This is a genomic window from Lacinutrix jangbogonensis, assembly GCF_000797445.1.
Classification (GTDB): Bacteria; Bacteroidota; Bacteroidia; order Flavobacteriales; family Flavobacteriaceae; genus Lacinutrix; species Lacinutrix jangbogonensis.
In genome coordinates, this window is the sequence record NZ_JSWF01000014.1 from 115,344 (window position 1) to 173,014 (window position 57,671).

The window sequence follows — 57,671 nt, forward strand, 5'->3', positions numbered from 1 at the left end:
AAAAGCAGATAAGCAAAGCTTAACAGAGTGAATATGTAAATCGGTTATTTTAATAAGTAAAAATAACATAATACATTTATATTTGCATAAACCGTACCATATTTTGGTTCAAAATTAATAAATAGATGCAATTAAATCTCACAAAACCAGTTTGCTTTTTCGATTTAGAAACCACAGGAATAAATATTTCTAAGGACAGGGTAGTAGAAATCTCTATATTAAAAGTCTTTCCAAACGGAAATAAAGAAAGTAAAACGTGGTTGGTAAATCCAGAAATGCCTATTCCAGCAGAAGTTTCACTTATTCATGGTATAACAGACGAGCGTATAGCAAACGAACCAACATTCAAGGAATTAGCAAAAGAGATTAGCCTAATGACTAAAGACTGCGATTTAGCAGGGTTTAATTCTAACCGTTTTGATATTCCGTTACTAGCCGAAGAAATGCTCCGTGCAGATATGGATTTTGATATGAAAGGAAGAGTCGCTATTGACGTGCAAACCATTTTTCATAAAATGGAAAAACGTACGCTTGGAGCAGCCTATAAATTTTATTGCGATAAAAGTTTAGAAAATGCGCACACTGCAGAAGCAGATACTTTAGCAACTTACGAAGTTTTAAAAGCACAATTAGATCGTTATGAGGATTTAGAGAATGACGCTAAGTTTTTGGCAGAATTTAGTTCGCATAAAAAGTTTGCTGATTTTGCAGGTTTTATAAATTATAATGAAGAAGGCGAAGAGTGTTTTAGTTTTGGGAAACATAAAAATAAAAAAGTGTTAGACGTGTTAGACAAAGAACCAGGTTATTTTGGATGGCTATTAAATGCAGATTTCCCTTTGTATACAAAAAAGGTATTGACAGCGATTAAATTACGTGCGTTTAATAATAAGATTTAAAAAAAACGAAGAGAGAATAGAGTCTAGAAGCAAGACTGCTCTCTTATTACAAACATAAGAGTAAGCGTCCTTGTTCTAACAGCGAAGCAGTCTTTACTCTTTATTCTCAAAAATATGAAATTAATTTGCATAGGTAGAAACTACACAGACCATATTAAAGAGTTGGAAAATGAAAAGCCTACAGATCCAGTAGTGTTTTTAAAACCAGACACATCAATTTTGCTAAAGAAACAACCATTTTTTATACCAGAATTTTCTAACGATGTGCATCACGAAGTGGAAGTTTTAGTAAAAATAAACCGCGTTGGCAAATATATCGATAAAAAGTTCGCGCATAAGTATTACAGTGAAATAGGACTAGGTATAGACTTTACAGCACGAGATTTACAAGGGCAATTAAAAGCAAAAGGTTTACCTTGGGAAAAAGCAAAAGCTTTTGATGGATCTGCAGTAATAGGAGATTGGTTATCTAAAACGGAATTTAAAGATTTAAATAATTTAAATTTTAGCTTAAAAAAGAACGATGAACTCGTGCAACAAGGAAATACAAGTCTAATGCTCTGGAAAATAGATGAGATCATCGAATATGTGTCAAAATATTTCACTTTAAAGATTGGAGACGTTATCTTTACTGGAACACCAGCAGGAGTTGGTAAGGTCGTTGCTAACGATAAGTTAAATGGGTACATAGAAAATATAGCGTTATTTTCTATTAAAGTAAAATAATATGGAAAAGCATTATAAACTACATCGATTAAGAGAATTAGCAGAAGGCGATGAAGATTTTATCTTAGCCTTAGCCGGAGCTTTTTTAGATGAAGTACCGGCGGATGCTATTGTGTTAAAGGAAGCTTTCGAAAGTAAAAATATGCTCCAAACCTACCAAACTGCCCATAAAATGAAACCAACCATAGATGTTTTTGAGTTGGGTGTACTTGATAAATTAATTGAAGTACAAGATTGGGGGCGATTAGAAAAAGTAGGAGAGGATGTCTCTGCACAATTAGCAGAAGTGTTAGCGGCTGTAGAAAGAGCGGCAACCGAAATTAAAAGTGATTTCAATTTATAATGAAGGCGTTTAAATTTTTAAGGTTTTAGTGAAAATTAGTAGTTTTGTAATCCCTAGAACTCTTTTTAGAGTGGCATAGCATTGTTTCGTAAAGATAAAAAACAGTAAAGTGTTTGTAAAAGGGCTATTTTTTAAAGTTTAAAGCGTTCAAAATATGCAAGCTGAAATTATTACCATTGGAGACGAGATTCTCATTGGGCAAATTATAGATACTAATTCCGCATTTATTTGTAAGGCACTCAATAGTATTGGTGTTTCTGTTTACCAAATAACTTCCATTCAAGACGATAAACAACATATTTTAAAAGCATTGGCAGAAGCCGAAGCGAATGTAGATATTATTATACTTACAGGTGGTTTAGGGCCAACTAAGGATGATATTACAAAGCATACCATTTGCGAATACTTTAGCGATACACTGGTTCGAGACGCTTCCGTGACAGAGAATATTGCAAGGTTGTGGCGCGATTACGTCAAAAAAACTATTCAGCAAGTAAATTTAGATCAAGCACTTATGCCATCAAAAGCAAAAGTGTTAATGAATTTAGTTGGTAGTGCTCCAGGCATGTGGATTGAAAAAGATAATAAAGTATTTATTTCAATGCCAGGCGTTCCTTTTGAAATGAAAGCATTAATGGAAGAACAAGTACTTCCGAAGTTAAAAATAAAATACAAACGACCATTTATTGTGCATAAAACGCTTCTTACTTATGGTATGGGAGAAAGTATGTTGGCAGCAAAAATAGAGGACTGGGAAGACCGTTTACCTAGCTATATTAAGCTAGCTTATTTGCCAAATTTAGGAAAAGTTAGATTAAGACTCTCTGGAAAAGGTTTCGACGAACAAGAGCTGAATAATGAAATGGAAAAACAAATTCAAACCGTTTTACCATTAATTGAAGAAGTCTTTACTGGGTTTGAAGAAGATGGAGATTTAGAAGTTTTAATAGCAAATCAGCTTACTAAAAACAACCAAACACTCTCTATTGCAGAAAGTTGTACAGGAGGAAAATTAGCAGAAACTTTTACGCAACACGCAGGAGCATCATCTTATTTTAAGGGCGCGATGGTAACTTACGCAACACAAACTAAAATTGATGTTTTAGGCGTCTCGGAAACTATAATCAAAGCGCATTCTGTAGTTAGTGCTCAAGTTGCAGAGGCTATGGCAACACAATGTAGAAAACTATACCATTCGGATTATGCAATGGCAACAACTGGAAATGCTGGACCTACAAAAGGCGATTCTGAGGTAGAAGTTGGAACTGTTTTTATTGCATTAGCAACCAAAAAAGGTGTTTTTTCTCAAAAATTTGAACTTGGGAACAATAGGGTAAGAGTAATAAACAAGGCGGTAAATAAGGCTTTAGAACTGCTTCAAAAAGAAATTTTGAAAAATTGACAAAAAACAGATTGTCAATACTAAAACATTTTCTATATTTGCACCTCGAATTTTAATAACAATTTAAAGTTATAAGTAATGTCAAGAGTTTGTGAACTTACAGGAAAGAAAGCAATGGTTGGAAACAACGTATCGCATGCAAAGAATAGAACTAAGCGTACATTTGACGCTAATTTAATCAAAAAACGTTTTTTCATACCTGGAGAAGATAAGTGGTTAACTTTAAAAGTTTCTACATCTGCTTTAAAAACAATCAACAAGATTGGTATCGTGGCAATGTTAAAAGATGCAAGAGCTAAAGGATTTATAAAATAATAGCCAAGCTATAAAGGAATAAGAAAATGGCAAAAAGAGGAAACAGAGTACAAGTAATATTAGAGTGCACAGAGCACAAAGGATCTGGACAACCAGGAACTTCTCGTTATATTACAACTAAGAATAAAAAGAACACACCAGATAGAATGGAGATTAAGAAATTTAATCCAATCTTGAAGAAAATGACTGTTCATAAAGAAATTAAATAATAAGGAACCATGGCAAAGAAAACCGTAGCGTCTTTACAGACATCGTCAAAAAGATTATCAAAAGCAATAAGAATGGAAAAGTCTCCAAAAACAGGAGCTTACATGTTTGTTGAAAAAATCATGGCGCCAGAATTAGTAAACGATTTCTTAAACAAGAAATAGATTTTACTTCTTATATAATATTTTAAGCTGCTTTCTTATAGAAAGCGGCTTTTTTAATGATACAGTCTTTTGATTCTTACCAAAAGATACCTTTTAAATTATCCCGTTTTTACAACGGGATTTTTTATGCGACAATAAAATATATTCAATAATTCCAAAATATTGTGTTACTTTACAATTATTAGTGACAAAATAGCAGTTTTGTTAAAAAGGCTTAACTATTGTTATTACAATTATGGCATTACCTAAAGGTCGGGCTTTCCACTGTATCTTTTGCGAAAAAAGCAAAAGGATGCCGTTCTAATCCCTAACGCACATTAAGTAAGGCTTTAGCTTTACAACTAAACAAAACACAACGCACAACAAAAATGAGTTTTTTTAAAAAAATATTCTCTTCAGAAAAAAAGGAAACATTAGATAAAGGTCTAGAAAAAACGAGCACAAGCTTTTTAGGTAAACTTAGTAAAGCAGTAGCAGGAAAATCTAAAGTAGATGAAGACGTTTTAGATAACCTTGAAGAGGTTTTAGTATCCAGTGATGTTGGTGTAAATACAACGCTTAAAGTAATTACACGTATTGAAGAGCGCGTAGCAAAAGATAAATATTTAGGAACAGACGAACTTAATAAAATCCTTCGCGAAGAAATAGCAGGCTTATTAAGTGAAACCAATTCTGGTGAAGATACAGAATACACGATCCCAAAATTAGCACCACAAGCAGACGGAACAAAAACACCCTATGTATTAATGGTTGTTGGCGTAAATGGCGTTGGCAAAACAACAACTATTGGTAAGTTGGCTTACCAATTTAAAAAGCAAGGGTTAACTGTTGTTTTAGGTGCTGCAGACACGTTTAGAGCAGCGGCAATAGAACAATTACAAGTTTGGGCAGATAGAGTAGATGTGCCAATGGTACGTCAAAATATGGGATCTGATCCAGCAAGTGTTGCTTTCGATGCTTTAGAATCTGGAGTGACCCAAAATGCAGATGTTATTATTATTGACACAGCAGGACGTTTACACAATAAGGTTAACTTAATGAATGAGTTAACTAAAGTAAAACGTGTTATGCAAAAAGTAATTGGAGATGCGCCACACGACGTTTTATTGGTTTTAGATGGTTCTACGGGACAAAATGCATTCGAACAAGCAAAACAGTTTACAGCCGCCACAGAAGTAACTTCACTTGCAGTAACCAAATTAGATGGAACAGCAAAAGGTGGAGTTGTTATTGGTATTAGTGACCAATTTAAAATCCCTGTAAAATATATTGGTGTTGGTGAAGGTCTTGAAGATTTACAAGTCTTTAATAAGCATGAGTTTGTGGATAGCTTCTTTAAGTAATAAATTCAAGGGAGTTCTGAAGTCTTATTAATTGATTTAAGACTAAAAAAAGCGAATAAATTATGTTTACACCTGCTATAAGAGTATTATTAGTTGTGCTTAGTTTAGTAATGGCTTTTTTCTTTTTTTTCAATAATGACTTCTTAAGTATGTCAATGTTGTTATTGTCTGCTGGTCTTTTTATATATGGATAGTTCAAATCTGGAACTGTTTATGCAGCTTTTAACGAATTGAAAAAAGAAAAATATGATAAAGCAGAAAAATTACTTTTTAAAATTAAAAACCCCAATACTTTAAGTAAATCTCAAAAAAATTATTATCATTGCGCTAAAGGTCTAATAGCAATCAATAAAAAAGATTGGGAAGTAAGTTATTCAGAATTAAATGATGCCTTAAATATTGGTTTGAGAACTAAAAATGATACGTCAATTGTATTATTGAATCTAGCTAAAGTGGAATTTGAACGCAAAAATATTAATGAAGCTGAAGATTATTTAAGTAAAGTTGGTAAGTTCAAACTTAAACCTTTGATTAGGTCTGATATGGAAAAACTTAAAAACGAAATCAATTTGTTTAAGGAAAATAATAATTAAGAGCTTTAAATTAATTTTTCATAGTTTTATAGCCATGACCCATAAAATCCAACTCGACCTAGTAATCAAAACTTCAAAAGAAAACGTTTTCAACGCATTCACTCAACCCGAACATCTTAATAATTGGTGGACTTTAAAATCTTCAGGTAAACCAGAATTAGGAGTAGAATACAACTTAAACTTCACAGATATATACAATTGGTTTTGTGAAGTTTCTCATGTAAAATCAAACGAATCATTCTATTTGAAAATGACTAGTTCTGATAAAGATTGGAATCCAACAACTTTTGGTTTCGAATTAAAAGACCACGAACACGGAACATTAATGGAGTTTACTCACAAAGATTGGCAAGAAAACAATCATGAGTTTCGTAACACATCTTATTGTTGGGCTTTGTTGTTAAAAGGTTTGAAAAAATATCTAGAAACAGGAGTTGTCGTACCATTTCAAGAGCGAGATTAATTCCTAAATCTTAAATCTCTTTTCATTGCTATCTTTGCAGCTCAAAATATATTAAATAAAAAGAGCCTCGCAATTGCGAGGCTTTTTCAAGATTTAGAATTATTACTTTGATCCGAATTACTTCTTCACAATAAGTTTCGTATATGTGTTTCCAGAAAGACTTTGTACGTTTACAAAATAACTTCCTATTTTTAATTCACTAATATCAATTGAGTTTTGATCCGCTTCCATGTTAAAAGTTTTTACTTGCTGACCAATTAAATTGTAGACAATTACTTTCGAAATTGTTTGTGTTGATTCAATCTGTAGTTTTCCAGTTGTTGGATTTGGATACATTGCAAAAGTAGCTTCTGAAACATCAGGTGTACTTAATGTATTTGTAATTGTTATCATCGTAGTTAAACTATATACACTACAAGTGCCAAGACCAGCACCACCAGCAACACCAATGGCATGTGTTATTTCATACAAACCAGCTGTAGACGTTGATAAATCAATTGTTCCAGTTCCTTCATGGATTGATAACCCTGCTGGTGTTGCTGTAAATACACTAGATACACTAGGTGTTTTTGTTGGTGTAGGATCTGCACCGCCAGTTGCATACGTATTTGCGGTATAGCTAAACGTTGCAAAATCATTATAGTGTAAGTCAATATAGTTTTTAATTACTATAGCATAATCATCTGCAAAAGGAACTAATGTTTGTGGTCGTGTATCATATACATTTCCGTTATACGTTCCTAAATCACGTACTCTTCTGTTTACTTCTGTCATAATTCCGTCGATTGTTCCACCGCCGCCAACTCCATCACCTGCTGCTGGGCCAGATCCGTGACGCATATTACTATAGTAATCTCCAGCAAAGTATGCATTGTTATTGGGACGTGTATCATCACAGGCATCAAAACTACCTTGGTCATAATCACTTGGAACTGTGCGGTAACCACTTGTTGTTCCACAACTTGAATTTCCTTGAGCATGGTAAAAAACGCCGCCAGTATCTTGAAAAATACCACCTAAACTATTTGGTCCACGAACCAATTCTTCTTGTGTCAATCCACCTACATTATTGCTTACTAAGTTTGTAATTGTAGAGTTAGACACCGTATTTAAATAATTTGCAGTTGTATTGTTCAAATCAGCAGCCAAAATATTGTATCCAGCTTCAATTCTAGGAATCCCGTGGTTTTGTCCGTGTAAATCAATATATAAACCTTTTCCATATGTATTCATTACCCTATTACTTGCATCATCAATAAAGTCATGATATGCATTCCAATAGAATAAAGCATCAGTATCGCTACAAGTAGCTTCTGTAGATTCTCTGTTAGGATCTAGTTTGCTTCTGTGTAAGTTATTGATAATAATATATGGATAACATCCTGTTTGATCGAATACAGATTGTTGTATTTCATGAATTAGAATATCTGTGTTATCATCTCTTACATCGCTTCCACCACAATTTCTATCTGGTAAAGCACTGTCATTGTCAGGATAAAAAGTTCCTCCAATGGTTTCTCCAGATTGTATTACTCCACCATGTGGTGCAGAAATAATGATTGGCATGTTTCCACGAATGTATTCAATATAGTTGTTTCCACTTGTATCAAACTGAGAAACTCCAGGGAAAGGTGGTGGTGGTGCAGGAGCTTCTTCTACTGCAAAATAAATTGTTTGCGATATTGGAGTATTCGTACCAGATGTATCAAAGCTACCATTAAATGTAAAAGCTGTATCTCCGTCAGCAGTAATAGTTAAGCTTCCAGCTTGATTCCAACCATCACCATAAAAATCATATACAATTACATAATATCCAGCAGTAGTACTACTATTTACAGGATAACTTACTGCAACTGTAGTTTCGTTATAAGGATTTGCAGCAGGGCCAGCTCCATCATAGCCATTGTCAATTGTTTGCAATAGCATTCCAGCTGGATCGTAAAATTCAACTTTATTTTCGGTGGACCATTGTGGCCAATCTACCGTAAGGATAATATCTACATTTTGAGCAAAACCTGTGGCGCTCATTAGCAGGAAAAGTGCAAAAATACTTTTGAAAAAGGGAAAAGTAGTTTTCTTCATAGTCAATTATGTTTGTTAAGTAAGATTTGTTAGGATGCAATTAAATTCCTTACAATTGTAATAGTGAATTTAATTCAACAACAATTATACGATAAAAGCCATAAAAAATAGATAAAAAATGGGTTAGTTATTTGAAAAATTAAATAGAGAACTAAAGTGCTCTGTTGCTTAAAAACAGCAAAAATACAATATACATGAAATTTAGTTTTAATCTGTTTTAAATATTTTAAATGATTATTAGTATTTTACTGTTTATATTATCTTTCAAAACCAAATACTAAAATCCTAAATCATTACGTATCTTTGCAGTCCAAAATTGAGATATGCGTACAAAGTCACTTAAAAAGAATAAAATCAATGTAATAACATTAGGTTGTAGTAAAAACGTTTACGACAGCGAAGTGTTAATGGGACAACTTAAAGCCAGTGGCAAAGACGTTGTGCATGAAGAAGAAGGTAATATTGTGGTGATTAATACTTGCGGTTTTATTAATAATGCCAAAGAGGAAAGTGTGAATACCATTTTGGAATACATGCAAAAAAAGGAAGATGGTGATGTGGACAAGGTGTTTGTAACAGGTTGCCTATCTGAAAGGTATAAGCCAGATTTACAAAAGGAAATTCCTAATGTCGATCAATATTTTGGTACGACAGAATTACCAGGTTTATTAAAAGCTTTAGGAGCAGATTATAAGCATGAATTAATAGGCGAGCGTTTAACAACGACACCTAAAAATTATGCGTATTTAAAAATTGCTGAAGGTTGCGACAGACCTTGTAGTTTCTGCGCTATTCCAATAATGCGTGGGAAACATAAAAGTACACCTATTGAAAATTTAGTTATTGAAGCAGAGAAACTTGCAGCAAATGGAGTAAAGGAATTAATACTTATTGCTCAAGATTTAACGTATTACGGTTTAGATATATATAAGAAAAGAAACTTAGCAGAGTTGCTTGAAAACTTAGTAAAAGTTGAAGGTATAGAATGGATTCGTTTACACTATGCTTTTCCAACAGGCTTTCCAATGGATGTGCTTGATATTATGAATCGTGAGCCTAAAATTTGTAACTATTTAGATATTCCATTGCAACATATTAGCGATTCTATATTAAAAAGTATGCGCCGTGGTACTACAAAAGAGAAGACCACGAAACTACTAAAAGAGTTTAGAAAGACTGTGCCAAATATGACGATTAGAACCACTTTAATTGTTGGTTATCCAGGAGAAACACAAGAGAATTTTGAAGAATTACGAGAATGGGTTCGCGAAATGCGTTTTGAACGTTTAGGTTGTTTTACGTATTCTCATGAGGAAAATACACATGCTTTTAATTTAGAGGACAATGTGCCACAAGAGGTTAAACAAGATCGTGCGAATCAAATTATGGAAATTCAATCTCAGATTTCTTGGGAATTGAATCAAGAAAAAATAGGACAAGAATTTAAGGTCGTTATCGATAGAAAAGAAGGTGAATATTTTATTGGAAGAACAGAATTCGATTCTCCAGACGTTGATAATGAAGTGTTAATAAAGGCATCAACAACGTATTTGAAAACAGGAGAATATGCTACTGTAAAAGTTACAGAAGCTGCAGATTTCGATTTGTATGCAGAGGCAGTAGTTAAATAGAAGATTGCTTAAAAGTATAGTGTTATGGCATTAACAGAATCTAATCGTTTCGAAAATGGAACAGGTGCTCCAGAGTTTTCTTTGATAGATGTTGTTTCTGGTCAAATTATAAATCTTCAAAAGTTAAAAGGAGTTAAAGGGACTGTCGTTATGTTTATTTGTAACCATTGTCCTTTTGTAGTGCATATAAATACCCAATTGGTTAAAGTTGCTAACCATTATCTAGAAAAAGGTATTGGTTTTATTGCTATAAGTAGTAATGATGCCGAGACTTATCCTCAAGACAGACCAGCATTAATGAAGCAGGTTGCAGTAAATTTAAAATACCCTTTCCCTTATTTATACGATGAAACTCAAGAAGTAGCTCAAGCTTATGATGCGGCATGCACACCAGATTTTTATGTGTTTGATGCCAATTTAAAAGCAACATATCATGGACTACTAGATAATTCTCGACCTGGAAATAGTATACCAGTTACGGGAGAAGTTTTACGCAAGGCTATAGATGCTGTTTTAGATGACAAAGCGCCTTTAGACAATCAAAAACCAAGTATTGGTTGCGGTATTAAGTGGAAGTAATAGAAACGCTAATTTAAAAATCTAAATAATGCAACAAACAACTAATACGATATTAATGATTCGTCCAATCGGTTTTAGAATGAACGAACAAACAGCTGTTAATAATTACTATCAAAAAGTATTAGATAATACTTTGCCAGAAACGGTAAATACAAAAGCACAGCATGAATTTGATGCCTATGTAGAAAAATTAAGAGCAGTTGGTATACACGTTATTGTTGTGCAAGACACAAAGGAATTTGATACACCAGATTCTATTTTTCCAAACAATTGGATTTCTTTTCATGAAAATGGTAATGTAGGTTTGTATCCCATGTTTGCCGAAAACAGAAGATTAGAAAGAAGAGACGATGTTTTTAATGTTTTAGAAACTGAAGGCTTTAAAATAAATGATATTATAGACTATACAACAGCCGAAGAAGAAGACGTTTTTTTAGAAGGTACAGGGAGTTTACTCTTAGATCGTAAAAACGGAAAAGCCTATTGTGCATTATCGCCTAGAGCAGACGAAAGTTTATTTATTGAATTTTGTGAAGATTTTGAATACACTCCAGTTGTTTTTACTGCAAACCAAACAGTAAACGGAAAACGTGAAGCGATCTATCATACTAATGTTATGATGTGTTTAGCGGAAACGTTTGCAGTAATTTGTTTAGATACTATAGACGATAAAAAAGAACGTAAAAACGTTCTCAAAAATCTTAAAGCAGATGGTAAAGAAGTCGTAGTAATTTCTGAAGCACAAGTCAATACTTTTGCGGGTAACATGTTACAAGTAAAAGGTAAAGACGATAAATTATATTTAATTATGAGTCAAGCTGCATACGACTCTTTAGCGGAAACTCAAATAAAGAGTATAGAAAAGCATTGTGAAATACTGTCTAGCTCTTTAGATACGATTGAAGCTTGTGGTGGCGGAAGTGCACGCTGTATGATGGCTGAGGTGTTTTTGCCTAAGGCTTAAAATAATACAAAAAATAGTTCCAGCAATTATATGCACTATATTTGCAACCTTAAAAATAAAAGTAAAATGAGCCTTCAAAATATCCTATCAAATAAAATAAAAGAAGCTGTAAAGTCTATATATTCTAAAGCTTTAGAAACTGTAGAATTTCAAGCAACACGTAAAGAATTCGCAGGAGATATTACAGTTGTTGTGTTTCCAATGTTACGTGTGGTAAAAGGAAATCCTGTGCAAATAGGACAAGCGATAGGCTCTTTTTTATTAGAACATGTAGAGGAAGTAAAAGCCTTTAACGTAGTAAAAGGGTTTTTAAATATTGAAATTAACGATGTACATTATATTAATTTTTTCAATACTATTAAAGATGAAGAGACTTTTGGTTTTACAAAACCAAATACCGATGATAAGTCAGTAATGGTAGAGTATTCTTCACCAAACACAAATAAACCGTTACATTTAGGACATGTACGTAATAATTTATTAGGTTATAGTGTTGCCGAAATTGTAAAAGCATCTGGTAAAACTGTTTATAAAACACAGATAATTAATGATCGTGGTATTCATATTTGTAAAAGTATGTTGGCTTGGCAGCGTTATGGTAATGCCGAAACTCCAGAATCTACAGGTTTAAAGGGCGATAAATTAGTTGGTAATTACTATGTTAAGTTCGATCAAGAATATAAAAAAGAAATAGCTGCTTTAATTGCTGAAGGTAAAACGGAAGACGAAGCGAAGAAACAAGCTCCAATTCTAATTGAAGCACAACACATGCTTCAAAAATGGGAAGCAGGTGATGAAAAAGTTTTAGAGCTTTGGAATAAAATGAATAACTGGGTTTATGATGGCTTTGCTATTTCTTACAAAAACCTTGGTGTTGATTTCGATAAATTGTACTACGAAAGTCAAACCTATTTATTAGGAAAAGAGTTTGTTGACGAAGGTTTAAAAACAGGTGTGTTCTTTAAAAAAGAAGATGGTTCTGTATGGTGCGATTTAACCGAAGATGGTCTAGACGAAAAAATAGTATTACGTAGCGATGGCACAGCAGTCTATATGACGCAGGATATTGGTACGGCAATACAACGTATAAAAGATTTTCCTGATGTTGGAGGTATGGTTTATACTGTTGGCAACGAACAAGACTACCACTTTCAAGTCTTGTTTTTAATATTGAAAAAATTAGGCTTCGATTGGGCTAAAAACCTATTTCATTTAAGTTATGGAATGGTAGATTTACCTAGTGGAAAAATGAAGAGTAGAGAAGGAACTGTTGTTGATGCAGACGATCTTATTGCGGATATGTCAATTACAGCTAAAGAAATCTCTGAAGAATTAGGAAAGCTTGATGGTTACAGCAAAGAAGAAAAACAAGAGTTGTATAAAACGATTGGTTTAGGTGCGTTAAAATATTATATTTTAAAAGTAGATCCTAAAAAACGTATTCTGTTCGATCCAAAGGAATCTATCGATTTCCAAGGTAACACAGGACCTTTTATTCAGTATACGTATGCTAGAATACAATCTATTTTACGAAAGGCTAAAGGTAGTTCTGATTCCTCGTCGAGTGTGTTCGAGATGACTTATAAATTACACGACAAAGAAAAATCAGTATTAAAACAGCTACAAGGTTTCCCTGAAATAATTCAAAGCGCTGCACAAAACCACAGTCCAGCTTTAATAGCAAATTATACTTACGAGTTGGTAAAAGAGTTTAATTCGTTTTATCAAAATGTACCCATTTTAGGAACAGATAATGCTGTCGAAAAAGACTTTAGAGTGCAATTGTCTCATGCGGTTGCAAATACGATTAAGAATGCCTTTGGCTTGTTAGGAATTAGTGTTCCTGAGCGCATGTAGGTTTAGAAAATATTTTAATAATTAAAAAATCCCAAAGCTTTTAAGTTTGGGATTTTTTTCACCTTAATATAGAACTACAAATGAAATTGATATTTCGGATTTAATTTTTCTGTAATTTGTTGTTGTCAAAGTAATGTTTAATCGTTTTTATTACTTTTTTATTATTCTGGTTACATAACTCTTGGTAGGTGTAGTAACTTTAAGTAAGTAGATTCCTGATGGTAAATTTTCTATATTCAATAGATTCTTGTTTTTATTCAGCGTTTTTGAAGTAACCTTCTTACCAATCATATCAAAAACAGCAACCGTATAGACTTCGTTATAATCCGAAATGTTTACTTTCAATAATCCAGAAGTAGGATTAGGAAAGATACTTAAATGTTGAGTTAAATTAAAATTCTCTGTTGCTAAAACTGATTCCGTAGTAAAACTCCAAGTACTACTTCCTAAAAAACCAGTATATGCATTTCCTGACATATCTAGAATGATACCGCCTGCTATTTCAACATAATATTGAGTATTGGCGTCTAAATCTACCATTGGATTAATAATTAATTGATTTCCAGATATTGAGCTTGAAGATAGTATTTCTAAATTGGTATTAAAGTTCCTAAGCATTGCGCTACCAAAAGGGATTTGTATATTTTCATCAAAGGTTAACGTAAGGTTATTTGAAACACTTACTCCTGTAGCATTATCTAATGGTAAATAACTTGATACTGTTGGAGCGGTAGTATCTGGTTGTGCTCCTGTGGTAAGGCGCCAAGAAATGGCATTTGTTTCAGGAAGCATATTACCTGCTAAATCTGTAATGCCTGCAACATAAACCCAATAATCTGTATTGTAATTAAGACTAGATAGTGCTCCTGTAACAGTCATAACAGTTCCAGTGAAATCTACAGATGCATCTCCAAAAGGAATAATGCTCACTGTAGTTGGGCCATTTTTTATAATAATATTTCCAGACAAAGGACGAACTATGTTTTCATCTGCGGTTAATACTAAATTAGCAGATAAGGACACATTAGTTGCATTATCGGCTGGACTCAAACTAGTAATAGTCGGAGCTGTTACATCAACAAAAATTTCAGTTGTAAAATTCCATATAGAACTGCCACTAAATCCTGCATAATTATTACCTACTAAATCTTGTATCACTCCACTTGCTAATTCTACATAGTATTGAGTACCGTGTACTAGACTTGATGTAGGGTTAATTGTTAAAACACTTCCTGAAACAGAACTTGATGAAGGAATTATTGCGCCTCCAATTTGTTTTAGTACAGCCGATCCTGTGAGTTGGATTGTTTCATTAAAAGTAAGCGTAAGATTGTTTGTTAGGCTTACTTCTGTAGCATTGTCCAATGGTAAAAAGCTGGATGCTATTGGACCAGTAATATCTGGTTCTTCTCCTGTGGTAAAGTTCCAAGTAACAGCATTTGTTCCGGGAAGAATATTTCCCGCTAAATCTTTAACACCTGCTACACTTACCCAATAAGTTGTACTATAATTCAGACTAGATAATGCTCCTGTAACAGTCATTACGTCTCCAGTGAAATCTACAGATGCATCACCATAAGGAATAGAACTTACTGTAGTTGGACCGTTTTTTATAATAATATTTCCGGACACAGGACGAACTATGGTTTCATCCGCAGTTAATACTAGATTATCAGATAAAGAGACATTAGTTGCATTATCGGCTGGACTTAAACTAGTAATAGTTGGAGCTGTTACATCAACAAAAACTTCAGTTGTAAAATTCCAAGTAGAACTACCACTAAATCCTGTATAATTATTACCTACTAAATCTTGTATTACTCCACTTGCTAATTCTACATAGTATTGAGTACCGTTTATTAGACTTGATGCAGGGTTAATTGTTAAAACACTTCCTGAAACAGAACTTGATGAAGGAATTATTGTTCCTCCAAGTTGTTTTAGTACGGCCGTTCCTGTGAGTTGGATTGTTTCATTAAAAGTAAGCGTAAGAGTGTTTGTAAGGCTTACTTCTGTAGCATTGTCCAATGGTAAAAAGCTGGAGACTATTGGAGCAGTAATATCTGGTTCTTCTTCCGTGGTAAAGTTCCAAGTAACAGCATTTGTTCCAGGAAGAATATTACCAGCTAAATCTTTAACACCTGCTACACTTACCCAATAAGTTGTACTATAATTCAGACTAGATAATGCTCCTGTAACAGTCATTACGTCTCCAGTGAAATCTACAGATGCATCACCATAAGGAATAGTACTTATTGTAGTTGGGCCGTTTTTTATAATAATATTTCCGGACACAGGACGAACTATGGTTTCATCCGCAGTTAATACTAGATTAGCAGATAAGGAGACATTAGTTGCATTATCGGCTGGACTTAAACTAGTAATAGTTGGTGCTGTTACATCAGCCATTGCTACAGTTGTAAAATTCCATGTAGAATTACCACTAAATCCTGTATAGTTATTTCCTACGACATCCTTAATTACACCATTCGCAATCTCTACATAATATTGTGTGTTGTTTGCTAAATCTAATGTTGGATTTATTGTTAAAATACTTCCTGAGACAGCACTCGATGAAGGAATTATTGCGCCTCCAAATTGTTTTAATACTGCTTCTCCTATTAGTTGAATAGGTTCATTAAAAGTAAGCGTAAGAGTGTTTGAAATATTTACTTCTGTAGAATTATCGGTAGGAACAAAAGTTATTGGCGATGGAGCGGTTATATCTACTGGTGCAACTGTTGTAAAATTCCATGAAGAATTACCACTAAATCCGGTATAGCTATTTCCTATGACATCCTTAATTACACCATTCGCAATCTCTACATAATATTGTGTATTGTTTGCTAAATCTAATGTTGGATTTATTGTTAAAATACTTCCTGAGATAGCACTCGATGAAGGAATTATTGCACCTCCAAATTGTTTTAATACTGCTCCTCCTGTGAGTTGGATTGTTTCATTAAAAGTAAGTGTAAGAGTGTTTGAAATATTTACTTCTGTAGAATTATCGGTAGGAACAAAAGTTATTGGCGATGGAGCGGTTATATCTACAGGTGCAACTGTTGTAAAATTCCAAGAAGAATTACCACTAAATCCGGTATAGCTATTTCCTACGACATCCTTAATTACACCATTAGCAATTTCTACATAATATTGTGTATTGTTTGCTAAATCTAAAGTTGGGTTAATTGTTAAAATACTTCCTGAGACAGCACTCGATGAAGGAATTATTGCACCTCCAAATTGTTTTAATACGGCTCCTCCTGTGAGTTGGATTGTTTCATTAAAAGTAAGTGTAAGAGTGTTTGAAATATTTACTTCTGTAGCATTATCTAATGGTGTAAATGTATTTACTGTTGGAGGCGTTACATCTGTTACTGCCGCAACAGTTGTAAAGTTCCAAGTAGTGGCGCCAACGATTCCAGCAAAATTATTTCCCGCCAAATCTCTAACGAAAGAAAAGGAAGAGCTTATATAATAATCAGAACTATTAGCAAAGTCGGAAGTTGGATTGATTGTGACTGTGCTTCCAGATGAGGTCACGTTTGCGTTTGGGATAACGAAGCTCTCTTTGAGGGTGCCATTTCCATTTCTTATTTGAATCTGCGTACCGTTTTTAAGTTGGATACTTTCATTAAAAGTGATTACAAGGTTTGCGTCAATTGCAACTCCCGTAGCGTCATCTAAAGGATTCAAATTACTTATGGTTGGCGCTGTTACATCTACTGCTACTGCTGTAGTAAAATTCCAAGTAGTATTCCCGCTAAACCCAACATAATTATTCCCTGCTAAATCTTGTATTTCACCATTAGCTAATTCGACATAGTATTGAGTGCTATTTAATAAGTTTGAAGTAGGATTAATTGTTAATGTACTTCCAGATACTGTACTTGCTGAAGGAATTACCATACCTCCAAAATCCTTTAAGATTGCAGTGCCTATTAGTTGAATAGGTTCACTAAAGACAAGCGACAAATTGGTTGCTATATCTACTCCTGTAGCATTATCTAATGGAGTAAATACATTTGCTGTTGGAGGGATTATATCTGAATTTATTGTTGTAAAATTCCAAGTAGATGAATTTAATGTTCCTGCAAAATCATTTCCAGCCATATCTTGGAAAACACCCGGAGATATTGCTATATAATACCCAGTTAATGGAGCTAAACTTGATGTTAAAGGTATTGTTGCTGTATTACCGATAATTGATGCTGTTGCAACACTTATAGATTGTACCGTTGTTAATGTTGACGAATTTCGAACAAAAATAGTTCCGGTTCCAATTTGTATATCTTCATTAAAATTAATAACTAAATTAGTATTAGTACTTACGCTTATTGCTCCATCTGTAGGAGAAAAAGAATTGGCTAAAGGAGCTATCATATCTGGATCATCTCTCATTGTAAAATCATGATCTGGTAAAGGAGGATCCCCTATACCCGCAAATGGATTTCCTGCTAAATCTTCAATTGCACCAGAAGGGATTTCTACATAATATTCTGTACTATAATCTAAACCAAGCGTTGGTATCACTATAAATTCATAAGGAGGAGATGTAGTTACAGAAACATTGGCAGGATTAGCTACATCTATATTTAGCGTAGTGGAGTCATCATCAACTCTCTTAACAAGGATATTTCCAGTACCTGCTTGAACTTTTTCATTGAAAAAATATCGTAAAAGATTGTTCTTTTCAAAAACATTTACAGATCCTTCTGGTGGGCTCATAGCCTGCAGTATAGGAATATAAGTGTCACTTTCCATTGAAAATAACCAACCAGAAGCATATCCATAGTTTGGATTGGTTTGGTTACTTGCATTTTTCACCATCCCGGCATCTATTTTGATCCAAAATTCTGTGTCAAAAGGTAATGTTATATTAAGAGTTAGAGTATTTCCAGAAATTACTACCTGAGAATCCAAAAAACCATAACTACCAAATGTAGATCCAGTATCTGCATTCTCAACTCTAATTCTTTTGACAGCAAGATTTGGCAGAATTGGCTGGTCAAAGGTTGCAATAATAGGAGCACCTTTAATTGCATTTGATTCATTGTGTGCTGGAACTGTTGAAACAACAACAGGAGCAGTTTGCGCTTTTATTGACAATGCAAACAAACAGCATGTAAAAAAGGTTAAAAAAAATCTTTTCGAAATAGTAATTTTGGTTTTCATGATTAAACGATTTTGGTTTGCTCAAAGGTCTTACAACTAATCAATGAAATCAATCGGGGATTTTACGTAAAAATAGCTACGGGAAATCCCGTAGAAAGAGAGTTAAAGTAGAGTAATGCCTTCTCTTATAGCAAACTTTACAAGATCAACAGTAGTGTTTATACCAAGTTTTGTTTGGATGTTTTTTTTATGGGTCTCAACTGTTCTTGGAGATATAAAAAGTGAAGATGCGATTTCTTTTTGCAGTTTGCCGTCTGCTAATTGTTTAACAATTTCTAGCTCTCGTAAAGTCAGTTTTGTTTCAGGATCTGAACTATTTTGAGACATAACTTTCACCATTAAACCTGCTATTTTTGAGCTGAAATAGGTGTTTCCTTTTGCAACCTCAGTAATGGCTGTGGTAAATTCTTGAGAGGAAGTGTCTTTTGGTAAAAAACCATCAGCACCAACTTTAATAGCAGCTTTTAAATGTGTTGTGTCAACATTTGCAGTAACAAAAAGTATTTTAATGGAAGGTGTAATTGATTTTATTTGTTTACATATTTCTATGCCACTTAATCCAGGCATAGAAATATCTAACACAATTACATGTGGCGTTTTTTCTTTTAGAAGTATAAAAAGAGTATTAGCAGATTCTGCTTCACCTATAGTTTCAAACCTGTCATCGAGTAGTAATATTAACTTAAACCCTTCTCTTACAATTTGATGGTCGTCAACGAGAATTATTTTTATTTTTGGGTCTTTCATGTGTTTAAGTTATAATTTATAAGGGTAACACATGTTGTTCGCTATTTACCATTCTCTTAACTTGAACATTTTACATGCTCGTTTCATTATTATAAAGATAGTATTATAATATTAAAAAATCAATATAACTTTTGTTCCTTTTTCTAACGCGCTTTCAACCTTTATTTTAATGTTTGCTTTGTCTAAAAGTTCTTTACAGAGCAGCAGGCCTAATCCTGTTCCTTTTTCTGCAGAATCACCTATAGATGCTACATCTTTAGTAATATCAAACAATTTATTTATGTCTTTTTCAGACATTCCAATGCCATTATCTTCAATGATAATACTATTTTCTTTTTTGTAGATTTCTATACTACCATTTTCTGGACTAAACTTTATGGCGTTCATTATAATATTCCTGAAAGCTGTATGAAGTATTTCCTTGTCTGCAATCAGTTCTAGTTCTGTATCAATTTTATTGGTGATTTTAATTGATTTTGAACTACTGTTTATTTGATACATTCCAATAATTTCATCAACTAAAATTTTAGGAATTACTTTTATCTTATCAACTTTAATATTATTTCGCTGACTATTACTCCATATTAATAAATTGGTTAGAACATCATATAATTGAGTAGAAGAATCTCGTAGTTGCGATATTAATTTCAGCAACATATTCTGCGGTATTTTATCAAAACCTTTACTCATATTTTCAGTTAGGGTTTTAAATGCCGAAACAGGATTTTTAAGATCATGAGCAACGATACTAAATAGCTTATCCTTCGTTGCGTTTAGTTCTTTTAATTCTTTGTTTTTAGTATTTAAAATTTGATTTGTTTTGGCTTTAAGCTGAAACCGATTGTACAATAAAAATAGACTTAGTAGTAATAAAAACGAACCTAAAATTAGTGCTAAACGAACGGCTCTATTTCTTTCTATGGTAACATCTTTTAATTTGTTTTCTTGTGATAATAAAGCGATTTCTTGGGTTTTTTTCTCAGTTTCATATACCACATTTAGGTTAGCAATGGCTTCTTTGTTTTCTTGAAAATGAACTTTGTCTTTAATTTGCAACGATTCATTTTGAAACTGAAATGCTTTTTCATGATCACCAAGACTAAGGTATAAATCGCTGATTTTTGAAGTGCAATTTATTTGAAGATCCAAATAGTCCTTTGACTTAGCAATTTCGTAAGCTTTCAAATACTTATTTAGCGCTAGTTGTTTGTTGTTTCTTGCGTTCTCTAAATCACCATATACTTGTAAATCGTATGAATATCCATAAAGGTTATTTCTTGTGGTATCTATTTTTATTGCCTTTAGAATGTAATTTTTAGCTTTACTAAATTCTGATAGTCCAATATAACAGCCCGAAATATTTGTATAAAGGCTTGCTTTTCCTGAACTATTATTGAATTTAGACTTTTCCTTTTCAGATTTTAGAAAATATTCCAATCCCTTTTCAAAATCACCTTGCTCACAATAAACATTCGCGATATTATTTAATGATGATGAAGAATTAATCTGGAGTTCCTTTTTTAATAGATATGATTTATTATAAAATTTTAGAGCTGCTGGAAAATCTTTACGGTATTCATAAACAGCCCCAATATTATTATTTACACCTGCTATTCCCTCTTTAAAATCTAATTTTTCATATGATTTCAATGCTTCGAAATAGTATGTTAAAGATTTCTCGTATTCCGAAAGATAAAAATAACCAATACCTAAATATTGATTAGAAATTGCAATCCCTTTTGTTAGATTACCTTTTATAAAAAACTCTTTTGACTTTTCGTTATTTAGAATGGATTGTGCGTATTCTCCTCTATATTCATATATTATACCGAGGTTAGAATACCCATAACCCAAGCCTTTATAAAAATTATTTTTTTCTGAATACTCTATTGCTTTATTAGCATATATCTCAGCACTATCTAAATTAGTATTATAAAACGCCTTAGAAACATTGAGATGTTTCATTATAGTTAATGTGTCAGATTGTGAATACAGTGATAAAAAAAATAGAAGTGTTAAGAAAGAAAGAAATGTTTTTTTAGTCTTATAGCCGATTCTAATATAGAGCATAAAATATTTTTTTGATAAAAAATCGTTTTAATGAACTTTATCTATTGTTAAACGAAGTTAACCTAAAAATTTGACAACGTTAAATCACCTCAAACATCTCGTTTAGGCTATGCTATTTGTTCGGTCACACACTTTTATTTAGAATTTATTTTTTAAAGGTTATTGTGTATTGTCACCTAGATGATAGATTAATTTTGCTCTTTTTTTAACATCTTCGCTATAATACGCAAGGTCTTTAAAAGCACCATCGGCATAACGTTGGGATTGGATATCAATATGTGTCGCGCTAGGATCGCTAATTTGTCTGCCAGTAAGCATGGTTTTAGCTTTATCTCCAAATACCACAACAGCTAGTAAGCTATTTCCTAATGTTCTATTATTGTCGTTTAGGATCTCTAAGAATTTAATAAAGTCAAATCGCTTTTATTATCTCGTTTAATGTGTTTGATTACTGTTATTTCGTTTAAATGCAAATATTAAATATGTGAAGTAGTATTATTCGTTTTATTTTTCATCAAGATTTGCTTTGTTAATAATGCTTACTGTTCCCATTGGGCCATCAAAATACATTGGTTGTTCTTTCTCGATGTAATTTAGTTTAAACCATTTTCCTTGAAGTTTACTATTAGAGTTCCAGCCTTGATTTTGTAAGTTGCTTTCTGAATCGTCTAGCTCAATTCCAAATTCAAAGTTGTCAATTTCACAACCATCAAAAACTATTATTTCACCAGATTCCTTTTCAAATGAATAGTGTTCGGCATCTCCCAACGAGAATTCTAAAAATTTAGCTTTTACGTATAATGCATTGTTGTTAATGGGTTTGTTTTCAAGTGATTCATTCGAGGTAATGGTTTTTTTAGCAAAACAGCTGGCTTCACTTGATTTTGTTTATCTTCTTTTTTAGAGCAGGAAAACAGAAGTAAAAGACTTAGAATTAAAACAGGTAAATATTTCATAATATTGTGTATTAGATTCTACATATTTTTTAAAAGTATCTTCATAGAGCATTTTCCAACCAGAAGAAAGTTGATTTCTAGTACTCTCGGATACGTTACCAAATGTTGTATCTGTTAAAGTCATAATCGTTATTCCCTCACTTTCTTTTAAAGACAGTTTCATAAAATTCATTGCAGGTCCACCAAAACTTGGAGAAAGATGGCCTTTCAACTCAAGATTGTTAGGGGCATCCAATACTATTACATTTGCCCAAAGCAATCCGTTATCACCTCCATAATCCTCATACATTCTACCTCCTACAAAGGGCTCAATTTTAAAACCTTTAGTCTTTGAACTGGTGTAAAAATAGGTTCTCCACCATTTTCCAATGTCTTCAATAAGACATTTCCATACAAAGTTAATGTTTGCTTCTATTTGAATTTCCAATGTAATAGTAATTGTATTTGCTAGATTGTTCATGATTGAATTTGAGTGATTTTTGCTATAACTTCTAACACTTGGGAATAGGAATAGTGCGCATTTGATTAAGTACTAAAATAGGTATTATCTTTATACAATGATGTAGGTGATTTATTCATTAGGTACAATTTTAAACTCTGTTTAGTTGGCCAGAAATTGTTTTAATTCTGATACAAAACCCGTGTAATTGAAGTTAGCCTAAAAAGTTGACACAGTCAACTCACTTTTATTACTCTAGAACCAATATAAAACACAAACCAAAACTACATTATCAGTCAAGCTATTTCCAGAATTTTACAGACAAGGCTTGTAAAGCGTATTTGTGTATAGATTGCTGAAAATCTGCTTTCCAACTTTGTTAAACATTAGTTTTTTAGGATTATAAATATAAGATGTATTACCTTAGACAACAATAAAAGCAAAAATTCAATACATAATTAGTTTAACCAAAATTCAATCAACGTGAAAAAAATCTATATTACATTATTCGCGGGCATTTTTTCTATGTCTATTCATGCACAAAAAGCAATTGTTGTATCAGGAGGAGATATCTCTGATGCTAATTTTAGCGTTAGTTACAGTATCGGGCAAGTGTCCCAAGAAAAAGCAGACGGCTCTGGTTTATTAAACCAAGGCGTACAACAACCTTTTGAGATCTTTACTTTGCCAACTTTAGGTGATACAGACTTACAAACTGCTAACATTAAAATGTTAGTGTATCCAAATCCTACAGTAAGTTTTGTAAATCTTTCAATTTCTAATTTAGAATTTAAAGATGCTACTTATAGTCTATTTGATTTACAAGGAAAATTGCTTAAAAGTTCAAAAATTAACACTTCTAAAACTACCGTAGAAATGAGTGCTTATCCTGTAAGTACCTATTTTTTAAAGGTGAAGGATATAGACGGTAAAATTTTGAAGACCTTCAAAATTATAAAAAATTAAATCAATATCTAATCAATATCAAACCATAATTAACATGAAAAAACTTTTTACATTATCGCTTTTTCTGGTGTTTACCAGTCTTTCGTTTTCCCAAGTATCAGAGTTCTTACAATACCAAGTTGTTATTAGAGATGCCTCAGATGTACTTGTTATTAATACAAATGTTAGCATGCAAGTGAGTATTCTGTCAGGATCCGCTTCTGGAACAATAGTTTATAACGAAACGCACAACCCAACAACCAATGCAAATGGATTGGCTACAATAAAAATAGGAACAGGAACTTCTGTCACTGGAGATTTTAATACTATAGATTGGACAGCTGCAGTTTATTTTATTAAAACTGAAACAGATGCAACTGGCGGCACAAACTATACTTTAGAAACTGTAGCCGAAATTACAAGTGCGCCTTTTGCCTTATACAGTAATGTTGCAGGATTTGCCGAAACAGCAGATTATACAACATTAACTAATGTACCAACCACAATAAGTCAAGCACAAATAGATAAGTTAGGCTTAATAACGGTTACTAGTAGTATAGATTTAGACCAATTATCTACAGATGTAGGTGTCAATTCAGCAAAAACCGCTTTTCCAGGTTTTGGGACTACTTCTGGTTTAGCTTTGGAAGGCGATAACTTTATATGGACTAAATCTAATAACAATGCCTTTTATAACCAAGGAAATATTGGTATTGGCGTTCCAGATAACACGACGTTTGGTGCTGCAAAATTGCATGTGGGTAGCGGTATAAAATTTAGTGGAGTACCAGCAACATTAACAGAACCAGGGTTGTTGTTTTACGATGCTACGCAAGGTGATGGAAAATTTAGTTTTGTAAATAATAGCGGAAGCACTGTAGTTTTAGGCGGTGGAGAATGGTCTACTGTAAACGGTGACGTTACAACCAGTACAGATGTACTCATTGAACGTAGTTTAGGAGTAGGTTTCGATATTGTAAACGGCGAAGACTTTGGATTAGATTCGTTTAAATTAAAAGAGAATAATCTACGTATTTTATTTGATGATAGCGATGATCCTTCAGGAACAATGCCTGCTAACGATTGGCAAATAGAAATAAACGATTCTAGTAACGGAGGAGATTCTCATTTTGCTATTAATGATATAACTAATGCAACACGCCCTTTTAGAGTTAGTGCTGGAGCACCAAATAATGCTTTTTTTATTGCTAGTAATGGTAATGTTGGTATTGGTACAAATATACCAAGTGCAACACTAGAAGTTTTAGGAACTGTAAAAGCACAAAGTTTTGTTGGTGATGGTTCTGGACTTACAGGAATTACTGGAGGAACAGGTGGTATTGCCAATCTTAATGATACAACCATTGCAGCAGATACTAGTGCAGACACCGCTGGTGAAATTGCATTTCAAACCCAGAATACAACAAAAATGGTAATTACTAATGCAGGTAATGTTGGTATTGGAGTCAGCGCACCTTCTGTTAAACTTGAAGTTGCAGGTTCTGGAAAATTTCAAAGTGTAGAAGCATCCGGGAACTTAAGTACTCAAACCATAAGTTATAGTATTACTGCAAATGCAGATGATACCTCACTAAATATTGAAATTGATGTAACAAATAAAACGGTAGTTAATATCAATAACGCTATTGATCAAACTATAGATGGTTTTACCTCTGGAGTTGCTGGGCAACAGTTTACAGTATTTAATAGCGGCGCAGGTATAAAAACCATAACGCATAACACAGGAACACAGTCGGTTTTACTTCCAGGTAATGTAGCTTTAAGTTTAGCACAAAATCAAGGTGCAACCTTTTTGTTCGATGGTATGGTATGGTACTGTATTTCTAAAAATAACTAATAACAAAACTAATGATGAAACAAATTATATTCTTATTTAGTTGCTTTTTTATAATAAGCGGTTCTCTTTTTGCTCAAGTAGGCGATAAGATTAATTTTCAAATGATTGTTCGTGACTCGGGTGGTTTGCAACTTGTAAATTCACCTATTGGGTTACGATTTAGAATCTTACAAGATACAGAAACAGGAACTGTTGTTTTTGAAGAAACACACACAACAACAACCAATAGTATTGGAATGGTTTCTGTTAAAATTGGAGCAGGTTCTCCCGTTATTGGTACCATAACCGCTATAGATTGGACTACAGGTTTGTATTTTATAAGTACAGAAATAGATCCTCTTGGAGGCATGTCTTACACTTTACAACAAACTACAGAGTTAAATAGTATTCCATTTGCATCTAGCGTTTCTAAAACCAGTTCTGCAGCAACATTAAACTACAATTCTTTAACTAATACACCGGTAACAATAACGGGTGCTGAAACTTCTAAAATTGATTTTATAGACGTTACAAATGCAATTGATTTAAATACAACAAAAACGGCTGTAGATGTAAATACTTTAAAAGTAGATTTTCCTGGTTTTGGAACCACCAGCGGAACTGCCTTGGAAGTCTTATGGTCTAAAGTGGGTAATAATTCTTTTTTTACAACAGGTACCGTAGGTATGGGTACCAATGCTAATTTAGAAACAAGCGCAGCAAGTTTAATAGTAGAGGGTGGTGTTTTAATTCCTGTTAATGCTGGGTTTTTACCAGAAATAGGGGCTTTAGATTATATAAATTCGAATCCATTTACTAACGATTTTTTTTACGGAGATAATTTTGGTAATTTAAAACTTTATAATGGAAATAGGGATATATTTATATCGTCTGAAGACGTAAACATTTTTGGGAAACTAGGAATTGGTACTGATTTAACATCAAGTTATAATTTTAATGATAATAATTTTGTTATTGTATCACCATCACCAAATATCTTGTTTCAAGACACCAGTAGTTCTGCTTCTTTTCCTTCTGCAGACTGGCGTATTAGAATTAATGATTTAGCAGATGGAGGCGATGATTATTTTAGTATTGAGAATGTAAATGCCGCTGTTTCAAATTTTAAAATTATGGCAGAAGCACCAACACATTCATTTTCTCTGCTTGCAAATGGTAATGTAGGTTTACAAACAGAAATTCCAACAGAAGCTTTAGAGGTGCCTAATGGTGTTATAGCAACATCTTTTGTTGGTGATGCATCAAATTTAACAAATGTTGTTGGAGGTGGTACAGCATCTACTACCAATACAGGAAGTACAACTATTGGTGCAGATACAAATGAAGATGCTAATGGCGCAATAATTTTTGAAACCCAAAACCAAAATAGAATGTCCATACAAAATAATGGGGATATCGCTATTGGAGCAATGGCTCCAATCGCTAGTTTAGATGTTGATGGAGATTTAAAAATCGAAAATATTGAAACAGGTAACTTAAGCTTATCTGGAGCATTAATAAAAAATGTTGTTACAGAAGCAGGACCAGGACTATATCAACTTATTGACATTTTAGATAGAAGTGTAATTGTACTTAGTTCAGTTTCAGATTTTTATACTGGTTTTATTAATGGAAAAGATGGGCAGGTTTTTACCATAATTAATGGTAGTGGATCTTCATTTTCATTTCTTGGTAGTGCTATATTATCAAGCCTTACTACAATTTCTGTTCCTCCACGTGGATCGATTTCACTTGTGCAACAAAATTCTGGTTCATTTATACTTACAGGTATTGTTAATTAAAAATCAACTTATGTTGTGCTCTAAATAAACAAGTGTTATTTAAGTTTAAAAATCCCAAAACTTAAAAGTTTTGGGGTTTTTAGGTTTTATATATTTCTTTAGTTTAAAATATAAATAGATTTGTTGTCGGTATTATTTCTTAATAGAATGAAGTTATCGTTTAACCGATTTAGTTATACAATGTTTGAAAAAAATAAAGGATAAAGTTAATTCTCTTTTCTTATTTTAGCAATAATGCACAACACTATACAAAACTACATTCCTAGTCAGGCCATTCCAAGAGTTTTAGAGCTTTTAGAACATGATAATTTAATAGTTTTAGTGAAAAATGAGCGTAAAACCAGACATGGTGATTATAGAAAGTTGCAAAATAACAAACACCAAATAACCATAAATAACAATCTTAATTCCTATCGTTTTTTAATAACGCTTATTCATGAAATCGCACATTTTGAAGCTTATAAAAGCTTTGGGCGCTTTATTAAACCACATGGGATAGAGTGGAAGCGAACGTTTCAGCATTTAATGTTGCCATTTATAAATCCAGAGGTATTCCCAATAGATTTATTGCCGTTATTGGCAAATCATTTTAAAAACCCAAAAGCATCTAGCGATACAGACGCGCAGTTGGCCTTAGCTTTAAAGCAATTCGACGAACCAAACAATAAAACCTTTATATTTGAATTACCTTTGGGTGAAACGTTTAAATTTAGAAATAAAAAGATTTTTAAAAAAGGTAAAAAACGCACGAAGCGATACGAATGTATGGAACTAGCAACTGGTAAAATGTATTTGTTTAACCCAAATGCTGAGGTAGAAATAATACCTTCAATTTGAAGTTTACCATTTGTGAAATTATAAGCAAGCGTAAGCATTATAATTCACCAAAGTGTTAGCGGGAAATTCGTGAATCTCTGGCGAAAATAACATAAAGTATTTGTCATTCCTGCGCAGGCAGGAATTTACATATTTAGATTAATTAAAAACAGATTCCTGCCTTCGCAGGAATGACAGTTATGAAAAATAAAAATTATTACGCCATATTAATGGCTGGAGGAGTAGGTTCAAGATTTTGGCCGGTAAGTACTCAAGATTTTCCAAAGCAATTTCACGATATGCTAGGAACAGGAGATACACTAATTCAAAAAACGTTTAACCGTTTGGCTACGCTAATTCCAAAAGAGAATATTTTTATTTTAACTAACGAACGTTATAACGATTTGGTATTCGAGCAACTACCAGAAGTAACCAAAAGGCAAGTGGTTTTAGAGCCAGCAATGCGTAATACAGCGCCTTGTATTTTATACGCGTCTTTAAAAATTCAGAAAGAAAATAAAGATGCTGTAATGCTTGTAGCGCCAAGTGATCACTGGATTGAAGACGAACAAGCCTTTGCGGATAATGTGCAACAATCTTTTGATTTTTGTGAAAGCAATAATGCTTTAATGACCTTAGGGATTACACCTACATTTCCAAATACGGGTTATGGTTATATAGAATACGATAAAGATTCAAACGCTGCTATAAAATCGGTAAATCAGTTTCGTGAGAAACCAGATTATGACACAGCAAAGAGCTTTATAAATCAAGGCAATTTCTTATGGAATGCAGGTATTTTTATGTGGAGTGTTAAAAGTGTAGTGGAAGCTTTTCAAAATAATCAACCACAATTATTTCAGCTTTTCGAAAAAGGAATAGCGGTTTATAATACAGAATTTGAAGACGATTTTATAAGAGACAATTACGGTAATGCCGAAAATATTTCTGTGGATTATGCTATCATGGAAAAGTCTGAAAACGTATTTGTATTACCTGCAACTTTCGATTGGAACGACCTTGGAACTTGGGGAAGCTTATACGATAAGTTAGATAAAGACGAAAATAACAATGCCATAGTAAACGCTAGAACCTTAACAGAAGATGCTTCAGGTAACATGATACGTACAAAAGCAGATAAAGTTGTTGTTGTCGATGGCTTACAAGATTATATAATTGTGGATAAAGAAGAAGTTTTGCTTATCTTCCCAAAGACAAAAGAACAAGATATTAAAAAAGTGCTTCAGAAAGTTAAAGCAAAATTTGGAGACCAATTAGGATAATATATGAGCGACAAGAGTAAATTTGATTTCGATGAAGCGTCTGAAAAAGATGAAACAGCTAAAAAGGACGAAGCTGTACGGCAGTCTAAAGATGCCATAAAAAAGGAAGCAAAGACTTTCTTTCAGAGTATTAAACTTTTCTTTATCGAATTGCTTGATTTTAGAGATGATACAGACCGTGATGCTACAATAGAAGCTATAAAAGCCGATATTCCTTTTAAAGGCGCAACAGCTTGGATTTTAATATGCTCTATTTTTGTGGCTTCTATTGGGTTAAACGCAAACTCAACAGCAGTAGTAATTGGTGCCATGTTAATCTCTCCATTAATGGGTCCCATTTTAGGTATAGGTTTATCTTTAGCAATTAATGATATTGATACAATAAAAAAAGCATTAATAAACCTATCTACAATGATTGTGTTAAGTTTATTAACCGCTTTTTTGTTTTTTTGGTTGTTTCCTTTAAATGATGAAACATCTGAGCTTCTTGGTCGAACAGCACCAGATATAAGAGATGTGCTTATTGCCTTTTTTGGTGGATTGGCATTAATAATTGCACGTACTAAAAGGGGAACAATAGCTTCAGTTATTTTTGGTGTCGCAATTGCTACAGCTTTAATGCCTCCTTTATGTACCGTTGGTTATGGTTTATCTGTAATAGCAGAAGGTGATTTTAAAAAGGGCTTTGATTTTGCGATTGGAGCAATGTATTTGTTCACTATTAATACGATTTTTATAGCTTTAGCAACTTTTATTGTTTTAAAACTTTTACGTTTTCCTATGCTTAAATACGCGAATTCGGCAAAACGAAAACGTATAGCTAGATTAGCTTCTTTTGTTGCGGTTTTAGTAATGATTCCTGCAGTACTTACTTTTTTAAATGTATTAAAAAAGAGTAATTTTAACCATGATGCGGATAGATTTATTTCTAAGGAATTAGAAGCTTTGCCAAACGCAAATTATATTAAAAAGAACGCATCAAAAAACTATAATCCTAAAGAAATATCGACTATCGAGTTGACTACTTTTGGTGCAGATGAAATACCCGAAGCCACAGTGGCAGTTTTACAGCAACGTTTTAGTCATTACAACGCTTTAAAAAACACGAAACTACAAGTGAATCAAGTAAAGAATAGAATTGTAAATAATCTTGAGTATATGGAAGAATTGCGTACCCGTGATTCTTTAGATTTGATGTCGCAACAACAAAAAATCGCTTTCTTAGAGGATAAAGTTAGAAAACTATCAAGATTTGAACGCAAGCAAATTCCTTTTGAAAATCTATCTCAAGAAGTAAGGATTAATTATGAAAATATTGATGCCTTTGGTTATGCTTCAAAAGTGAATTCTAACTTTACAACAATAGATACTATTAATGTTTTTAGTATTAAATGGAAAGATTCTGTTTCAAATGATAGTTTAAATGCAACTCAAAAGAATAAATTAGAAGCCTGGTTAAAATTTAAATTAAAACTAGATACTTTAGTTATAGAAGTGCAAAAGTAGATTAACTATTCTCCTTCAGTATAGCTTCGCGAACCTTTTTAAATAAATTGGAAGAGTAAACAAAGTCTGTTACAACCTCATTGTCGGTTTTAAAGATAGTATGTCTGCTGCCTTCCCATGCTTTCAATCCTTCTTTAAGGAATACAATTTTCTCTCCAATTTCCATTACAGAATTCATATCGTGAGAGTTTATTACAGTAGTAATATTATATTCTTCAGTAATTTCTTTAATTAAATTATCGATTACTGTAGCCGTTTTAGGGTCTAACCCAGAGTTAGGTTCATCGCAAAATAAATATTTTGGGTTGTTTACAATTGCGCGTGCAATGGCAACACGTTTTTGCATACCACCAGATGCTTCACTAGGCATTTTATTATGCGCATCTTCAAGGTTTACACGTTTTAATACAAAGTTTGCACGTTCGCGCATTTCCTCTTTTTTAAGCTTGGTGAACATACGTAAAGGAAACATAACATTTTCTTCAATTGTTAAAGAATCGAATAAGGCGCTTCCTTGAAATACCATACCAATTTTTGCACGCATATCTCTCTTTTTGTCTTCTGATAAATTGGCGAAATTTTCACCATCATATTCAATACTTCCTTCTTCATAATCGTACAACCCTAATAAACATTTTAAGAACACTGTTTTACCAGAGCCACTCTGTCCAATTATTAAATTCGTTTTTCCTTTTTCAAAAGAGGTATTAATACCTTTTAAAATATGAGCTTCTCCAAACGATTTATGTAAATTTTTTACTTCTATCATTAGCTTAGTAATAATTGGGTTGCTAAATAATTAATGAGGATAATAGCGACACTAGTCCAAACAAAAGAGGTTGTACTCGCTTTACCAACTTCTAGCGCTCCACCTTTCATATAATAACCATGAAAAGAAGGAATTGTTGCTAAAACAAAGGCAAACAGAAAAGTTTTAATAAATGCATAGGTAATATGAAATGGATTAAACTCTTGTTGAAGTCCTGTAATAAAATCATCTGCCGAAGCGTAACCACCATAAATACATGCCATTAATCCACCAATAATACCAAGAAACATAGCTATAGATATAACGAATGGATAAAAGGCCATCGCAATTAATTTTGGGAATACAAGATAGTTTAGGGAATTGATTCCCATAACTTCTAAAGCATCAATTTGTTCTGTAACTCGCATGGTTCCAATACTTGAAGTAATGAATGAGCCTACTTTTCCTGCCATAATGATTGACATAAAGGTAGGTGCAAACTCTAAAAGAATAGATTGTCTTGTAGCAAAACCAATTAATTCTTTTGGAATTAGTGGATTGTCGATATTTAAGGCGGTTTGTATAGTAACAACACCACCAACAAAAAAAGCTATAAACGCTACTATACCCAAAGAACCAATTATTAAATCGTCTATATCTTTAAGTATAAGTTCTTTCATTACAGACCATTTCGTAGGCTTACGAAATAGTTCTATAATCATTAAAAAGTAAGTGCCAATATTGTGTAGGTACTTCATATAAGTATTAATACATTATTAGTTTTAAAGTTGAAAATTAAAACTGTAATTGTAATTAGTGCTAAAGTATAAAAATCTAAAACATTTATATCTAAAACTGTATAATATATTTGCTTTTTTGAATGCTGTATTTAAGGTTATTTTACAATAAAATATTTAAAATAGTTTATTTTTGTATTGTAAAACTAAAGAGTGTAACATGAGATTTTTATCAATTATTTTTTTAACGCTATTTCTATTTAATTGTAAGGCACAAAACAATGTAATACAATCTAAAAAACAAGAAACTGTTATTTTAAATGCTAATCCTAAGTTGGTCGTTGGTATTGTTGTAGATCAAATGCGATACGACTATTTAACTCGTTTTTATAACAAGTATGGTAACGGTGGATTTAAACGTTTAATTAATGATGGTTTTAATTGTAAAAACAACCACTATAACTATGTACCTACATTTACAGGACCTGGTCATGCTTCCATTTTTACAGGAACAACTCCAAAAAATCATGGAATAATAGCAAACTATTGGTATGATAAGTTTAGCAAAGAGACTGTGTATTGTGCAGGAGATTCTAGTGTTTTAGCTGTTGGAAGTGACAGTGAATCAGGACGTATGTCTCCGCATAGAATGAAAACCACAACCTTTGCAGATGAGAATAGGTTATTTACACAAATGCGAGGAAAAACAATTGGTATTTCTATAAAAGATCGAGGCGCAATTTTGCCAGCAGGTCATTCTGCTAATGCTGCCTATTGGTTTAGTGGTCGAGATGAAGGTCGGTTTATTACGTCAACTTATTATATGAATAACCTTCCGAAATGGGTTGAAGATTTTAATACAAGTACTACTGCTGAGAGTTATTTACGTGAATGGAATACGCTATACGATATTAACACGTATACAGAAAGTGGGAGCGATTTAAATTCTTTTGAAGGTGGTTTTAAAGGAAAAGAAAACGCAACTTTTCCATATGATTTGGCAGCGTTAAAAGATAAAAATAAAGGTTTTGATATTATAAAAGCAACACCTTTTGGAAATAGTATTGTAGCAGATTTTGCCATTCAGGCTATTACAGCAGAACAATTAGGACAAGATAATTTTACCGATGTGTTAACAGTAAGTTTTTCTAGTCCAGATTATGTAGGACATAATTTTGGGGTGAACTCTAAAGAGATTGAGGATACATACATTCGTTTAGATAAAGATTTAGAGCGTTTATTTAAGGTGTTAGATGCTCAAGTTGGAATAGGAGAGTATACGTTATTCTTAACTGCAGATCATGGAGCAGTGGAAGTGCCAGCCTATTTGCAAAGCGTAAATATACCTGCAGGTTATTTTGATAAGGATGAATTAAAAAAACAATTGAATGCCTTTTTAGTTAATGAATTTTTTGCTTCAGATTTAATAGAAAGTATAAGTAACGATCAAATATTTTTGAATAAATCACGCTTAAAAGAACTAAAATTAGATTTAAATGATGTGCAATACGCCATTGTTAACGAGGTAATAAATTACAAGCATATCGATAAAGTATATTCATCCCAAACGATGCAGAATGCCACTTTTACAGCAGGAATTGAAGCTTTGTTGCAAAATGGATACCACCAAAAACGTTCTGGAGATATTATTATAGTAAAGGATCCAGCAGTTATTAGTTACAGTAAAACAGGATCAACGCATGGTTCTGGTTCAACATTCGATACACATGTGCCATTATTATTTTATGGTAATGGAATAAAAAAAGGGAGTACATTAACTAAAACAAAAATTACAGATATTGCACCAACAATTTCTGCTTTATTAGGTATTAGCTTTCCTAACGGAACTACAGGAAATGTATTAGGTTTTGTTATTGATTAGGAATGACAATGTATAATGTTTGTTTAAAACGTCTTAAGATTCTTTAAATTCAGATCGTATAGCATTTTCAGTTTTCAGAATTAAATAGCCTACGCTAAAACCAATTATAATAAGTCCAATAATTATTATTTGATTCCCTGTAAAATCGATAACAATAAAGTTTAAACTTAAAAGTAGCATTACGAGACCTATTACTATCATTTTTTTAGAAGAATAAACCTGAGCAAAATCCCAAGTCTGCTGATTCTTCATAGACGTTTTAGTTCTATAACCATAAAGCGTATTAATTGTTTTAGGTGGGAAAATAAAAGTAAGAATGCCAACTATAATAAATACAATTGCAACCATTGATAGCGGATTAAATAGATGTTCCAAATACTTTTTTTTATGTGAGTTTACTTTCTGTATAAAAAGTAATTGTTAACCAATTCAATGTAAGTCTGTTTGGCTTCGTCTTCAGTAATGCCTTGAATTTGAAAAAGGGCATTGGTTTTAAAGGCATTAATGATAGGAGTACGACTACTTGGCCTTTCGTAGTTGTTAGTAGCCTTTTTAAAGTAAGCATACAGTCGAAGAAGAAAATCTGCAGGAAACAGCTCGGTATGATCGTTTACACGTTCTACAGCTTCATTAAATTCGATATCTATTTCTTCAGAAGTCATTATCTACACTCGGCAATAATACTTTCGCCTCCTTTTACTTTATCGTTTAAATTTACTTTTATTTTAGTATCTAAAGGTAAATATAAATCTACTCTAGAACCAAATTTTATAAAACCAGAGTCACTACCTTGTGTTATAGCTTCTCCTTCTTTTGCATAGTTTACAATACGTCTTGCTAGTGCTCCGGCAATTTGCCTGTAAAGCACTTTTCCATAATTTTCATTCTCTAAAACAACAGTTGTGCGTTCGTTTTCTTCACTTGATTTTGGGTGCCATGCGACTAAGTATTTTCCAGGATGGTATTTGCTAAATAATACTTTACCGTTAATTGGATAGCGTGTTACGTGAACATTTAGCGGCGACATAAATACGCTAACTTGTAATCTCTTTTCATTAAAGTATTCTTTTTCAAAGACTTCTTCTATTACAACAACTTTTCCGTCAACAGGAGAAAGTACATGAGCGTTATTATTTACTGTATTTCGTTTAGGGTTTCTAAAAAATTGAAGGATTAAATATAGAAATACAGCAAATGTTGCATACAATATGTATTTAAGCCAAATAATATCAATAAAACGATCTACAGTTAAGTAAGATGCAATGATAATAATAAAAGTAATGACAATAATTTTATGGCCTTCTTTATGAAACATAGTGTAATATTCTTAAAAATAAATATATAAATGGAGCAGCAAATATAATACTATCAAAACGGTCTAACAAACCGCCATGACCTGGCATTATAACGCCACTATCTTTTACGTTTGCTTGTCGCTTAAATTTGGATTCTATTAAATCTCCAATAGTGCCAATAACACTAATAATTACGGCTAAAATTAACCAATTATTAAAGTTTAAAGTTTCGGTGTATGTTGCTATAAAATAACTCGCTATACAGGAAAATAATAAACCTCCAAGAAAGCCTTCTACTGTTTTTTTAGGCGAAATACTTGGAAATAACTTCTGTTTTCCAAAGTTCTTTCCAACTAAATATGCGAATGAATCATTAACCCAGACAATAATAAATGAACCTAATAATAGTTTAGGAGAAAAGGTGTGGTTAAAGTTTGCAATGAGTATTGAAAATATAAAACCACTAGAAATGTAAAATGTAGTTAATATGAAACGCTTTGTAATAAATAACGGAATTACTTTTTCTGAAAACAAGTCTTTTATTAAGAGCAATTGTACAAATATGGTAATGACTTGGAGAATCTGCGTGGCTTCGTCTAAACCTACAGAAGAGTTCATTAGTAACTGCCAATACCCAAAAATAAAGTACATTATTGTAAAAACAACGTAAGGTATAAAGCTATTTAGACTAATAAGTTTTTTAAATTCTGCAATGCATATGATACCGAAAACAAAAAACAAAAGGATTAATGCATTCTGGTTTAATAATGATGCAACAAGAAGAGATACATAAATTATGCCCGACAGTACTCTAGTTGTAGTTTCTTTCATTAAGAACTCGTTTTATCTTTTTTTTCTTTGTAAAATTATACTGTGACACTCAAAAGCTACCTAAATTGATAGCAAAATAGCTGATTTTCGCTTCAACGTAAAAAGTTTAAGCGCGTGCTAATTATAAATCTTCAAGTAGCAGCAAATATAAGTTTTTTGAAGAACTACCATAAGTTAAAAAGTCTTTTTCGTCAAGATCTTTAAAATGTTTTATTGTAGTAATATTTGTAGGTATTTTTTGTGCGTTTTTATTTTTAATTTGGCGAAGTCCTTCGCCAATATTGGTAACAATCTGGCTTGTAGTAGCAAATACTATAAAGTTAATTGGAAATTCTGTTAATTTAGATTCTGCTATTTGACGAGATGATATTAGCAGCGAGCCGTCGTTAGCTATTAAATTTTCGCAAGTTGTAAAAAAGTATGTAGCTTCTTTAAGGCTTTCGGTTTTTAGATTTAAACTTTTAAAACGCTCTTTTAAGTTTTTATCGAAAAAATATCCGGATTTATCTGTCCAATTGTTTTCCTTAAAAATAAGATCTACGTTTGTGAATACTTCGTCTAAATTTTCGCAATACAAGAATTTACCACCATTAGCTTTAAAGTTTATTGTAAACCCTTCATCTATTGGTAATTTTTCTTGAGGCATATGTTTACCTCTATTTTCGTTGCTAATCTCTTTGTTTTCTTTTTTAGATTTAGAACGGAAAATGTTTTTAAAAATGCTCATCTATGTATTGTTGCTATTAACCGAAATCTTAAATGACCTTAACAAATATAAAAATCTCAAATTAACATAAGCGTTTATTGAGATTTTTAAGACTATTTTATAATTTGGAATCTTTATTCTTCTTCCTCTTTTTCAACTTTGTTCGCTGTGATAAGTTTTTCAGAAGGTTTTTCTGCAACAGTATCAAAAGGACGTTTGCCTAAAATTTCTTCAAGGTCTTCTTTAAAGATCACTTCTCTTTCTAAAAGTCTCGTGGCTAGTTTCTCTAAAACATCACGTTTAGATATTAATAATTCTATAGCACGGCTGTATTGGGTTTCAACTATATTTTTTATTTCATTATCAATAAGTTCAGCTGTACTTTCGCTATATGGTTTTACAAAACCGCTTTCTCCAGCAGGATCATAATACGTTATGTTTCCAACCTTTTCATTCAGGCCGTAAATCATAATCATAGCTTTTGCTTTTTTAGTTACATTTTCTAAATCGCTTAATGCTCCTGTAGAAATCTCGTTAAAGATTATTTTTTCGGCAGCACGTCCACCCATAGTTACGCAAATTTCATCTAAAAACTTGCTAGTTCTAGTAATGTATGCTTCTTGAGGTAAATACCAAGCAGCGCCTAACGAGCGTCCACGTGGCACAATAGTTACTTTTACTAAAGGATCTGCATGTTCTAAGAACCAACTCACAGTGGCATGTCCAGCTTCGTGGTATGCTATGGTTTTCTTTTCTTCAACAGAGAACAGGTGACTTCTTTTTTCTAGACCACCAATAATACGATCTACAGCGTCTAAAAAATCTTGTTTATCTACTGCTTTTTTATTGTTTCTTGCGGCAATTAATGCTGCTTCATTACATAAATTAGCGATATCTGCTCCTGAAAAACCAGGTGTTTGTTTCGCTAAGAAATCTACTTCTAAACCTTCAACTTTTTTTAATGGTCTTAAGTGTACATCAAAAATGGCACGCCTTTCTGTTAAGTTAGGCAAATCAACATGTATTTGTCTATCAAAACGACCAGCACGCATTAATGCTTTGTCTAAAATATCGGCTCTGTTTGTCGCAGCTAATACAATAACGTTTGTATTTGTGCCAAAACCATCCATTTCTGTTAGTAGTTGATTTAACGTGTTTTCTCGTTCATCATTACTTCCAGACATTGCGTTTTTTCCTCTAGCTCTACCAATAGCATCAATTTCATCTATAAAAATAATAGCAGGAGATTTTTCTTTTGCTTGTTTAAATAAGTCTCTTACACGAGACGCTCCAACACCAACAAACATTTCAACAAAATCGGATCCTGATAATGAGAAAAATGGCACTTTTGCTTCACCAGCAACAGCTTTTGCTAGTAAGGTTTTACCAGTTCCTGGAGGGCCAACTAATAATGCACCTTTAGGAATTTTACCACCTAGAGAGGTGTATTTTTCTGGATTTTTAAGGAAATCTACAATTTCTTGTACTTCTTCTTTTGCGCCTTCTAATCCAGCTACATCTTTAAAAGTAGTTTTTACTTTAGTATTTTCATCGAATAATTTGGCTTTAGATTTTCCAATATTAAAAATCTGTCCACCAGCTCCTCCACCAGCTCCACCAGACATACGACGCATAATAAATATCCACACACCAATTAATAATATAAATGGTAATAAACTGAATAGTAAATCTGCTAAAACGTTTTCTTCTCTGTCGTTATCGTACTTTGTGGTAAGACTATTATCGGCTATAATTTGGGTGTAATCATCTTCAAAATTACTTAAATCACCATATTGAAAAATATAGTTAGGGATTTCTGTACTGCCAAATTTAAAGCCTGTAGAAATAGATTGCTTATGCTTATCTAGTGCTTCAGCATCATTTGTAAGGTAAACTTTTACGTAACCCGTATTTTTAATAATATCAAAATGTTCAATTTCACCATCTTTTAGAATTTCAAAAAAGGTAATTGGTGTTATTTTTTTATCATCGTTTGTATCACTGCTACCAAAAATTTGAAAAACTATTAGTGCAATTAAAAGCGCCCCAGAAATCCAATAAGGATTAAATTTTGGTTTCTTTGATGCTTCAGGTTTTTTATTTTCTGCCATGTATGGATTTAAAATTTAGATTCAATAATTGTTGTTTTTGCATCACCCCAAAGACTTTCAATGTCATAATATTCGCGAATTTGCTTCTGGAAAACATGCACAACAACGTTTACATAATCCATTAGAATCCATTCTGCATTGTCTTGACCTTCAATATGCCAAGGCTTATCTTTAAGCTCTTTACTTACTTTTTTTTGTATTGAACTAACGATGGCATTAACCTGAGTGTTAGAGGAGCCTTCGCAAATTATAAAATAATCGCAAACAGTATTTTCAATCTCTCTTAAATCTAGAATAATTGTTTCTTTTCCTTTTACATCTTCAATACCACTAATAATTGTAGCTATTAGTGTATCAATATTTGCTTGTTTTTTATTCATTAATTAGATTTAATTTGTGCAAAGTTATTATTTTTTGGTTCTTTATGCTTTAAAATTATTATAAAGATTTGTTATAAAAATTTAACCACGAAGATAACCAATTTGTATGCGTATAATCAAACTTGATGCCACCGATTCCACAAATACTTTTCTTAGAGAGATTAGTAGTGTAGAGACGCTTGACGATTACACAGTAGTTGTAGCAAGACAACAAAATAAAGGACGAGGACAAATGGGAAAGGAATGGCAGTCTAATGCGGGTAAGAACCTCACTTTTAGTGTGTTTAAACGCATCAAAGGACTTACGTTTTCTAACCAGTTTTATCTTAGTATTATCACTTCTCTTGCGCTATATAAAACATTGGAATGCTATAATATTCCAAATTTATTTGTAAAATGGCCTAACGACATTTTGTCAGCGAATAAAAAAATAGCAGGAGTTTTAATCGAAAATGTCGTGAAACAAAACCAATTGGAGCATTCTGTTATTGGTATTGGCCTAAATGTCAATCAAACAGAATTTAATAATCTAATGAATGCTACTTCTTTAAAGAATTGCTCTGGGAAAACTTTTAATTTAGATGAAGTGCTCCACAAGTTTTTAATAGAGTTTAAACTTTCTTTTAAAAGATTAGAATCAGGTGTCTTTGAAGCTTTAAAAGCCGATTATGAGTCTAAACTCTTTAGAAAAAATAAACCTTCAACATTTAAAAATGCTGAAGGTTCTTTGTTTTCTGGTTTTATAAAAGGTATTTCTTCTAGTGGAAATTTAGTGCTACTTTTAGAGGACGAAATTATTGAAGAGTTTACTTTAAACGAAATTACGTTGCTCTATTAAAACTTTATATTGTTTTAAATTGTAGGAACCATGTTTGTTACCAAAGTATCAATAAACTTGCTTATTGGTCCTTTAATCATCATAGCCATCATAGCATTAAACTCACCTTCAAAATGAAGTTGCACCTCGCTAGAATTAGTTTCTATTTCTGTAATGTCTGCTACTAAAGAAAAATTTAATTTTCCGCCTGCAGCTCCTAGAATAACTTTGCTATTAGGCGTAGTTTCTTTTTTCTTAAGGACTATCTCTGGCATGCCTTTTAGAGCGAAAAGAAATTTTTCTTCTCCAAGCATTTCAAATTTGCTTATATTTTCTGGCATAAGCGTTTCAAAGTTTTTAACGTCGCTTAAAAAAACGAAAGTGTCTTCTGCAGATTTATTTATTGTTACTTTTTTTGATTCTAAATTCATATTAGAGTACGTTTTTTATTGATTTTTTGAATGTCTGTAATGGACATTCTCTAAGTCTTTAGATATCAAGAAGCATTCCATTCGCTAGGGTTACTGTTCCAAGCAGACAAAGTTTCTAATTGATCTTCGTTAATATAGTTTGTTTCAGCAGCTTCTATAAGTAAGTTTTCATAATTACTTAAAGTATGTAGTTTAATGTTTTCGCTTTCAAAATTGGTTTTTGCAACTTCAAAACCATAAGTAAAAATAGCAATCATACCTTTTACATTTATATTGGCTTCTTTTAATGCTTTTACAGCATTAAGACTGCTCTTTCCTGTGCTAATAAGATCTTCTATTACCACAACATTTTGTCCGCCTTCTATAAAACCTTCAATTTGATTTTGGCGACCATGACCTTTTGCTTCTGGTCTTACGTAAATAAAAGGTAAGCCTAAATATTCGGCAACTAACATACCAATGCCTATTGCTCCTGTTGCAACGCCAGCAATGGCATCTGGTTTACCATATTCTCTTTCTATAAATTTTGCCATTTCTTCACGAACATAATTTCGTATTGGAGGAAAGGATAAAATAATACGATTATCGCAATATATTGGAGAATTCCATCCAGAAGCCCAAGTAAAGGGGTCTTTAGGACTTAATTTAATAGCGTTAATTTGTAATAATATCTTAGCGGCTTGTCTAGCGATGTGTTTGTCGATAATCATATTCGCAAAAATAAGCAATAATTTAATTTTATATGCTTACTTATTGAGCTAAAAATTATTTTTTTAGTTGATCTAAAGTAAAATAAATATAATATTTTTACAAAAGATAACTATTTGCTATACTCCAAAAGATGCATCACATTTTTGTAAACAACAAACCCATCATTTTAACAACTTTAGTTGAAAAGGAAACGGACTTTAAAAACTTCCTTCTTAAAGATGTAAATATGGATCAGGCTTTAAAAGTCTTGAGTAATAAAAAAATTAAATCGATTAGATTTATACATCACACCGAAAAGAATATTTTAAAAAAATTTTTAAGGAAATTACCTAATGTAATTGCTGGAGGTGGTAAAGTTTATAATAAGCAAAAGGAGATATTGTTTATCTACAGAAACAATAAATGGGATTTGCCAAAAGGTAAAGCTGAGAAAAAAGAATCTATAGAAAATACTGCTCTCCGAGAAGTAGAGGAAGAAACTGGCGTTTCTGGGTTGCAAATTGTTAAACCATTAGAAACGACCTATCATATTTTTAGGAGAAACGAGAAGTTTAAAATTAAAATCACGCATTGGTTTGAAATGACAACCGGTTTTAATGGCGAATTATTACCTCAAGAAGAAGAAGGTATTACTAAAGTAGAATGGCTTAATCATGAAAAGGCTAATCAAGCATTATCAAATTCTTATGCCAACATCAAACGCTTGCTTAATGATGATCTGCAATGAATTTCTATTTTAATACTCTGTAAATAGGATATTGTAAATGTGCTTTTTCATAATTTTCACTATGTTTATGTAACCAAGCTAGTTGTTGGTACCAGTTTTTAGCAAAGCCTTCGTTTTTCTCTTTTTTAGATTCGAATTCAGTTTTTAATTTTGGATTACTATTTAATAACTCTAAAGCTTTGTCTTCCCAAACATAAGCCGAAAAACCTTCTTTTTGCTGCAGTATAGTATCGAAAAAATTCCAATTAAAGAATGAGTCTGGTGCTCGAGGTTCTAAAGTTGCCATGATATATCTAAAATTGGGTTGACTGGTATAAACTATGTAATCTCCTTTTTTAAATGTTATTGTTTTTTCTTCTGAAGAAACCGAAGTATTAAAATGCAGGTAATGTCCTTCATAAGGATTTCTATTGCTTTTGTAATCTTCAATTTTATAACTTTCTACTGTTAGTAAGGAGTCTTTTTCTAGCTGAAGCATTTCAGTGTTATTCAATTTTAATAAGTCAATAATAGTATACCAACCTTGAGGGATAATGTAAGCTTTTGGTATGGTAACTTTATCGATTCCTTTAAAATAGTTCTGATAAATCACTTCTTTCTCAAAAGGCTTTTGCTGATTGTATTTTAAGCGTTCTTTACCAGTAATGGCACTCGTTACTGTTTCACCTTCATAGCCTTTAAAGTTTAATTTTGAGCTTTTTAAAGTATCTATTGCCCAATTTAAAGCATAAGTCTGCTGTGCTATTAATTTGTTGTTAGCTTCATTTCGAAGTTGTTTTATTTTTTCACCATCTCTTTCTGTTATTTCAATCATACTTTGCATGAGCTCGTATGTGCCTTCAACACGCTGTTTATATGGTTTAAGCATGTGCGTTTCTACCATCATTCCTAGAGTATTAAATAGTGTGGTATAACCTGTAGAATAGCGCGGAGAGTCTTTAAATTGAGCGAATCCGTTGTCAGGAGTTTTGTTATATACGTTGACATAGGGTGTAATATTCCATTTTTTATCAACTAATTTTTGTTCTAGATCAGGCATCATCTTAGTATGTAAATATTCGCCTAAATCACCGCCAAGTTTATTGTGTTGTGTAAATAAATGTGTTAAAGTATATTGGTAATCTGCACCATTACTAACATGGTTGTCTATAAAAACATCTGGTTGTACTAAATGAAAAATTTCTGTAAAAGCTCTAGCGTTTTTGGTGTCGCATTTAATAAAATCCCTGTTTAAATCGTAATTTCTTGCATTCCCTCTAAAACCATATTCTTTGGGTCCATTTTGGTTGGTTCTTGTTGTAGAATTTCTATTTAAACTTCCTCCAATATTATAAATAGGAATAGTAACAATTACTGTACTGTCTGGGACTTTAATTTTACCTTGGGCTATATCGCGATAAAGCATCATAGTTGCATCGATTCCATCACTTTCTCCTGGATGAATACCATTGTTTATTAAAAGAATACGTTTGTTTTTTCTAATATCAGAGAAATTAAAGTTTTCGTCTTTATTAAAGCTTACAATATGAAGCGGGTTTCCAGAATCTGTGTCTCCAATAGAATCTATTGCTATTGAAGCATATTCTTGAGATAGGTTTCTGTAATACTGAATAGTTTCGGCATAAGTTGCCGTTTCTAAACCATTAGATTTTTCGAAAATAGTTGTGAAATCAAAATCTTTTTTTGAATACAACTAAAACTGAAAAGCACAAGAAGTAGCGTAAGTATTTTATTCATTATAAGTAATTTAATAGTCGAAGTTCAAGCAAATATAGGAATTGCAAGTTTGTGTATCTATTAATTAAGCGTACTTTTGCAGCTTCAAAAATAGATAATGACAGAGTTTATAAGAAAGATAGTGCCAAATGCAAAGGATGATGTTTTAGCCGGAATCACCGTGTCTTTAGCAATGATTCCTGAGGTTGTAGCCTTTGCTTTTGTTGCGCAAATAGATCCATTAATGGCCTTATCTGGTGCATTTATTATTGGAATAATTACTGCAATTTTTGGAGGTAGACCAGGTTTAATTTCTGGAGCTGCGGGAGCTGTTGCTGTTATTTTTGTTAGCATGATTGCCGATGGCCACACGAAAGGAATGTTAATGGATGTGCCCATTGAAAACATGGGATTTTTCTACCTTATGGCCTGTGTTGTGTTAATGGGGATCATACAAATTTTTGCAGGCGTTTTTAAATTGGGTCGTTTTGTACGTTTAATTCCGCATCCCGTGATGATGGGTTTTGTTAACGGTTTGTCCATTGTTATTTTTATGGCACAGGTAAAAATGTTTTCACATAAATCTTTAAACGTTTCTTCTGCAGGTGTAAAAGAGTATATAAGTACATATATGCAAGGAGGAGAATTATATACTATGATTGGGTTGGTATTATTAACAATGGGAATAATCTGGAGTTTACCTAAAATCACTAAAAAAATACCTGCTGCATTAACTGCCATTTTAGTAACTAGCCTTATTGTTATTGGTTTTAATATGGACGTTTCTACGGTTGGATCTTATATAGTTGAAGGTGGAGGAACAGGATTAAAAGGAGAATTCCCTACGCCAAATATGGAGCTATGGGAGAAATTACCATTCAATATTGATACACTTAAATTTATAGCCTTGCCTGCGTTTTTAGCAGCATCGGTAGGATTAATAGAATCTTTAATGACTATGAATCTTGTTGATGAGTTAACAGAAACGAGAGGGAACGGTAATAGAGAATGTGTGGCTCAAGGCGCTGGAAATATAGTCTCTGGTTTGTTTGGTGGGACTGGAGGTTGTGGAATGATTGGTCAAACCGTTATCAATATTAATGCTGGAGGACGAGGAAGATTATCTGGAATCATGATGGCTGTTACTTTATTGTCTTTTATCTTATTTGCAGATAAATTAATAGAAATGGTTCCAATTGCAGCTTTAGTTGGTGTAATGTTTATGATGGTTATTGAAACCTTTGCTTGGTCGAGCTTTAGGATTTTAAAGAAAATACCAATGTCTGATGCTATTGTACTTATTACGGTGTCTCTAGTTACAGTTTTTGTAGATTTAGCAGTTGCAGTGTTTGTAGGTGTAATAATTTCTGCTTTAGTTTTTGCATGGGAAAATGCAAAGAAAATTAGAGCTAGAAAACGTTTTAAAGATGATGGTACTTTGGTTTACGAAATTTGGGGTCCATTATTTTTTGGAAGTATTCAGGCATTCAATGATAAATTTGATGCTAAAAATGATCCTGAAAAAATTGAAATTGATTTTGTAGAATCTAGAATAAGCGATCATTCTGCTTTAGAAGCTATTTCTAATTTAGTCGAAAAATATGAAGTTGAAGGTAAAAGTATTAAGCTTAAACACTTAAGTGAAGATTGTAAAATATTGATGTATAAAGCAAATCCGAAATTTAGAGATGTTATTGTTGAAGATATAGACGACCCAAGATATCACTTAGCAGCAAACCCGGAAGAGTTCCCAAAACCTCTTTCTGAATATAAATTCTAATAAAAAAGCTCCAATGGAGCCTTTTTTATTAGATATAGTTTTGTTGATTTACTCTCACGCTATCAGGAACCAACTTCGTGTAATCACCATTATTTTTAATGACTTCTCTAACAATAGAAGAGGAAATATAAGAAGTGCTTGCAGCTGTTAATAAAAACACAGTTTCTATAGGAGCTAAATCTCTGTTGGTATGTGCAATTGCTTTTTCAAATTCAAAATCTGCAGGGTTTCTTAAACCACGAAGAATAAAATCTATTCCTAATTCTTGGCAAAAATGTACAGTTAAACCTTTATAACTTACTACTTTTATTCTTGGTTCGTCTTTAAAAGCTTCCTTTATAAAATCCATCCGTTCTTCTAAAGAGAACATATATTTTTTTGAAGAATTTACACCAATAGCGACTATAACTTCATCAAATAAGGTAACTCCTCGTTTAATAATATCGTAGTGGCCAGATGTTATAGGGTCGAAAGATCCCGGGAAAAGTGCGCGTTTCATAGTTGTAGTTTTTTTATTTCAGTTTCAATATAATTAATTTTTAAACACTTTAGATTACTGATTACTGATTACTGATTACTGATTACTGATTACTGATTACTGATTACTGATTACTACCTCAAAGCCTCGTCAATTGCGCTTTCAAACAATTCAGCTACTGTAATGCCAGCTTCAGTAGCTTGTTGAGGCAAAATGCTTTCGTTTGTTAAACCAGGAACAGTATTTATTTCTATTAGGTGTGGTTCTCCATTTTTAAATATAAATTCGCTTCTAGTAAAGCCTTTCATTTTTAAAACGTTGTAAATCTTTTTTGCAACGGCATTTACTTTTTCTTCTTGTGTATTAGATAATCTTGCAGGTGTAATTTCTTGAGACTTACCAAGGTATTTGGCTTCGTAATCGAAAAAGTCGTTCTCACTTACAATTTCTGTAATTGGTAATACTTTGGTTTTGCCTTGATAAGTAATAACGCCAACCGAAACTTCCATTCCATCTAGAAAAGATTCTATAATAATCTCATCGTCCTCTTTAAAAGAATTATCTATTGCAGCTTGTAGGGCTTCCTTTTTATGCACTTTAGATATCCCAAAACTACTACCAGCTTTATTGGCTTTTACAAAACAAGGCAAGCCTACTTTTGCAATAATGTCATCTTCTAGTATTATATCACCTAAATTAAGGTAATAGCTTTCTGCGCTTAATATCCCGTAAGGTTTTAGCACGCTTAAACAATCACGTTTATTAAACGTCAATCCTGCTTGATAGGCATTGCAACTTGTTTGTGGCATGCTAATAAGTTTAAAATAAGACTGCATAAAACCATCTTCCCCAGGTGAGCCATGTATAGCATTAAAAACACAATCGAATGTGATTTTAGTTTTATTTACTAAAACAGAAAAATCGTTTTTATCGATTGGAAATTCTAAGTCATTACCATCTACAAAAACCCATTCGTCTTTAAAAACATGAATACGGTAAGCATTAAACCTGTTTTTGTTTAAGCTGTTGTAAACAACGTTTCCGCTTTTTAAAGAAATTTGGTATTCGCTAGAATAACCACCCATTATTATGGCAATATTTTTTCTCACAACACTATTTTTGTCATTTCCATGAGGACGGAAATCTGATTAATATTTACAATATCTTTATTTTTGTCTTCAGATTGCGCTAAAAACAATCTTCAACGGTAATCTTAAAACCGTTAATCCTCGTATAATTTAAATAAAGCAAACTAATAAGCTTCAAATTTATTTGTTTAGCTAAAATATCATTTATTTTATAGCAAACGAAAACCTTTTTGTTTTTATATATTTGCCATTCAGATTTTAACAATAATTAAACATGAGTATTCTTAAATTTCTAACGAGTAAAACGTTTTTTAAACAACTTGGTTTAGCCACGGTATCTGTAATAATATTATGTTTCATAATTTTTAAATGGCTTAATTTTACTACTAATCATGGAGATTTTGAAACAGTACCAAATTTAAGAGGAAAGTCTATTGATGTTGCGAAAATGGAATTAGACGAGAATAACTTAGTTATGGAAATTCAGGATTCTGCTAATTTTAATCCGGATTACCCTAAATACTCAGTAATAGAACAAGATCCTCCTGCAGGAGAAAATGTAAAAGAAAACCGAAAAATATACTTAACGCTTAATCCTTCAGGGTATAGAAAAATTCCTGTGCCAAATATTATCAACCGTACATTTCGCCAAGCGAGACCTACTTTAGAATCATTAAATTTCGAAATAGGTAAGAAAACGTTCGTAGATAACATTGGAAAAGATGAAGTGTTAAGTCTACGTTTTGAAGGAAAGGTTTTAAAACCTGGGACTTTACTACCAAAACACTCTAAAATAGATGTTGTTTTAGGAAATGGTAATCGTCCTAACTAAATTTTAAATGGATAAATATACACCACAATTACCAGAACAAAATGAAGCTGGAGAAACACTTTACGAGCATCATGCATTTACTGTAGATAAAGGGCAATCGCCTTTACGTATTGATAAATGGCTCATGAATAAAGTAGAAAATGCTACTAGAAATAAAATTCAAGCGGCAGCAAAAGATGGAAACATTTATGTAAATGATCTATCTGTTAAGTCTAATTATAAGGTTAAACCTTTAGATAAAATTCGTGTATTATTATCGCATCCTCCTTTTGAGAATTTATTGGTTGGTGAAGACATGCCTTTAGATATTGTTTACGAAGACGAGACACTTTTGGTAGTTAATAAGCCATCAGGAATAGTAGTGCATCCAGGGCATGGAAACTATTCTGGAACGTTGATTAATGGTTTAATTTTTCACTTTGAGAATTTACCTAAAAATTCAAGCGATAGACCAGGTTTAGTGCATAGAATAGATAAAGATACTAGCGGATTGTTAGTGGTAGCCAAAACCGAAAAGGCAATGGCTCATTTATCTAAACAGTTTAAAGATAAAACGAGTGAACGCGAGTATGTTGCTATTGTTTGGGGAAATATGAATGAAGACGAAGGTACCATAGAAGGTAACATTGGTCGTCATCCTAAAAACCGACTACAGAATACGGTGTTTTTTGATGATGATGCAGATAAAGGAAGGCATGCAGTAACGCATTTTAAAGTTATTGAGCGTTTAACGTATGTTACGTTAGTGACTTGTAAACTTGAAACTGGTAGAACACACCAAATTCGTGTACACATGAAACACATTGGGCATACACTTTTTAACGATGAACGTTATGGAGGTGAGCGTATTTTAAAAGGAACGACATTTACAAAATACAAGCAATTTGTAGATAATTGTTTTAAAATATTACCGCGTCAAGCGCTTCATGCAAAAACTTTAGGTTTTGTGCATCCTGAAACTGATGAATTTATGCGTTTTGAAGCACCTGTGCCAAAAGATATGCAAGAGTGTATCGAGAAGTGGAGAGGTTATAGTACGCATTTGGATTCTTAGTTTAACGTTCTTTAAAGGTCAGGGCTTTAAGGCTCGATATCAAAAATGAGTTCAAGCAAACCTGTCAATCCTTAACGCAAATTCAATTTCAGAAACAACATCAATAACGAATTTTGGATTCGTTATTTTTAGATACAGAATTCAAGAATTTTTAATTAATAAAGTATATTCAATCAGTATCAATAGATTATTATAAACGTATAAAATAAATCTTTGTTAACACTACTTTAAAAACCTTCATAGTATTGTAAATTCGTAACCTAACATGATGAGATTTCCGTCTTCACGGAAATGAAAATAAATTTTTAATGAAACTAGTACTATCTCCAGCAAAATCTTTAGATTTTAAAAGCGAATTGCCAACAACAAAAGCCACAGAAGCTCAGTTTTTGCCGCAGTCATTACGTTTAAATAAAGTGCTTAAAAAGAAATCTGCTAAAGGTCTTTCTAAATTAATGCATGTCAGCGATGCCTTGGGACAATTAAATTACGAACGTAATCAAGAGTGGCAATTACCATTTACAAAAGACAATGCAAGGCAAGCTATTTACGCCTTTAGTGGTGATGTTTATAGAGGTTTGGATGCTTATACTATTCCGAAGGAAAAAATAGATGTTTTAGAAGACAAAGTAAGAATCCTTTCTGGTTTGTATGGTGTACTTAAACCATTAGATTTAATGCAAGCATATAGGCTTGAAATGGGAACAAAACTGCCGGTTGGAACAAAAAAGAATCTTTACGAATTCTGGGAAAAAGATATCGTGAGTGTTTTAAATGAAGAATTAGAAGACGGTGAAATTTTTGTAAACCTAGCAAGTAAAGAATATTTTAAAGCAATAGATGTAAAAGCATTAAAAGTGCCAGTTGTTACAATTGATTTCAAGGAGTTTAAAGATGGTAAATATAAAATCATAGCTATTTTTGCTAAATTGGCTAGAGGCTTAATGGCAAGATATATTGTAGACACAAATGCGAATACAATTGACGATTTAAAAGGATTTACGGCACAAGGTTATGGTTTAAGCGATGAGCTGTCAAGCGAAAACCATTTGGTGTTTACACGATAGTTATTTCGTATTACAAGGTTTTTTGTATATATTATATTTAACGTTTTAACTAAATTTAATTAATGTTTTATTACTTAACAATAGCTTTACAAGGATTTTGTATTTATCATTTAATAAAGAATAGGAACCAATATTATTGGATTTTTCTAATCCTATTTATTCCAGTAATTGGCTCTATAATTTATCTTGTTACTCAGGTTTATAATAAGCGTGACGCTGATGTTATAAAAGAAAACCTAACCTCGGTTTTAATTCCTACAAAAAAGGTTAAAGATTTAGAGAAAAAGCTTCAGTTTTCAGAGACGTTTCAAAACAGATTGGACGTAGCAGACGCGTTTTTCGAAATTAAAGATTATAGCAATGCTATTACCCATTATGAAGTCGCTTTAAAAGATGAAACTCAAAATAATTATTTCATATTAGAGCAATTGATAGCATCTTACTATAATTTGAAAGATTATAATAAAACCATTGTTTACGCTGAAAAGCTAATGAGTTATCCTGAATTTAAGCAATCGAAATCAGAATTTATTTATGGATTGGCCTTAGATAAAACAGGTGATTATGAAGCTGCCGAAAAACATCTAAAATCTATAGATCAACGGTATTCTAATTATAGCGAACGTCTAGTATTGGCTAATTTTTTTATAGCAAAAGAAAAGGGTGATGAAGCAATAGAGATTCTAAACGAAATTGCTATTGAATCTCAGCACATGACAAAGCTCAACAAACGAAAGTATAGAGAAACTATTAGTGAAGTAGAAAAGCTATTAAAGAGTTTGTAATTTGTCATTCCTACGCAAGTAAGAACCTCTTTTTAAACATAGTAGTGTAGTTACTTGTCGAGAAAATGAACAAAGAATAAGTGTTTCCGGAACCTTAAAAGAAAAATAATCTAAAAAAGATTCTTGTTTTCGCAGGAAAAATATGTTTAAACACATTCATCCATACCAGCCTTTCATAAAAAACGACACTAAAAAACTAATTGTCGGTACGTTACCACCTCCAAGATTTACTACAGGGAATCTATTAGAAAAAGATGTGAATTTCTGTTACGGAAGTTATTATAATAGTTTGTGGTTGTTTATAGAGAAAATTCATAACCTCAATTTACGTTACGACCATTCTAGTGAAGCCATAATGCAGCGACAAAACTTCTTAATTAAACACCAAATTGGTGTTTGCGATATTGTAGAAAGCTGCGAGCGAGAAAAAGTAGATGCCTCAGATATAGGTATGCAAAATATTAAGCTTCGCGATATCGTTAGCTATTTAAAGAACTATCCAAGTATTGAAACTATTTTATTTATTGGCGGAAAATCTAAAAATGGTCCAGAGTACTTTTTTAGAAAACATATAAAAAATTATAATATAAAGCTAGAATTGGTGTCAAATGAAACGCCAAGAATACATCAATTTGAATTACACTGTCATTCCGCATCTTTCAACAACGTTAAAGATAAACTTCACAAAGAACCTGATAGTAAAAAAGTTAGAAAAATTAAAACAGTCTCATTAACATCGTCTTCTGGAGCAGCCAACATTTCTATTGGTAGTAATCCTTTTTATAAACAACTGAAAGCGAGTAATCCCAAATTTAACACGTTCGCTTTTAGAGTTCTTCAGTATAGCGAGTATTTGTAGTTTTCTAAGATTTTTTAAGCTGTTTGCTGATTTTTTTAATAGCCGATTCTATAGATTTTTCTGGTTCAATAATATTGTATTCTCCCCAAAATTCTGGATCTGCAAAACCAGAGGCTTCATCTGCTAAAATAGTATTAGGTTTTAATCTGTTTTTAGGCTTATTAACAAAAGTACTGGTGTTTTTATCCCAATCTGTAATTGCCATTTCACTTTGTAAAGTATAGCGGCTATTAAATAATTTATTGTCCCATTTAACTTTAAAAGACAATTCAATATTGCTATAACCAAAGTGCCATTTTCCATTTTTCACTCTGTAATTAACACGGTAGGAAGCTCTAGTAGGATATACAGTAGCTTTACGTGGTTTCTTTTTTACAAATAATTTACTGGCTTGCTTTCTATTACTAACATTAAGATTATAAACAGCACTTGTTAAGGCATAGTTTTCTGCATCTATATATAGTTTACCAAAATACATTGGTCTTGTAATATTATCTTTTTGTTTAAAATGTACTACAAAAATGAGTTTGTTATTTATTTGTGTCGATTTATTAAAACTAAAAGTATAATCGTCTATATCGTCTGCATTAAAAATATACTCAGGATATTTAATTATATCTGTGTGTAAAGTACTAAATGGGCCTCCTTGTAATTTTAATGCTAAAGTGTCTAATCGAGAGTAATCTGTGTTTTTTCTAGCTTTAATAAGTTTGATTGCATCTTTTCTATTTGAAACATAAGGGTATTTGTAGATTTTTAAAACGGCCTCAGAAAGCGATGCGTTTTTATTTCGTTTTTTAATAGTTTCTCTGTAGAAACTCGTCATTACCGTTTCTGTATTTAAGTAGTTGTCAGCTTTTAAATTCAATGTTTTTTTTACGAGAGTTTCTGCGTCTTTAGGTGCGTTAATGTCTACTTGAGCGAGCACAGTTGCCGCAATAATTAGTTTTATTTTGGTATTCCTTTTTTTTAATGTTATTAATGGAATTTGTAGTTTTTTATACCCTAAATACGATACTAAAACAGCTTTGTCTAGATGCTTATTTGGGACTTTTAGTATAAACTCGCCTTCACTGTTTGTTATAGTGCTAATGTTTGTGCCAATAACTAATAAGTCGGCCAATGCTAACGCTTTATTAGAATCCGTATCAATAACTTTTCCTTTGAATTCTTGGCTGTTTTGAGCATAAGTTATGCTTTGAAAGCTCGTAAAAAGGAGTGTCAATAAGAGGGCGTAAAAAAGGCTCTGTCTATTATTTTTAATTGCAGATGTCATAACAACGATATTTTATACTATAATGCTTAAAGTTAAGCATAAAGCCTGTTTAATGGTCGCCAATTCTGTTAAATAAGTAGTTTACCATATCACATCTGTAAGCCAGGTAGCCGCGTCTTGCAAATAGCTAATGTAATTACAAGGTTCTACATGTGTTAACCCAGTTGCAATTACTAATGTTGTGTTGCTGCCAGAAAGAGAAGTGTCGTTTACCCAAGTTTGAGTATTCTCTAGCGGAAATAAGGTGTCATTTTCTCCGTGAATGACATAAGTTGGCGTTGGTATTATTCGAGCTGTATTGTCTGGGTTATAAGAGCCATAAGCACTAGCCATTGGGATACCCGCAGAAAAGATATTGGAGTAATTTTCACTATACCACCAAGCACCATTGCCACCATCGCTATAACCATTAACAACAACTTTGTTGGTGTCTACAGGTAAATAATCACTTGCTAAATCTACAAGCGTAATTATTTGTCTTTGGTTATAAGGTTCAAACCATTGTAATCCTCTGTTATTAGGGCTTATTATTATAGCGTCTAAAGCTTCGAAACCTGGTTCGGCATAGCAAGCTGTGTTTTTATGAGCATTACTATCACCTCCAGAAAAACCATGTAATGTAATTATTAGAGGTCTGTTGTTATTTGTTAAGTCTACATTAGGCATGATGACTCTAAATTCCCAAAAAGCGTTATCGACACCAATTAAGGAAACATCGTTAATACCAGTTGAAAATGTTAAACTGTTAAAGTCGTTTTGAACATCTGCAAAAGTTCTTGCAGGAAGAGCGTTACTGTCGTCACTATCACTGCAGCTATAAATTAGTGTAAAAAGTAATAGGCACGCCAAAAGGTGTTTTAAAGTTTTCATAGTTTTTTTTATTAAAAATAGTAAAAAATCGTAGGGTAATACTACTTTAGTTAAATCAATATTAAAAGTTATAGATATTAATTTTAGTTTTAAAAAGAGAGTATCTTTACAAAAACAAGCTTTTTTATGCCGTCAGATTGTATTTCGTTTAAAGACACAGGATATTTTTCTAAACTTATTTGTGATTATTTAGCTGAAGCTGAAATGCTAAAGCCATTATATAACCGTTTCCCTAAACTTGAAAATTTTAAGGAGCAAATAGAAGAGAAAAGTACTTCTTTTAATCAAGAATCACGAACTGTTTTGGTTGATGTTTTGCATGAACAGTATAAAAATACTGAAACTTCTAAGGCTACTTTGGATAATATTGAAGCCTTAACTAACAGCACAACTTTTACAGTAACCACAGGTCATCAATTAAACTTATTCACTGGGCCTTTGTATTTTTTACATAAAATTGTCTCCACAATAAATTTAGCTAAAGAATTAAAAGTAAAATATCCCAAACATAATGTTGTGCCAATCTATTGGATGGCTTCCGAAGATCATGATTTTGAAGAAATTAACTATTTTAATTTTAAAGGAAAGAAAATTCAGTGGAACAGAAAATCTTCTGGTGCTGTTGGAGCACTAAACACAGAAGGATTAGAAGCTGTTTTCCAAACGTTCTCTAAAGAATTGGGTGTTGGTAAAAATGCAGATACCCTTCGCCAGTTTTTCAAGAGCGCCTATTTAGAACATGATAATCTTGCAGATGCTACTAAGTATCTTGCAAACAAATTATTTGGTGACTATGGTTTAGTAATCGTAGAAGCTAACAATAGAGAATTAAAACGTCTATTTGTACCACATATTGAAAAGGAGTTAAAAGAACAAATTTCAGAACAAAAGGTTTTAGAAACTAATGCTAAAATAGAAGCTTTAGATTTTGGGATACAGGTAAACCCCAGAGAAATAAATCTTTTTTATATTACTGAAAGATTACGAGAACGCATTGTTTTAAAAGATAATGTTTATAAAGTACTCAATACCACAATTAGTTGGAGTAAAAGTGAATTAATAAAACACTTGTATGAGGTGCCAGAACGGTTTTCACCAAATGTTATTTTAAGACCATTATATCAAGAAGTGATATTGCCCAACCTGTGTTACATTGGTGGTGGTGGGGAATTAGCGTATTGGTTTCAATTAAAATCTAATTTTGAAGCTCATAACGTAGTTTTTCCTATGCTATTACTGCGTAATTCAGTATTAATAAAAACAAAACAGCAAGCTGATAAGCTAAAGAAGCTCAACATTTCTAATAAAGATGTTTTCTTAAAGCGAGAGTCTTTCATTAATAAGAAAGTAAGAGAAGTTTCCAATATAGATATAGATTTTTCAGAACAGATAAAATATTTAAAAAGTCAGTTTGAAGATTTATATACGTTAGCGAAACAAACAGATGTGTCTTTTGTTGGTGCAGTGTCTGCACAAGAAAAAAAGCAAATTAACGGACTTCAAAACCTTGAAAAACGCTTGCTTACTGCACAAAAGAGAAAACTAAAAGATCAAGTAGCTCGCATGACGCTGCTTCAAAACGAGCTATTTCCAAATAATAGTTTGCAGGAGCGAAATGCTAATTTTAGCGAATTGTATTTGGAATTTGGAACCGAATTAATCCCTCAATTAATTAAATATTTAAAGCCTTTAGAGGGTCAATTTTCAATTCTTGAATTATAAGCAATGCATAAAATAGATTTAGATTTAATTGAAATGACACTTGATGTCATGAAACACACCATAGATCGTATTTCAAAATCAGATGATAAAATTGGTAGACCACAAAAGGCAGAAACACTAAAAGCTCTAGTGGGCGAAACCGTAACACGAGAAGGTATTGGTGGTGAAACGGCATTTAATCTTTGGAAAAAACATTTAATGCATGCTAATGTAAAGTCAGATCATCCACGACACTTAGCATTTGTTCCTGCAGCTCCAACAAGAGCAGCAATTATGTTCGATTTAGTAACTTCGGTTTCTAGTATTCATGGTTCATATTGGATGGAAGGAGCCGGAGGGATTTTTTGCGAAAACGAGGCCATGAAATGGATCGTATCCCTAACCGGTTTGCCAGAAGGTGCTTTTGGAGTCTTTACAAGTGGTGGAACTGCAGCAAATTTATCGGCAATAGTTGCTGCACGAGAATATTGGAGAAGTTTAAACGATAAAAATAAAGTAGAAAAAGGTTTGATAATTACATCTTCTGGAGCACATTCTTCTATAAAAGCAATGGCAAAAATTGTAGATGTTGATGTGTTATTGTTGGAAACGGAAGATAAATTAACAGGTGAAGATTTAAAGCACGCTATTTTAGGTTTAACAGCACACGAAAGACAACGTTTGTTTGCAGTTGTAGCTACAGGCGGAACGACAAACGCAGGGATAATTGACGATTTAGAAGGTATTGCAACCATTTGTGAAGCTGAAAAATTATGGTATCATGTAGATGCTGCATACGGAGGAGGCGCTTTAGTAGCAGATTCTGTAAGGCATTTGTTTAATGGTATTGAAAAGGCAGATAGTATTACCATAGATCCCCATAAATGGATGTTTGCTCCTTACGATTGTGGAGCAGTACTTTATAAAGAACCAGAATTAGCCAAAAAGGCGCATTCACAACAAGGTTCTTATTTAGATATTTTTAAAGATGAAGGAGCGCATGGTTTTAATCCATCAGACTATCAAGTGCAATTAACACGTCGTGTTAGAGGATTACCACTATGGTTTAGTTTGGCAACACATGGAACAGATAGATACAAAGAAGCAGTAGAAAAAGGATTGGAGTTAGCTGTTATTACAGGTAAATTAATAGAAAGTTTAGACCATGTAGAATTAGTTAGAGCACCAAGTTTATCTTGTGTCTTATACCGAAGAAAAGGATGGACACCAAACGAATATCGAGATTGGACATTTACTAATCACGAAAAAGGTTTTGCATTAGTAACACCTACAAAATGGAAAAATGGAGATGCTTTTGAAACCGTCTCACGTTTTTGTTTTATAAATCCAGATACTAAAGAAAATGATATTTTAGCTATTTTGGAGTCTATGAGGTAAAATATATAGACTGTTAAAAAGTAGAGTAAAAAAATCTTAATTCGTCATTCGTCAATCAAAAATCAATTACTATTTTTGCGCATGCAACATGATAAAGTACTTATTTTAGATTTTGGATCGCAATACACACAACTTATTGCGCGTAGAGTTCGAGAACTTAATATCTATTCAGAGATATTTCCATTCAATAAAATTCCAACAAATTTAGACGATTATAAGGCGGTTATTCTTTCGGGGAGCCCAA

General features: G+C 32.5%; 55 protein-coding genes (1 of these 55 only partly in view). 32 read left to right on the plus strand and 23 right to left on the minus strand.

Annotated elements, in window-relative coordinates; translation table 11 throughout:
* The first annotated feature begins 125 nt into the window (after positions 1-125).
* The 10 genes from RH82_RS01170 to RH82_RS01215 all read left to right on the plus strand — a co-directional run bounded on the left by RH82_RS01170 (position 126) and on the right by RH82_RS01215 (position 6,455).
* Positions 126-899, plus strand: a complete 774-nt coding sequence (locus RH82_RS01170; RefSeq protein ID WP_034057384.1) for a 3'-5' exonuclease — start codon at positions 126-128, stop codon at positions 897-899.
* 114 nt (positions 900-1,013) lie between these two features.
* Positions 1,014-1,625: a fumarylacetoacetate hydrolase family protein gene (locus RH82_RS01175; RefSeq protein WP_034057386.1), complete on the plus strand. Its 612-nt coding sequence runs from the start codon at positions 1,014-1,016 to the stop codon at positions 1,623-1,625.
* Between the two features lies 1 nt (position 1,626).
* A complete protein-coding gene (locus RH82_RS01180) occupies positions 1,627-1,968 on the plus strand; it encodes a hypothetical protein (RefSeq protein WP_034057387.1) in 342 nt (113 codons plus the stop codon).
* Between the two features lie 154 nt (positions 1,969-2,122).
* Positions 2,123-3,370 carry a competence/damage-inducible protein A gene (locus RH82_RS01185; protein ID WP_034057388.1) on the plus strand — a complete coding sequence of 416 codons (1,248 nt, stop codon included), beginning with the start codon at positions 2,123-2,125 and terminating at the stop codon, positions 3,368-3,370.
* 78 nt (positions 3,371-3,448) lie between these two features.
* Positions 3,449-3,685: a 50S ribosomal protein L28 gene (rpmB, locus tag RH82_RS01190; RefSeq protein WP_034057390.1), complete on the plus strand. Its 237-nt coding sequence runs from the start codon at positions 3,449-3,451 to the stop codon at positions 3,683-3,685.
* 26 nt (positions 3,686-3,711) lie between these two features.
* On the plus strand, positions 3,712-3,894 hold the full coding sequence (gene rpmG, locus RH82_RS01195; protein ID WP_034057391.1) for a 50S ribosomal protein L33: 183 nt from the start codon (positions 3,712-3,714) through the stop codon (positions 3,892-3,894).
* A gap of 9 nt (positions 3,895-3,903) precedes the next feature.
* Positions 3,904-4,056, plus strand: coding sequence for a DUF4295 domain-containing protein (locus RH82_RS18055; protein ID WP_081979153.1), 153 nt, complete (start codon positions 3,904-3,906; stop codon positions 4,054-4,056).
* A gap of 368 nt (positions 4,057-4,424) precedes the next feature.
* Entirely contained in the window at positions 4,425-5,399 is a 975-nt protein-coding gene (gene ftsY, locus RH82_RS01200) for a signal recognition particle-docking protein FtsY (protein WP_034057393.1), read from the plus strand.
* A gap of 230 nt (positions 5,400-5,629) precedes the next feature.
* Positions 5,630-5,992, plus strand: coding sequence for a hypothetical protein (locus tag RH82_RS01210; protein WP_034057396.1), 363 nt, complete (start codon positions 5,630-5,632; stop codon positions 5,990-5,992).
* Positions 5,993-6,026: 34 nt separating this feature from the next.
* Positions 6,027-6,455, plus strand: coding sequence for an SRPBCC family protein (locus RH82_RS01215; RefSeq protein WP_034057398.1), 429 nt, complete (start codon positions 6,027-6,029; stop codon positions 6,453-6,455).
* 117 nt (positions 6,456-6,572) lie between these two features.
* Here the strand turns inward: RH82_RS01215 and RH82_RS01220 are convergent, their stop codons facing one another.
* Positions 6,573-8,537 (minus strand): T9SS type A sorting domain-containing protein, encoded by a 1,965-nt coding sequence (locus RH82_RS01220; protein WP_034057399.1) that lies wholly within the window; start codon positions 8,535-8,537, stop codon positions 6,573-6,575.
* Positions 8,538-8,860: 323 nt separating this feature from the next.
* Here RH82_RS01220 and rimO point away from each other — a divergent pair, with 323 nt between their 5' ends.
* The 4 genes from rimO to argS all read left to right on the plus strand — a co-directional run bounded on the left by rimO (position 8,861) and on the right by argS (position 13,568).
* Positions 8,861-10,168 carry a 30S ribosomal protein S12 methylthiotransferase RimO gene (gene rimO, locus RH82_RS01225; protein WP_034057401.1) on the plus strand — a complete coding sequence of 436 codons (1,308 nt, stop codon included), beginning with the start codon at positions 8,861-8,863 and terminating at the stop codon, positions 10,166-10,168.
* Positions 10,169-10,192: 24 nt separating this feature from the next.
* Entirely contained in the window at positions 10,193-10,747 is a 555-nt protein-coding gene (locus RH82_RS01230; RefSeq protein ID WP_034057402.1) for a thioredoxin family protein, read from the plus strand.
* A 28-nt stretch (positions 10,748-10,775) separates the two neighbouring features.
* Positions 10,776-11,711 (plus strand): citrulline utilization hydrolase CtlX, encoded by a 936-nt coding sequence (ctlX, locus tag RH82_RS01235; RefSeq protein WP_034057403.1) that lies wholly within the window; start codon positions 10,776-10,778, stop codon positions 11,709-11,711.
* A gap of 66 nt (positions 11,712-11,777) precedes the next feature.
* On the plus strand, positions 11,778-13,568 hold the full coding sequence (gene argS / locus RH82_RS01240) for an arginine--tRNA ligase (protein ID WP_034057405.1): 1,791 nt from the start codon (positions 11,778-11,780) through the stop codon (positions 13,566-13,568).
* 150 nt (positions 13,569-13,718) lie between these two features.
* Here the strand turns inward: argS and RH82_RS01245 are convergent, their stop codons facing one another.
* From RH82_RS01245 to RH82_RS01270, 6 genes are all read right to left on the minus strand, one after another.
* The gene (locus RH82_RS01245) at positions 13,719-18,746 is read right to left on the minus strand and encodes an Ig-like domain-containing protein (protein WP_034057407.1); all 5,028 of its coding nucleotides are present in this window, start codon (positions 18,744-18,746) and stop codon (positions 13,719-13,721) included.
* Between the two features lie 102 nt (positions 18,747-18,848).
* The gene (locus RH82_RS01250) at positions 18,849-19,493 is read right to left on the minus strand and encodes a response regulator (protein ID WP_034057408.1); all 645 of its coding nucleotides are present in this window, start codon (positions 19,491-19,493) and stop codon (positions 18,849-18,851) included.
* Between the two features lie 111 nt (positions 19,494-19,604).
* Positions 19,605-21,458 (minus strand): tetratricopeptide repeat-containing sensor histidine kinase, encoded by a 1,854-nt coding sequence (locus RH82_RS01255; protein WP_034057409.1) that lies wholly within the window; start codon positions 21,456-21,458, stop codon positions 19,605-19,607.
* 264 nt (positions 21,459-21,722) lie between these two features.
* The gene (locus RH82_RS01260; protein WP_156112379.1) at positions 21,723-21,881 is read right to left on the minus strand and encodes a hypothetical protein; all 159 of its coding nucleotides are present in this window, start codon (positions 21,879-21,881) and stop codon (positions 21,723-21,725) included.
* A 186-nt stretch (positions 21,882-22,067) separates the two neighbouring features.
* The gene (locus RH82_RS01265) at positions 22,068-22,331 is read right to left on the minus strand and encodes a hypothetical protein (RefSeq protein ID WP_034057411.1); all 264 of its coding nucleotides are present in this window, start codon (positions 22,329-22,331) and stop codon (positions 22,068-22,070) included.
* 132 nt (positions 22,332-22,463) lie between these two features.
* A complete protein-coding gene (locus RH82_RS01270; protein WP_034057412.1) occupies positions 22,464-22,979 on the minus strand; it encodes an SRPBCC family protein in 516 nt (171 codons plus the stop codon).
* A gap of 462 nt (positions 22,980-23,441) precedes the next feature.
* Here RH82_RS01270 and RH82_RS01275 point away from each other — a divergent pair, with 462 nt between their 5' ends.
* The 6 genes from RH82_RS01275 to RH82_RS01305 all read left to right on the plus strand — a co-directional run bounded on the left by RH82_RS01275 (position 23,442) and on the right by RH82_RS01305 (position 31,147).
* The gene (locus tag RH82_RS01275; RefSeq protein WP_156112380.1) at positions 23,442-23,924 is read left to right on the plus strand and encodes a T9SS type A sorting domain-containing protein; all 483 of its coding nucleotides are present in this window, start codon (positions 23,442-23,444) and stop codon (positions 23,922-23,924) included.
* Between the two features lie 34 nt (positions 23,925-23,958).
* Positions 23,959-25,761 (plus strand): hypothetical protein, encoded by a 1,803-nt coding sequence (locus tag RH82_RS17555; protein ID WP_052158144.1) that lies wholly within the window; start codon positions 23,959-23,961, stop codon positions 25,759-25,761.
* 11 nt (positions 25,762-25,772) lie between these two features.
* A complete protein-coding gene (locus RH82_RS17560; protein WP_156112381.1) occupies positions 25,773-27,542 on the plus strand; it encodes an autotransporter outer membrane beta-barrel domain-containing protein in 1,770 nt (589 codons plus the stop codon).
* 234 nt (positions 27,543-27,776) lie between these two features.
* Positions 27,777-28,379 (plus strand): SprT-like domain-containing protein, encoded by a 603-nt coding sequence (locus RH82_RS01295; RefSeq protein WP_034057414.1) that lies wholly within the window; start codon positions 27,777-27,779, stop codon positions 28,377-28,379.
* A gap of 179 nt (positions 28,380-28,558) precedes the next feature.
* Positions 28,559-29,641 carry a mannose-1-phosphate guanylyltransferase gene (locus RH82_RS01300; protein ID WP_034057705.1) on the plus strand — a complete coding sequence of 361 codons (1,083 nt, stop codon included), beginning with the start codon at positions 28,559-28,561 and terminating at the stop codon, positions 29,639-29,641.
* Positions 29,642-29,644: 3 nt separating this feature from the next.
* Positions 29,645-31,147 (plus strand): DUF389 domain-containing protein, encoded by a 1,503-nt coding sequence (locus RH82_RS01305; RefSeq protein WP_034057415.1) that lies wholly within the window; start codon positions 29,645-29,647, stop codon positions 31,145-31,147.
* A gap of 1 nt (position 31,148) precedes the next feature.
* On the opposite strand, the gene RH82_RS01310 is transcribed toward RH82_RS01305, so the two are convergent.
* Positions 31,149-31,916 (minus strand): ABC transporter ATP-binding protein, encoded by a 768-nt coding sequence (locus RH82_RS01310; RefSeq protein ID WP_034057416.1) that lies wholly within the window; start codon positions 31,914-31,916, stop codon positions 31,149-31,151.
* On the minus strand, positions 31,916-32,653 hold the full coding sequence (locus RH82_RS01315) for an MlaE family ABC transporter permease (RefSeq protein ID WP_034057418.1): 738 nt from the start codon (positions 32,651-32,653) through the stop codon (positions 31,916-31,918). Before RH82_RS01315 ends, RH82_RS01310 begins: the two co-directional genes overlap by 1 nt.
* 199 nt (positions 32,654-32,852) lie before the next feature.
* On the opposite strand from RH82_RS01315, the gene pafA reads away from it, so the two are divergent.
* Positions 32,853-34,514, plus strand: a complete 1,662-nt coding sequence (pafA, locus tag RH82_RS01320; protein WP_034057420.1) for an alkaline phosphatase PafA — start codon at positions 32,853-32,855, stop codon at positions 34,512-34,514.
* Between the two features lie 33 nt (positions 34,515-34,547).
* Here pafA and RH82_RS01325 read toward each other — a convergent pair whose 3' ends face one another.
* The 7 genes from RH82_RS01325 to rsfS all read right to left on the minus strand — a co-directional run bounded on the left by RH82_RS01325 (position 34,548) and on the right by rsfS (position 39,837).
* Complete coding sequence (locus RH82_RS01325; RefSeq protein WP_156112382.1) at positions 34,548-34,889, minus strand: SdpI family protein; 342 nt, start codon at positions 34,887-34,889, stop codon at positions 34,548-34,550.
* A 20-nt stretch (positions 34,890-34,909) separates the two neighbouring features.
* Complete coding sequence (locus tag RH82_RS01330; RefSeq protein ID WP_034057423.1) at positions 34,910-35,176, minus strand: acyl-CoA-binding protein; 267 nt, start codon at positions 35,174-35,176, stop codon at positions 34,910-34,912.
* Positions 35,176-35,829 (minus strand): phosphatidylserine decarboxylase family protein, encoded by a 654-nt coding sequence (locus RH82_RS01335; protein ID WP_034057424.1) that lies wholly within the window; start codon positions 35,827-35,829, stop codon positions 35,176-35,178. The genes RH82_RS01330 and RH82_RS01335 overlap by 1 nt, the downstream gene beginning before the upstream one ends.
* Positions 35,819-36,640, minus strand: coding sequence for a phosphatidate cytidylyltransferase (locus RH82_RS01340; RefSeq protein ID WP_034057426.1), 822 nt, complete (start codon positions 36,638-36,640; stop codon positions 35,819-35,821). The genes RH82_RS01335 and RH82_RS01340 overlap by 11 nt, the downstream gene beginning before the upstream one ends.
* 121 nt (positions 36,641-36,761) lie before the next feature.
* Positions 36,762-37,367 carry an LUD domain-containing protein gene (locus tag RH82_RS01345; RefSeq protein WP_034057427.1) on the minus strand — a complete coding sequence of 202 codons (606 nt, stop codon included), beginning with the start codon at positions 37,365-37,367 and terminating at the stop codon, positions 36,762-36,764.
* Positions 37,368-37,480: 113 nt separating this feature from the next.
* Positions 37,481-39,457 carry an ATP-dependent zinc metalloprotease FtsH gene (gene ftsH, locus RH82_RS01350; RefSeq protein WP_034057429.1) on the minus strand — a complete coding sequence of 659 codons (1,977 nt, stop codon included), beginning with the start codon at positions 39,455-39,457 and terminating at the stop codon, positions 37,481-37,483.
* Positions 39,458-39,465: 8 nt separating this feature from the next.
* On the minus strand, positions 39,466-39,837 hold the full coding sequence (gene rsfS, locus RH82_RS01355; protein ID WP_034057430.1) for a ribosome silencing factor: 372 nt from the start codon (positions 39,835-39,837) through the stop codon (positions 39,466-39,468).
* A 106-nt stretch (positions 39,838-39,943) separates the two neighbouring features.
* Between rsfS and RH82_RS01360 the strand changes: the two genes are divergently transcribed.
* Positions 39,944-40,675 (plus strand): biotin--[acetyl-CoA-carboxylase] ligase, encoded by a 732-nt coding sequence (locus RH82_RS01360; RefSeq protein WP_034057432.1) that lies wholly within the window; start codon positions 39,944-39,946, stop codon positions 40,673-40,675.
* Between the two features lie 14 nt (positions 40,676-40,689).
* Here RH82_RS01360 and RH82_RS01365 read toward each other — a convergent pair whose 3' ends face one another.
* Entirely contained in the window at positions 40,690-41,085 is a 396-nt protein-coding gene (locus RH82_RS01365) for a hypothetical protein (RefSeq protein WP_034057434.1), read from the minus strand.
* Between the two features lie 65 nt (positions 41,086-41,150).
* Positions 41,151-41,795 (minus strand): orotate phosphoribosyltransferase, encoded by a 645-nt coding sequence (pyrE, locus tag RH82_RS01370; RefSeq protein WP_034057435.1) that lies wholly within the window; start codon positions 41,793-41,795, stop codon positions 41,151-41,153.
* A gap of 131 nt (positions 41,796-41,926) precedes the next feature.
* Here pyrE and RH82_RS01375 point away from each other — a divergent pair, with 131 nt between their 5' ends.
* The gene (locus RH82_RS01375; protein WP_034057437.1) at positions 41,927-42,523 is read left to right on the plus strand and encodes an NUDIX hydrolase; all 597 of its coding nucleotides are present in this window, start codon (positions 41,927-41,929) and stop codon (positions 42,521-42,523) included.
* A gap of 4 nt (positions 42,524-42,527) precedes the next feature.
* Here RH82_RS01375 and RH82_RS01380 read toward each other — a convergent pair whose 3' ends face one another.
* On the minus strand, positions 42,528-44,216 hold the full coding sequence (locus RH82_RS01380; RefSeq protein WP_156112383.1) for a M14 family metallopeptidase: 1,689 nt from the start codon (positions 44,214-44,216) through the stop codon (positions 42,528-42,530).
* A 141-nt stretch (positions 44,217-44,357) separates the two neighbouring features.
* Between RH82_RS01380 and RH82_RS01385 the strand changes: the two genes are divergently transcribed.
* Positions 44,358-46,019: a SulP family inorganic anion transporter gene (locus tag RH82_RS01385; protein ID WP_034057438.1), complete on the plus strand. Its 1,662-nt coding sequence runs from the start codon at positions 44,358-44,360 to the stop codon at positions 46,017-46,019.
* 28 nt (positions 46,020-46,047) lie between these two features.
* Here the strand turns inward: RH82_RS01385 and coaD are convergent, their stop codons facing one another.
* Positions 46,048-46,518: a pantetheine-phosphate adenylyltransferase gene (gene coaD, locus RH82_RS01390; RefSeq protein WP_034057440.1), complete on the minus strand. Its 471-nt coding sequence runs from the start codon at positions 46,516-46,518 to the stop codon at positions 46,048-46,050.
* 113 nt (positions 46,519-46,631) lie between these two features.
* Positions 46,632-47,606, minus strand: a complete 975-nt coding sequence (locus RH82_RS01395; protein ID WP_034057442.1) for a D-alanine--D-alanine ligase — start codon at positions 47,604-47,606, stop codon at positions 46,632-46,634.
* Positions 47,607-47,859: 253 nt separating this feature from the next.
* On the opposite strand from RH82_RS01395, the gene RH82_RS01400 reads away from it, so the two are divergent.
* The 5 genes from RH82_RS01400 to RH82_RS01420 all read left to right on the plus strand — a co-directional run bounded on the left by RH82_RS01400 (position 47,860) and on the right by RH82_RS01420 (position 52,182).
* Positions 47,860-48,417 carry a PASTA domain-containing protein gene (locus RH82_RS01400; protein WP_034057443.1) on the plus strand — a complete coding sequence of 186 codons (558 nt, stop codon included), beginning with the start codon at positions 47,860-47,862 and terminating at the stop codon, positions 48,415-48,417.
* A 7-nt stretch (positions 48,418-48,424) separates the two neighbouring features.
* Positions 48,425-49,471: an RluA family pseudouridine synthase gene (locus tag RH82_RS01405; RefSeq protein ID WP_034057445.1), complete on the plus strand. Its 1,047-nt coding sequence runs from the start codon at positions 48,425-48,427 to the stop codon at positions 49,469-49,471.
* Between the two features lie 308 nt (positions 49,472-49,779).
* Positions 49,780-50,538: a peroxide stress protein YaaA gene (gene yaaA, locus RH82_RS01410; protein ID WP_034057447.1), complete on the plus strand. Its 759-nt coding sequence runs from the start codon at positions 49,780-49,782 to the stop codon at positions 50,536-50,538.
* A 62-nt stretch (positions 50,539-50,600) separates the two neighbouring features.
* Positions 50,601-51,323 (plus strand): CDC27 family protein, encoded by a 723-nt coding sequence (locus RH82_RS01415; protein ID WP_034057449.1) that lies wholly within the window; start codon positions 50,601-50,603, stop codon positions 51,321-51,323.
* 142 nt (positions 51,324-51,465) lie between these two features.
* A complete protein-coding gene (locus RH82_RS01420) occupies positions 51,466-52,182 on the plus strand; it encodes a uracil-DNA glycosylase family protein (RefSeq protein ID WP_034057450.1) in 717 nt (238 codons plus the stop codon).
* Positions 52,183-52,186: 4 nt separating this feature from the next.
* Here the strand turns inward: RH82_RS01420 and RH82_RS01425 are convergent, their stop codons facing one another.
* Positions 52,187-53,458: a carboxypeptidase-like regulatory domain-containing protein gene (locus RH82_RS01425; protein WP_034057451.1), complete on the minus strand. Its 1,272-nt coding sequence runs from the start codon at positions 53,456-53,458 to the stop codon at positions 52,187-52,189.
* Between the two features lie 81 nt (positions 53,459-53,539).
* Positions 53,540-54,328: a dienelactone hydrolase family protein gene (locus RH82_RS01430; RefSeq protein WP_034057453.1), complete on the minus strand. Its 789-nt coding sequence runs from the start codon at positions 54,326-54,328 to the stop codon at positions 53,540-53,542.
* A gap of 126 nt (positions 54,329-54,454) precedes the next feature.
* On the opposite strand from RH82_RS01430, the gene bshC reads away from it, so the two are divergent.
* The 3 genes from bshC to guaA form a co-directional block, all read left to right on the plus strand.
* Positions 54,455-56,050: a bacillithiol biosynthesis cysteine-adding enzyme BshC gene (bshC, locus tag RH82_RS01435; protein ID WP_034057457.1), complete on the plus strand. Its 1,596-nt coding sequence runs from the start codon at positions 54,455-54,457 to the stop codon at positions 56,048-56,050.
* Positions 56,051-56,053: 3 nt separating this feature from the next.
* On the plus strand, positions 56,054-57,427 hold the full coding sequence (locus tag RH82_RS01440) for a pyridoxal phosphate-dependent decarboxylase family protein (RefSeq protein ID WP_034057459.1): 1,374 nt from the start codon (positions 56,054-56,056) through the stop codon (positions 57,425-57,427).
* Positions 57,428-57,508: 81 nt separating this feature from the next.
* Positions 57,509-57,671, plus strand: partial view of a glutamine-hydrolyzing GMP synthase gene (guaA, locus tag RH82_RS01445; RefSeq protein ID WP_034057460.1) — the 5' end (the start) only. Its footprint extends 1,370 nt past the window's final position; the window shows 163 of its 1,533 coding nt (coding positions 1-163); the start codon lies at positions 57,509-57,511; its stop codon lies off the right edge, out of view.

What these genes read in the sequence shown, in the direction of transcription:
- RH82_RS01310 (WP_034057416.1), bottom strand. Translation starts at nt 31,916, where the DNA reads ATGATAGAAGTAAAAAATTTACATAAATCGTTTGGAGAAGCTCATATT.
- RH82_RS01245 (WP_034057407.1), bottom strand. Translation starts at nt 18,746, where the DNA reads ATGAAAACCAAAATTACTATTTCGAAAAGATTTTTTTTAACCTTTTTT.
- RH82_RS01415 (WP_034057449.1), top strand. Translation starts at nt 50,601, where the DNA reads ATGTTTTATTACTTAACAATAGCTTTACAAGGATTTTGTATTTATCAT.
- ftsY (WP_034057393.1), top strand. Translation starts at nt 4,425, where the DNA reads ATGAGTTTTTTTAAAAAAATATTCTCTTCAGAAAAAAAGGAAACATTA.
- RH82_RS01330 (WP_034057423.1), bottom strand. Translation starts at nt 35,176, where the DNA reads ATGACTTCTGAAGAAATAGATATCGAATTTAATGAAGCTGTAGAACGT.
- RH82_RS01345 (WP_034057427.1), bottom strand. Translation starts at nt 37,367, where the DNA reads ATGAGCATTTTTAAAAACATTTTCCGTTCTAAATCTAAAAAAGAAAAC.
- RH82_RS01340 (WP_034057426.1), bottom strand. Translation starts at nt 36,640, where the DNA reads ATGAAAGAAACTACAACTAGAGTACTGTCGGGCATAATTTATGTATCT.
- RH82_RS01335 (WP_034057424.1), bottom strand. Translation starts at nt 35,829, where the DNA reads ATGTTTCATAAAGAAGGCCATAAAATTATTGTCATTACTTTTATTATT.
- RH82_RS01250 (WP_034057408.1), bottom strand. Translation starts at nt 19,493, where the DNA reads ATGAAAGACCCAAAAATAAAAATAATTCTCGTTGACGACCATCAAATT.
- bshC (WP_034057457.1), top strand. Translation starts at nt 54,455, where the DNA reads ATGCCGTCAGATTGTATTTCGTTTAAAGACACAGGATATTTTTCTAAA.
- RH82_RS01220 (WP_034057399.1), bottom strand. Translation starts at nt 8,537, where the DNA reads ATGAAGAAAACTACTTTTCCCTTTTTCAAAAGTATTTTTGCACTTTTC.
- RH82_RS01170 (WP_034057384.1), top strand. Translation starts at nt 126, where the DNA reads ATGCAATTAAATCTCACAAAACCAGTTTGCTTTTTCGATTTAGAAACC.
- RH82_RS01300 (WP_034057705.1), top strand. Translation starts at nt 28,559, where the DNA reads ATGAAAAATAAAAATTATTACGCCATATTAATGGCTGGAGGAGTAGGT.
- RH82_RS01360 (WP_034057432.1), top strand. Translation starts at nt 39,944, where the DNA reads ATGCGTATAATCAAACTTGATGCCACCGATTCCACAAATACTTTTCTT.
- RH82_RS01375 (WP_034057437.1), top strand. Translation starts at nt 41,927, where the DNA reads ATGCATCACATTTTTGTAAACAACAAACCCATCATTTTAACAACTTTA.
- coaD (WP_034057440.1), bottom strand. Translation starts at nt 46,518, where the DNA reads ATGAAACGCGCACTTTTCCCGGGATCTTTCGACCCTATAACATCTGGC.
- RH82_RS17560 (WP_156112381.1), top strand. Translation starts at nt 25,773, where the DNA reads ATGATGAAACAAATTATATTCTTATTTAGTTGCTTTTTTATAATAAGC.
- rpmB (WP_034057390.1), top strand. Translation starts at nt 3,449, where the DNA reads ATGTCAAGAGTTTGTGAACTTACAGGAAAGAAAGCAATGGTTGGAAAC.
- RH82_RS01305 (WP_034057415.1), top strand. Translation starts at nt 29,645, where the DNA reads ATGAGCGACAAGAGTAAATTTGATTTCGATGAAGCGTCTGAAAAAGAT.
- rpmG (WP_034057391.1), top strand. Translation starts at nt 3,712, where the DNA reads ATGGCAAAAAGAGGAAACAGAGTACAAGTAATATTAGAGTGCACAGAG.
- RH82_RS01385 (WP_034057438.1), top strand. Translation starts at nt 44,358, where the DNA reads ATGACAGAGTTTATAAGAAAGATAGTGCCAAATGCAAAGGATGATGTT.
- RH82_RS01405 (WP_034057445.1), top strand. Translation starts at nt 48,425, where the DNA reads ATGGATAAATATACACCACAATTACCAGAACAAAATGAAGCTGGAGAA.
- rsfS (WP_034057430.1), bottom strand. Translation starts at nt 39,837, where the DNA reads ATGAATAAAAAACAAGCAAATATTGATACACTAATAGCTACAATTATT.
- RH82_RS01425 (WP_034057451.1), bottom strand. Translation starts at nt 53,458, where the DNA reads ATGACATCTGCAATTAAAAATAATAGACAGAGCCTTTTTTACGCCCTC.
- RH82_RS01420 (WP_034057450.1), top strand. Translation starts at nt 51,466, where the DNA reads ATGTTTAAACACATTCATCCATACCAGCCTTTCATAAAAAACGACACT.
- ftsH (WP_034057429.1), bottom strand. Translation starts at nt 39,457, where the DNA reads ATGGCAGAAAATAAAAAACCTGAAGCATCAAAGAAACCAAAATTTAAT.
- RH82_RS01400 (WP_034057443.1), top strand. Translation starts at nt 47,860, where the DNA reads ATGAGTATTCTTAAATTTCTAACGAGTAAAACGTTTTTTAAACAACTT.
- ctlX (WP_034057403.1), top strand. Translation starts at nt 10,776, where the DNA reads ATGCAACAAACAACTAATACGATATTAATGATTCGTCCAATCGGTTTT.
- RH82_RS18055 (WP_081979153.1), top strand. Translation starts at nt 3,904, where the DNA reads ATGGCAAAGAAAACCGTAGCGTCTTTACAGACATCGTCAAAAAGATTA.
- RH82_RS17555 (WP_052158144.1), top strand. Translation starts at nt 23,959, where the DNA reads ATGAAAAAACTTTTTACATTATCGCTTTTTCTGGTGTTTACCAGTCTT.
- RH82_RS01440 (WP_034057459.1), top strand. Translation starts at nt 56,054, where the DNA reads ATGCATAAAATAGATTTAGATTTAATTGAAATGACACTTGATGTCATG.
- yaaA (WP_034057447.1), top strand. Translation starts at nt 49,780, where the DNA reads ATGAAACTAGTACTATCTCCAGCAAAATCTTTAGATTTTAAAAGCGAA.
- RH82_RS01270 (WP_034057412.1), bottom strand. Translation starts at nt 22,979, where the DNA reads ATGAACAATCTAGCAAATACAATTACTATTACATTGGAAATTCAAATA.
- argS (WP_034057405.1), top strand. Translation starts at nt 11,778, where the DNA reads ATGAGCCTTCAAAATATCCTATCAAATAAAATAAAAGAAGCTGTAAAG.
- rimO (WP_034057401.1), top strand. Translation starts at nt 8,861, where the DNA reads ATGCGTACAAAGTCACTTAAAAAGAATAAAATCAATGTAATAACATTA.
- RH82_RS01230 (WP_034057402.1), top strand. Translation starts at nt 10,193, where the DNA reads ATGGCATTAACAGAATCTAATCGTTTCGAAAATGGAACAGGTGCTCCA.
- RH82_RS01430 (WP_034057453.1), bottom strand. Translation starts at nt 54,328, where the DNA reads ATGAAAACTTTAAAACACCTTTTGGCGTGCCTATTACTTTTTACACTA.
- RH82_RS01175 (WP_034057386.1), top strand. Translation starts at nt 1,014, where the DNA reads ATGAAATTAATTTGCATAGGTAGAAACTACACAGACCATATTAAAGAG.
- RH82_RS01215 (WP_034057398.1), top strand. Translation starts at nt 6,027, where the DNA reads ATGACCCATAAAATCCAACTCGACCTAGTAATCAAAACTTCAAAAGAA.
- pyrE (WP_034057435.1), bottom strand. Translation starts at nt 41,795, where the DNA reads ATGATTATCGACAAACACATCGCTAGACAAGCCGCTAAGATATTATTA.
- RH82_RS01255 (WP_034057409.1), bottom strand. Translation starts at nt 21,458, where the DNA reads ATGAAACATCTCAATGTTTCTAAGGCGTTTTATAATACTAATTTAGAT.
- RH82_RS01295 (WP_034057414.1), top strand. Translation starts at nt 27,777, where the DNA reads ATGCACAACACTATACAAAACTACATTCCTAGTCAGGCCATTCCAAGA.
- pafA (WP_034057420.1), top strand. Translation starts at nt 32,853, where the DNA reads ATGAGATTTTTATCAATTATTTTTTTAACGCTATTTCTATTTAATTGT.
- RH82_RS01315 (WP_034057418.1), bottom strand. Translation starts at nt 32,653, where the DNA reads ATGAAGTACCTACACAATATTGGCACTTACTTTTTAATGATTATAGAA.
- RH82_RS01185 (WP_034057388.1), top strand. Translation starts at nt 2,123, where the DNA reads ATGCAAGCTGAAATTATTACCATTGGAGACGAGATTCTCATTGGGCAA.
- RH82_RS01180 (WP_034057387.1), top strand. Translation starts at nt 1,627, where the DNA reads ATGGAAAAGCATTATAAACTACATCGATTAAGAGAATTAGCAGAAGGC.
- RH82_RS01365 (WP_034057434.1), bottom strand. Translation starts at nt 41,085, where the DNA reads ATGAATTTAGAATCAAAAAAAGTAACAATAAATAAATCTGCAGAAGAC.
- RH82_RS01260 (WP_156112379.1), bottom strand. Translation starts at nt 21,881, where the DNA reads ATGCTTACTGGCAGACAAATTAGCGATCCTAGCGCGACACATATTGAT.